The sequence below is a fragment of the Nonomuraea sp. CA-141351 genome, assembly GCF_050944675.1.
In the GTDB taxonomy this organism is placed as follows: domain Bacteria; phylum Actinomycetota; class Actinomycetes; order Streptosporangiales; family Streptosporangiaceae; genus Nonomuraea.
In genome coordinates this window covers 111,264-165,303 of the sequence record NZ_CP191982.1, presented here as the reverse complement: position 1 = coordinate 165,303, position 54,040 = coordinate 111,264, and the positions used below count along the sequence as shown (strand labels likewise).

Genomic DNA, 54,040 nt, shown 5'->3' with positions numbered 1-54,040 from the left:
GCGCCCTGCTTCAAGCGGCGGCCCGTACGGCTAGTCGCACGGACCTTCAGGCGCTGGGGATGCCGGCTTCGGCGCGGTCGGCGTCGACCACGTCACCGAACAGGGCGGTGACCGCGGTGGCGAGGTCGCCCAGCTCGGCGTCGGAGGGGGCCGCATCGCTCTCGAACGCCCGCCGCACCGTGACGGCGAGCAGGTCGGCCCGCTGCTCCCGGCCGTCCGCCGGGGCGCCGGCCTCCGCCCGCAGGAAACCCTCGAAGGTCGCCTGGTAGGCGTAGCCGAGCCGGTCCACGTCCAGGTCGTCGCGGAGCAGGCCCCGCCCGGCCAGCAGCTCCAGGTAGCCGCGTCCCATCTTGGCGTGCCGCTCCTCGCGATCGGGGGAGCCGGTGAGCTTGCCGAGCAGCTCGGGGTCGGCCAGGAGGAATCCCAGCAGCAGCGGTCTGGACGTGATGGCCAGGAAGTAGGCGCGGGCAAAACGGTGCAGCCGGCACTCCTGCGGATCCGCCAGCAGGGCCTGCCGCACCTGGTCGATCGCCGAGCCGACCTCGCGCGTGAGGACGGCGCCGAACAGCTGCTCGCGGGTCTTCCAGTGCAGGTAGACGGTGCCCTTGCCGATGCCGGCGCCGGCGGCCACGTCATCGATGGTCACTCGTCTGTAGCCGTGGCGCTGGAGCAGGTCGGCGGCCGCGTCGAGGATGCGCGTCCCGCGCTCGGCCCGCTGGTCGGGGTCCCGGAGTCGTTCGCTCACACCAGCATTATGACCAGATGTCAGTTTTAGTCAACTGGAAGATATCTGTTGACTAATTTTCAAAATCAGTCATAAGTTGATGGCGTCACAAGACGAGAGGAGCACGAGATGTCCCCCACGGTTCTGATCTCCGGAGCCGGCATCGCCGGCAGCACCCTGGCGTACTGGCTGGCCGAGCAGGGCTTCCGCCCCACCGTCGTCGAGCGCGCGGCGGGGCTGCGCTCCAGCGGCAGCCCGGTCGACGTTCGCGGCCCGGCCGTCGAGGTGGCCGAGCGCATGGGTGTGATGGACAGGCTGCGCGACGCCGCCACCACCGCGACCGGGATGGCCTTCGTCAACGACGCGGGCCGGCGGGTGGGCGGCGTCAACACCCGGGCCATCCAGCGGGCCGGCGGGAGCCGCGAGGTCGAGGTGACCCGCACCGATCTGGCGACCATCCTGTACGAGGCCGGCCGCGACTCTGCCGAGTACCTGTTCGGCGACACCATGACCGCGATCAGCCAGGACGACACCGGTGTCGAGGTCACCTTCGAGAAGGCCGCGCCGCGCCGGTACGACCTGGTGGTCGGCGCCGACGGGCTGCACTCGATGACGCGCCGGCTGGCCTTCGGCCCCGAGAGCGCCTTCGTCCGCCACATGGGCCTCTACGTCGCCACGATGCCGCTGGACGGCCCGGCCGAGCGTCGGAGCGAGGTGGTCATCCACAACTCGCCCGGCCGCATGGTCGCCATCCACCCGGTCCGCGGCCGCGCCCTGGCCGCCTTCATCTTCCGCGGCCCGGCCGTCGACGGCTTCGACCACCGCGACACCGAGCAGCACATGCGCATCCTCGGCGACGCCTACGCCGGCGCCGGCTGGCAGGTGCCGGAGCTGCTGGAGCGGGCCCGGGCCGCCGAGGACCTGTGGTTCGACTCGGTCAGTCAGGTGCGCATCGATCGCTGGCACGACGGCCGCGTGGCGCTGCTGGGCGACGCCGCCTCCTCGGTGTCGCTGTTCGGCGACGGCTCCACGCTGGCCATGTCCGGCGCCTACACCCTGGCCAAGGAGCTGGCGGCCTCGCCCGGCGACCCTCAGGCGGCCTTCGCCCGCTACGAGGCCGAGCACCGCACTCTGGTCGGCCCCAGGCAGGACAACGTCGCGGCGGCCGCCGCGTTGATGGTCCCGGCCACCCGGATCGGCATCGACGCGCGGAACCTGGCCTCCCGGTTCTGGCCCGCCGCTGCCGCCGCGAGCTGGGTGCGCAACCGCCTCGTCCCGCGCCGCGAGCCGGCGGCCACGGCCGCCTGATCCTGCTCGGGGGCTGGTCCACGGAGCTTAGATCCGTGTTACGCGCTCCCTCTTATGGTGACGCCCAAGGAGATTCCGGGAGTTGCCCATGTCACAGCGACAGGTGAAGCGCAGGCGCGCCGCACTGCGGCGCGAGGAGGCCTTGCTACAGGAGCACCGCAGGCGTCTGAGACGAAGGTTCCTGTACGGCGCCGCCGCGGTCGTGACGGTGGTGGCCGCGGTGACCGCGGCGCTGGTGCTCACCTCCATCAGCACGCCGGACAAGGCCTCACCCGCCGCAACCGCCACCTCTCCCGCTCCGGCTTCTTCCACGCCCACCTCGCCCGCCTCGGGTTCGCCCACCGCCGGCGCGTCGCCCAAGGCGACGACGTCCAAGCGGTGAGGCGTCCAGGAGAGGGCTACCACTGGCGAACAGCGGCACGGAGTCCACACACAGCGCGGGAGGGCGTGCACTGCGCCCCGCTTCCGCTTCTCCCTGAAGGTCACTGCCGGCGTGGGCGTGAGCCTGTGGATCCGAGTAGGTGAACCCCGTCGTGGTGACGGATGGCCGGGACTCCGCTGCCCTGCATGGCGTCGAGTACGCGGATGCCGAACGCTGGAGACGCGAGCGCGTTGACTTCGTCGGCCGTTGCCCACTTGAAGGCGCAGCGCGAGGCGATTTGCGCTCCCATTGCGCAGGCAAGAGCGCTGGGTCTGTCTCGAAGCCGCGGGTGACCATTCACCGGACGTCTTAGCTCTGGCAAGTAGCGGTGTCTACCTTGCAGTTTCGGTGGGAGCTGACGCATGGCCCTCTTCTACGAGTGCGGCCAGGTTCGCCAGCGCCATCCGTGTGCCTGTCTCGTTGTCGGCGGCGGGCACGACATCGGGGATCCCGTCGTGCACCATGACGACCTCGGTGCCGTCACCGGCGTCGGTGAGCGTCGTCGTCATCGTCATGGTCCCGCGCAGCGCGGGATCCGCTGTCTCGAACTCGAGGACCTCGACCACCCGCTCGTCCGGAACGAGCTCCGCGAAGTGGCCGTGGTACGTGTCGGTGTGCGATGCCGACTTGCCGGTCGGTCCGGGGGCGCCGTAGGTGAGCGAGATCCGGAACGAGCCGCCCTCGCGAGCGTCGAACTCGTGGACATGGCTGCTCATGCCCACTGGCACCCGCCACTTTGCGATCGCGTCCGCATCCACGAGTGCCTGGTAAATGGCCGAACGCGGCGCGTTCACGTGCTGAGAGACCCGCGTCGAGTACATGTGGCCGACCTTACCGGCGCATCATCGTCACGCCCAGCCCCAAGCCCGCCGCGCTCCGGCTTTGTCCGGCCCTTGCCGTCAGGAGGTCCGTGAGTCCCACCAGCGCGGCGATGCGTCATCTGTGAGGGACAGGAGGCGTCGGCCGGGTGGAATCACTCGAACAGTACTGTCACGTCCAAGCCGCCCCCGGGGCGTGGGTGGGCCGTCAGCTGCGCGCCGTGTGCTTCGGCGACGGCCTGCACGATGACCAGGCCTAGACCGTGGCCGTCGGCGGTGTGGGTTCGTTGGGTACCGAGTCGCTGGAACGGTTGGAAAAGCCGTCCTAGGTCCTGTGATCGGATGGTTGGGCCGGTGTTGCCGACCGATAGGCGGGCGCAACCATGCGTGAGCTCGGTGGCGATGGTGACGTGTCCGTCGGGAATGTTGTGGTGGAGGGCGTTGTCGACCAGGTTGCCGATCATGCTGGCGATGAGGTCGGGGTCACCGCTGATCGGTGCCGGGTCCAGCGATGCCTGGACCGTGATGGTTCGCCGGTCGGCCTCCGCACGGCGTGACAGCATCACCCCCTTGGTGACATCAGCCAGGTCGACCACTTCCCGGTGCTCGATGCCCTTCTGTCCTTCCGCCAGCGTGAGCAGGGCGTCGATCAACCGTTCCTGCTGTTCTCCGAGACCGAGTGCTTCCTCGCACGCGGCTCGCAGGCTGGCCTCGCTCGCTTCGGGGTCGGCGAGCGCGACCTGGAGTACGGCGCGCTGACCGGCCAGCGGGGTGCGCAGCTCATGCGAGGCGTTGGCCACGAAGTGGCGCTGCGCCGCGAACGAGGAGTCCAGCCGCTCGAACAGGTCGTCGAGGGTGCGCCCCAGCTTGGTCAGCTCGTCGTCCGGGCCGCGCAGGCCGAGCCGCCGGTTGAGGTTGGTGGCGGAGATCTCCTGGGCGGTCACGGTCATGGCGCGCAGCGGGCGGAGGAAGCGCCCGGCCAGCCACCAGGCGGTCAGCACGGTGAGGACCACGACGATGATCGCGGTGATCGCGAGCGCGGCATCGACCTGCTGGGTGGCCGTGTCGGGCGGAGGGACGGTGTCCCCGGCCCGGAGGCGGCTCTGGTCTCTGCCGAAGAGGAAGCCGGCGAGCAGCAGCATCGGGACGACGACGGTCAGAACCAGGCCGGCGTACAGCGTCGTGAGCTGCGCGCGCAGGGAAGGCCGTCGCAGGTGGTGCCGGGCGCGGCCGATGCGGCCGGCCGCCGTTTGGTCCGATGCGGGATTCATCGCGGGACTCCGATCCGGTAGCCGCCCTCACGGACGGTTTCGATCACCGGCGGTTCGCCGAGTTTGGCCCGCAACCGGCGCACCGTCGTCTTGACGGCCGTGGTGAACGGGTCAGCGGCCTCGTCCCAGACCCGTTCCAGCAACTCCTCCGTGGACACCACCCGGTCACCGGCAGCCAGCAGGCATTCCAGCAGGGCGAACTCCTTCGGGGTGAGCTCCAAGCGCCGTCCGCCACGAAAGGCCACCCGCCGGCTCGGGTCCAGGGTCAGATCTTCCGCCTGGAGGATCGGAGGAACGGCGGGCGCCGAGCGGCGCCCCAGCGCGCGCACGCGGGCCACGAGTTCGGTGAAGTCGAACGGTTTGGGCAGGTAGTCGTCGGCGCCCAAATCCAGGCCCTCGACCCGGTCTCGCACGGTGCCTGCGGCGGTGAGCATCAGCACCCGCGACCCGGCGCCACCGGCGGCGATGTTCCGGCACACGTCGTCGCCGGGTGTGCCGGGCAGGTCGCGGTCCAGCACCACCACGTCGTATCGGGTGGCGGCCAGGTGGGCCAGAGCGTCGTCGCCGTCGAGAACGACGTCCACCGCCATGCCCTCGCGGCGCAGCCCGGTCCCGATCGTCCTGGCCAGAACCTCGAAGTCTTCGACGACCAGAACTCGCACGACCGTCCTCCTTCTCGCCCGGTGGTGGTGCCGTCCCCGTCCACCGGGTTCGGTAGGCGCGGCCGCACTGCTCACGATGCCAGGGATCCGGTGTCGGCCGGGTGTCAGCCGCTGACACCCGGCTGACACCGGCCGTGCCGTACAACCTTCCCGGGAAGGCGTCCACGACAGGCACGACCCGTGAGCACGGTGTCCGTCACACGAGCGAAATTCCCCTTCGGAAAGGACCAGATGTGAGAGATCCAGGGTTGACGCGGCGTAGGTTCATCGCCGTCACCGGTGCCGGTACGGCGGCCGGTGGACTGCTGACGGCAGGCTCGACGGGCAGCGCCGGCGGGCAGCTGACGGCCGGCTCGGCGGGCGGGGCCGACGCGGCCCCACGGGACCTCACCCAGGGCGTGCTCGCGGCCTTCGAGCGCCACCGGCTCGTTGCGATCGGTGAGTCACACGGCCAGCAGGAACACGGTGACGCGCAGCAGATGCTGCTTGCCGATCCGCGGTTGCCGCGGGTGGTCGACGACATCGTCGTTGAGTTCGGCAACGCGCTGTACCAGCCGATCGTTGACCGGTTCGTCGCCGGCGCGGCTGTCGACGACCAAGTGTTGCGGCAGGTCTGGCGGAACACCACGCAGTCGCCCGGGGCCACCGGCGACCAGCCGATCCGTGAACAGTTCTTCCGGACGGTCCGCGCCGTCAACGCGACGCTGCCTGCGGAGCGGAGGATCCGGGTGCTGCTCGGGGATCCGCCGATCGACTGGTCCCACATCACCACCCAAGACCAAGTGGATGTCTTTCTCGCCCAACGCGACGCCCACATGGCGTCAGTGGTGAAACGGGAAGTGCTCGCCAAGAAACGCCGGGCACTGATCTGCTACGGCAGCGGGCACGTGATGCACTCGCCGGCACCGGGGCAGAACGCCGACCACGGAGTCCCGCTGATCGAGGAACAGACCGGCCAGCACGTCTACGTGATCGTGGCCGGTAGCCATCCCCGCCTGGCGACCTGTCCACGGCGCACCGTGATCCCGTGCCGGGGCACCTGGCTGGAATCCACCGACGCGGGACAGTTCATGGACGCGCCGCGGCTGTGCGGCGTCCCCTTGGGAAGGCTGGCCGACGCCGTGCTGTACCTGGGGCAACTGACGGACCTGACGCAGTCGCTGTGGAACCCCGCGATCTTCCTCGACCCGGTGTACTGGGCGGAACTCCAGAGGCGCAACGCGATCAACGGGAACCTCATCGACCTGGAGCAGTACCGGCAGCAGCAGCCGATCACTTTGCCCGCGCCACCTCCCGTGAGCTGCGCCGCCAACCGTGGTCACTGACAGCGAGAAGCACGGATCCACCCCAGGGCGCTCATCCGAAGACCCTTGAGTGGAAGACGACAAGCCTTCAGCGATCATGAGTGCCCGGTTACGCGCACCTACGCGAAGACCGAGGAGGGGCATAATGGCGGCCGATGCCGAAATTTCAGGAACTGTCTGGATATGCGGCGGCGATCGCGCCCGTCATCGACGCGGCTCACGTCAACGTACACGCCTCGGCTCGCAGGGCGGTCGCCGAATTGTCCGAGACCTCCGGCGTGAGCCCGGGGTTCCTGTCCGACCTGCGGTTCACGCTGCCGCTCCGGTCCCTGACCCGAACCGGCCTCGGCACGATCTATCGCTACGGAGACGCCGGCGGGCGCGAGTCCGGCATCCAGGAGCACCTCCGTGAGGGCACCCTGACCGAGGACGGTGACGGGGTGCTGAGTGTGACGACAGTGGGGCTGGAGTTCATCCGGCGCCTGTACGACGTGCACGGCGCCGTGGTCGACCGGATCTGGGCCGGCCACGACCTGCCCGGGCTGGCCCGGCTGGCGGGCAGGGTGCTCGATCACGCCGAACGCCTGCCAGGCGGCGCCCTGGCGCTCATGGCGCCGCCCTACGAGCCCGGCGGGGCCGTCCCCGGGGTGCTGCTGTTCAACCGGCTCGCCGCACTCCGGTATCACCGTGCCGACGCGCATGCCGCGGCCTGGCAGGCGGAGGGCCTGTCCGTGGCCGAGATCGTCGGCCTGCGGGACGGGCCCGTCCATGCCCGGATCGAGGCGGACACCAACCTGCGGGCCGCCGCGCCGTACGAGATCCTCTCCGAGGACGAGCGGCAGACCCTGTACGACGGCCTGCTGAAGCTGATCTAAAGAGACGCCAGCAGCCGGCCCACCTGCGTGCGGTCGTTCACACCCAGCTTGTCGTACGCCGCCTGCAGGTGATTGGCGGCCGTACGCGTGGACAACGTCAGCCGGTCGGCGATCTGGCGGTTCGTCAGACCGGCCGCCGCGAGCTGGACGATCTCCCGCTGGCGCGGCGTGAGCTCAGGCGTGGCCAGCTCCACCAGCGCCGGAGTCGACACGCCCGGGCAGCGCTTGGACAGCGCCCACGCCCTGGTCTGCGCGCCCCTGGCCAGCGCGCCGCGACCCGCGTCCCGGTACGCCGCCGCCTCCTGCGCCGTGGCCTCGGCCGCGAAGAGCAGCAGCCCCAGCCGCTCGAACTCCCCGGCCACCGCCCCCAGCGAAGCCGGGTCGCAGGCGGCCCGCGCGTGCCTGGACAGAAGCCTGACCAGAGGCCCGTCCACCCGTTCCGCCAGCGCGGAAAGCCGGTCCGCCGCCGGAACTCCCAGCCGCACCAGGTCGTGCAGAGCGAACATCATGTTGCCGTGCAGCTCGTGCTTCTCCGCGTGGTCCACGGCCTCCAGGCAGAGCCGTACCGCACCGTCCAGGTCGCCGTCCGCCGCGGCCACCCATACCGCGGCCTGCATCGCGTGCTGCCGGGTGAACGCCCACCTGGACGCCGGCGCCCAGGCCTCCGCCAGCACCTCCCGAGCCTGCGCCGTACGGCCCAGCAGGGCCAGCGCGTGCGCCTGCTCGGCCAGCACCCGCCCCAGGTACGGTTCCCGGGCGGGCGTCCTGGCCAGATCGTCCCCGCACCAGCGCAGCGCGCCCGCGACGTCCCCGCGCAACCGGCTGACCATCGCCCGGTAGGCCGCGAACCCCGACACGGAGAGCTCGGCCGCCGGCAGCTCCATCCCCTGCTCCGCGGTCCTGGCCGCCGCGTCCAGCCGCCCGGAGAACGCCTGCGCGGCACAGAGCGCGTCCAGGAAGCTCGGCAGCGCGTGCGGCGCCTCGTCCCGCCAGCTCTCCAGGGCGGGCATTGTCCGCCCGGCGATGGCCAGGCTGGACTCGGCACGCCCCGAGTACGCCGCGACCCACGCCTCCATGGACGCCGCGTGCGCGTCGGCGCGCACCGACATCGGCCCGTACGTGCGGGCTCGTGCCAGCGACCGCGCCGCCCCGGTCAGCCGACCGGCGAAGCAGTCGGTCACGGCCCGGTAGACGTGGGCCTCCTGGAGCCAGGCGGGTTCGGTCAGCGTGCGCGTGGCCACGTCGAGCACCTCGCACGCCTCGGCGTCCGCGCCCGCCCATGCCAGGTTGATGCCCAGGCTGTAGGCGTACTGGGCGCGATCGGCCTCGGTGACCGCGTCGCGAGCCGCCCGCCGCAGTGTCGCCAGCGCCGAGTCCGCGTCGCCCAGGACCATGAGCACCTCGCCGAGCAGCGCGACCGCGGCGACGCCCGCGCCCGCCTCGATCGCGGCCCTCGCCAGGCGCTCGGCCAGCCTGGGGTCCTGCCTGCCCCAGGCCAGCCGGGCGGCCGACGCCAGCGTCTCCGGGGCGGCGGCCGACCCGCTGTCGAGCCGCCACACTGCCGCCCGCAGCTCGTCCTCGCGCCGCCGCAGCCCGCTGGACTCCAGCGCGTCGGCCAGCATGCGCAGCCGCCGCCGCGTCCGTATCGTGCCGCAGCCGCCGCGTACCACCTCTCCGTAGAGTGGGTGGCCGAGCCGCAGCTGCTCGCGCCTGCCCTCGCTCACGGCCACGACCAGGCCGCGGTCCTCGACCCGCTCGACCGCCCGAGCCGATGTCAGCGACGCCAGCAGCTCCGTGCCCAGCGGCTCCCCGAACGCCACCAGCTCCAGCACCTCGCGCTCGTCCTCGTCGAGATGACCGATGCGCTCGCCGACCAGCTCGCGCAGCCGGGTCGACATGGACAGCTCGCCGCGCCAGCGCCACTGGCCGTCCCGCTCGGCCAGGCAGCCGCTGTTGCGCCCCGCATGCACGACTTCGCGCAGGTAGAGCACGTTCCCCTCGCTGACCCGGGCGAGGTGACGTACGGTCTCCGCGGCCACCTCGCCGCCGAGCGCGCCCGCGAGCACCTGCCCGACCTCGTCCCTGGTCAGTGGCGGCAGCTCGATCCTGTCGAGCAGCTCGTCCTTCCACAGCGCGGCCACGGGGGCCGGCAGTGGCTCGCCCGAGCGTACGGTCACCACTACGCGTGCCGTGCCGCTCTCCGCCAGGTAGTGCACCAGCGCCGCCGAGGCCGGGTCCAGCCGGTGCGCGTCGTCCACGCTCACCAGCAGCTCGCCCCGCGGCGCGCGGTCGCGCAGATGCCGGGCGGCCCAGTGCAGCAGGTTCTCGCCGTCCTGCGGCGGCCCCGTCAGCACGTGCGCGAACGCGCCGAACGGGATCATCGACCCGGTCTCCGTGCCGAGCGCGCGCACCACCACGTACCCCGGCAACCCGGCCAGCGCCTCCGCCGCCAGCCTGCTCTTGCCGACCCCTGCCTCACCGGCGATCATCACGCCTGCTCCCGACCGCAGCGTCGCACGCACGGCCGCGAGCGGCCCCCCTCGCCCGACGAACGGCCAACCGCTCCCCTGCTCGCTCATCGCGCCTCCTCTCGACACCCATCGTCGGGACGGAGGTTCGCGCGAGGTTCAGGCCCTATCTCGCTTCAGTCCGGCGGCGCTGCACAGCAGCTCGATGAGCGCGTCCGTGCCGGTGAACGGCACCGCCTCGCCCCCTACCTCTTCGAGCAGCCCGCGGAGCTGGCCGCCGGATTGTTCTGGCTCGACCAGCCGGACGATGACCGTTCTCATCTGGAAACCATCTCGCTGGGCGGTTCAGGTCTGGTTCAGGCGGGATACGGGGCGGGCTCGACCTCCAGCTCACGCATGCGTTCTGCGTATAAGTGGTAACGCCTGCGCGCGTCGCCGCGGCGGCCCGCGCGGTCGAGCACGCGCACCAGGCCGAGGTGGGCGCGCTCGTCGTAGCGGTCGCGCTCCAGCAGCCGCAGCCAGTAGCGGGCGGCCTCGTCGTAGCGCCGCTCCTCCGACCGCGCCGTGGCGAGCCTGGCCGCCGCCTGCGTGTACGCCAGCCGGGCCTGCTCGCGCAGTCCCACGGCCCAGTCCGCGTACGGGTCCTCCTCGCAGAACTCCCCGCCGTACGCGCTCTCGGCCGCCGCCCACCGCTCGAGCGCCTCGGCGGTACGCCCTGCCTGATCGAGCCGTACAGCCTCAGCCACCAGATCCAGAAATATCTCGACATCGACGTCGACGTTCGACAGATCCAGCCGCAACGTGCCCTCGTCCGAGACCACGATCTCGTCCGCCGGCCTTTCGTGTGACGGGTCCAGCACCGCACGGAGCGTGGACACCATGACGTTCAGCCGCCGCAGCCCGACCGCCTCGCCCTCCTGCTCCGGCCAGAGGATCTCGACCAGCCGCTCTCTGCCGATCCCGCCGCCCCTGCGGCTGACCAGGATCTTCAGCAGGTCGCGGGCCTTGCGGGACTGCCAGGCCGTACGGGGGACAGGCACGCCGCCGCGCAGCACCCGGAACGTTCCCATGGTCTCCACGACCACTCTCGCGCCCGGCGCGGGAGCGGCGCGCGCGATCAGCGCGTCGATCCGGTCGTCGAGCGCACGGCAGCCGATCGCGTGCATACGCTCGCGCACCCTCGCGGCCATGCCGCCGCCGGCCGCCGGGTCGGCCAGCGCCGCCCTGACCAGCTCGGCCCTGGCCTGCCCGATCGGGTCGCCCAGCATGGTCCACCTGCGCACCGCCTCGTCGGCCGACCGGACATCGCCGTCCAGCTCGGCCCGCAGCTCGGCGATGGCGGCCTGCGCGGCGTGGTCCCTGCGGCTCACCGCGACGGGCTCGGTCTCGTCGAGCAGGGCCCTGGCGTCGCCGGGCCGCCCGCCCGCCAGCGCCACGCGGGCGGCCGCGACCCTGGCGGTCACCCCCGCGATGCCCTCGGTGTGCTCGAGCGCCTGCTCGGCGACGCGGGCGGCCTCGGCCGGATCCTCGTCGGCCAGCAGCTCGGCGAGGCCGTTGAGCGCGTTGGAGAGCGACTGCACCTCGCCCGACGGCGCCGAGTCCGCGATGATCCGCCGGTAGATCGCGTCCGCCGTCCTGCGGTCGCCGCGCAGCACGTGGATCTCCGCGAGCCTGTTCAGGCCGGTGCCGACCAGACTGGAGCCCATCGCCTCCCACCTGGCCACCGCGTCGGCCGCCTCGGTGGCCGCCTCCTCCAGGCGACCCAGGCCGATCAGGGCCTTGGCGCGGTTGGAGACGTTCAGGGCGGCGTAGGGGGCGAACGACACCAGGTCGGACAGCCTGCCGCCGAGCTCCGTCTCGGCCAGCGCGTCGGCGTAGGCCCCCTCGTCCAGATAGCGGGAGGCCCGGTTGGCGTGGATGCGGATGAGCTGGACGATGTCGCCCGCTCGCTCGGCGTACTCCAGGGCGCGCAGGTAGTGGGCGTCGTTCGCGCGGCGGTCGCCGTCGAGCGCGGCGAGCATCGCGAGCACTGTGTTGGCCATGGCGAGGGCGCTCGCGTCGCCGAGGATGCTGGCCTGCTCGAGCGCTTTGTCCGCGAGCTCTGCACAGCCTGCCCTGTCACCCTTCAGCCAGAGCACGGATGCCTGGGACGCGGCGCACATGGCGGAGTCGGCGAGCGGCAGGCCGTAGTCGTGGCCTCTCGTGTACATGGCCAGGGCCGCGTCGAGGTCGCCGCGAAGGTGGTCGATGAGGCCGAGCCGTCTGGCCACGAACGCGTCGAACGCCGGGCCCTCGGCGGCCTGGGCGAGCAGTTCGCGGGCGCGGGTCCAGTGGCCGCGGTTCTGCTCGGCGATGCCGGCCAGCTTGACCATGGGGGGCGAGTGCTTGACGGCCTCGGGCAGCAGCTCCAGCGCGGCGACCACGTCCCCGCGCTCGGCCAGGCGCAGGCCGTACGAGTCGAGGAGCGAGGCCGCCAGGCCCGGATGCTCGGTCGCGACGGCCGCGCGCAGGGCCAGCTCGGGCTGGTCGTGCCCGACGTACCAGCGGGACGCGACCGCCGCCACGTCGTGGGCCTCGTTCCTGTCCAGCGGGGCGTGCTTGGTCAGCACGTGCCTGCTGGTCGAGGTCAGGCCGTGGCCGTCCTGGCCGGCTTCGAGGAAGAGGCCGCGGCTGGTCAGCGAGTCGAGCGTGCCGGGCGGGGCGCCCAGCGTGGCCGCCAGCTCGGCGGTCAGTACGGGCAGGACGGTGGCGGCACGCAGCAGCTCGCGCATGGCCGGCGGCAGGTCCCTGAACGCGGCGAGCGTGAGGCGTTCGAGCGTGGCGGAGTTCGCGGCCAGCCCGGCGGCCGTGCGGGGCCAGTCGGCGAGGTTCTCGCGGGCCAGAGTGTCGAGCGCCGCCTGCACGGCGGCCGGCCAGCCGCCGCAGGCGTCGTGCAGCGTTGCGGCGATGGCCGCGCCCTGCTCGCCCAGCCGGTCGCGCGCCCAGGCGGCGGTCTCGTCCGGCGTGAGCGCCAGATCCGTCGCGTCGAAGTCGAGCACCTCGTGGTCCTGGCGCAGCCGGGCCGTCGGGAACGGCAGCGGCGCCCGCGAGGCGGTGACCAGGTGCAGATGCCTGGGAGCGGCGCGGACCAGCGTCTCCACGTAACGGACGGAGCCCGGCGCGCCCGCGATGGCGTCGATGTCGTCGAAGACCAGCGCGAGCCCGCGCCGCAGCTGCCTGGCCAGCGCCTCGGCCAGCGCGCCCGCCAGCGCGGACGCCCTGGACAGCTCGTCGGCGTCGGGACCGAGCGGGGACTCTGCGGCGGTCACCAGGTCGGCGGGCAGACCTGGCACCTTCTCCGACAGAGCCGACGCGACCGCTCCCGCCAGCGTGGGGAGATCGCGGTCGGCGGGCCCGAGCCGATGTAATACCGCGCCCACCGCCAAGCTCCAACCGGTCAAAGCGGTCGACTTCCCGTAGCCTGTAGTTGCGACGAGCGAGGTGAGCCTGTACGTAAGTGCCCCGTCGAGCCGCCGGTCGAGGGCGGGACGGGGTCGCACCCACCCTCGTTCCACTCCCGCATGCTACGCCGGGGCTCGCGAAGGACTCCATAGTTCGGAAAGTGCCACCTACCGGTAACAGACCAGCGGGCGCACTATGGTCGTACTTCTTAACAGGAGGCACCGTGGAACAGGATCTGCCTGGCGGTGCGAGGCTGATCGTGGGGGTGGACGAGTCCCCGGCCTCGCGGTGGGCGCTGGCCTGGGCCATCGGGGCGGCCAGGCTGCACCGGATGGCCCTGGTCGCCGTGCACGTCAGCCGCGCGCCCGTCCATCCCTTCCCCGAGGCGCTGCCCGTTCAGCACGCGCTCAGGGCCGGCGAGGAGGCCCGCTGCACCGAAGTGGTCGCCGGTGTGTTCGACGACGTCGCAGGCGGCGTGCCCGACGACATCAGGACGATCGTTGTCGGGCGGGTCGGCGATCCCGGCTACCATCTCGTCGATCTGGCCCGTGAGGGCGACCTGCTGGTGCTGGGGCGGAGCCGGCGCGGGCTGCTCAGCCGCATCTTCCTGCCCTCGACCAGCATGTACTGCGCCCGCCACGCGAAGACCACGGTCGTCATCGTGCAGCAGCCGTCGCCCCCCGACGATCCGGAGCTGACAGGGGAGCGGGCCCGCCGCTTCTGGAGCCGCCGCCATCCTTAAGCCGGTTTCGGGACCTTTAAGAAGGTTTTGGGGTCGTTGCCGTCTGTAGGCGCCGTAGTCCCTCGGGGATGTCGTCCAGGGTGATCCCGCCGTAGCCCAGCAGCACGCCGGGCTGGGCCGGGCTATCGCCGCAGTACGCCTCCAGTGACTCCACCGCCAGGCCCGGCACGGGACGTACGGACGCTCCCGGGGCGAGGCGGGCGCACAGGTGCAGGCCCGCGGTGGACGGCACCAGGCGAAGGCGCTCGTCACCGGTCAGCATTTCGGCGATCATGGCGTGCCGGGCGGCGTACTCGCGGGTCGCCTTCCTGATGTGCCTGGCCAGGAGCCCCTCGTCGATGAAGCGGGCCAGCGCCGCCTGCATGGGCACGTCGCTGTGCCAGTCGGAGAGCCGCTTGGCCGTGTGCAGCGCGGGCGCGAGCGAGGCCGGGGCGACGAGGAAGCCGAGCCTGAGCATGGGGAGCAGGGTCTTGGAGAACGAGCCCACGTAGATGACACGGCCCGCGCGGTCGAGGCTCTGGAGGGGCTCCAGCGGTCGCTCGCCGAAGCGGAACTCGCTGTCGTAGTCGTCCTCGATCACGACCGCCCTGCGGCGCTCGGCCCAGGCCAGGAGGGCGGCGCGGCGGGCCAGTGACATGGGGGTGCCCAGGGGGAACTGGTGCGAGGGCGTGACGTACACGATGCGGGCGGCCCGGGGGATGGCCTGGACGTCGATGCCCTCCGCGTCCACCGGCACTCCGGCCACTCGGGCGCCGAGCGAGCGGAACAGCAGGCGGGCGGGCGGGTAGCCGGGCTCCTCGACGGCCACGCAGGTGCCCGGCTCGATCAGGACGCGGCCGATGAGGTCGAGCGCCTGCTGGGCGCCGTTCGTGATCAGTACGTCGTCGGGGCCGGCGTGGACCGAGCGGCTGATGCCGATATGCCGGGAGATGGCCTCCCTCAGGGGCTGGTATCCGGCAGAGCGGTTGTACATGGCGGCGCTCGCCCGCAGCTCGCGGGCCACCAGCCGGCGCCACGTCTCCATCGGGAAGAGGCGGGGGTCCGGTACGCCGACGCGGAAGTCGTACCGGGCGCCCTGCACGGCCTTCGGATCGTCGATCTCCCGCCAGAACGCACGCGGGCGGACGACGCCCTTCGGGGCCGCCCTGCCGCGGACCGGTTCCGCCGATACGAACGTCCCCGCGCCCGCCCGTCCCACCAGGAACCCGTCGGCGACCAGCCGGTCGTAGGCCACCGCGACCGTGTTCCTGGAGATCTCCAGCCTCCGCGCCAGCTCCCTGGTCGGGGGGAGCCGTTCGCCCGACCTGAGACGGCCGTCGAGTATGGCGTCGAGGAGTTGCCGGTAGACCTGTGCGGCCAGGTCACCCCGGCCTTCCAGGGTGATGTGGACGTCCATCTTGGCCCAATCAATTTGACGGAAATTGGAGCTTATCTCGGGACAAAGTGCGATCCAAGATGGACGCATGACACAACGAATGAATCTCGGACCGCTGGTCGGTGACGTTTACCGGCACGCGGGCGCGCTGGACAGGTTCGTCGAGGAGAGCACGCTCCCCAAGCCCCTCCTGTACCTGGTGCTGCTGCGCGCCAGTCAGATCAACGGCTGCGTCTACTGTGTGGACACGCACAGCGCCGACGCCAAGCAGGCGGGGGAGAGCGACGCCCGGCTGCACTCGGTCGCCGTTTGGCGGGAGTCCCCGTTCTTCACCGAGCAGGAGCGCGCCGCCCTGGCCTTCACCGAGGCCGCCACCAGGCTCTCCACCGACGACGTCACGGACGAGATCTGGGATCAGGCGGCTGCCCATTTCGCCGAGAAGGAGCTGGCGACGCTGGTCGTGGCCGTGGCCACCATCAACTTCTGGAACCGCTTGGCCGTTTCCACCCGGATGACCCCGGTGTCGTACAAGCCATGAAAAATCGACGAATCCTGGCTATTGCCCAGCTTGCGAACTCTGTTGGCGACGGCGTCTACCTCGTCACCTCCGCGTTCTACTTCGCCAGGATCGTCGGCCTGTCGGCCACCGAGATCGGCCTCGGCCTCACGCTGGGCTGGGCCGTCGGCTCGGTGGCCGGCGTGCCGCTCGGCCATCTGGCCGACCGGCGCGGGCCCCGCGGAGTCGCCGTGCTGCTCGCGCTCACGACCGCCACGGCGGTCGCCTCGTTCATGCTCGTCCGCTCATTCGCGCTGTTCGTACTGGTGGCCTGCCTGTACGGCACGGCGCAGACCGGCTTGTCGGCCGCCCGCCAGGCCCTGCTCGCCGGGCTGATCGCGCCCGCGGAGCGCACGGTCGTGCGGGCCGTCCTGCAGTCCACGCTCAACGGCGGCCTGGCCGTCGGCGCCGCCCTGGGCGGGCTCGCCCTCCATCTCGACACGCGCCCCGCCTACCTGGCGGTTTTCGCACTCGACGCCCTGAGCTTCCTGCTCGCGGCCTTCCTGCTGCTCAAGCTGCCTCCCGTACGGGTCGCCCAGGTCGCCTCCGGCCCTCGGCTGGCGGTGCTCAGGGATCGGCCCTACGCGCTCGTCACGCTGATCAACGCCGTGATGCTCTTCTACATGCCGCTGCTCAGCCTGGTCGTGCCGCTCTGGATCGCCTCGCGTACGAGCGCGCCCACCTGGATGGTCTCGGTGCTGATGTTGATCAACACCGGCACGGTGCTGCTCTTCCAGGTGCGGGTGGCCAGGCGCGTGAAGGGGCTGCGTTCGGCTTCGCTGTCGGTGCGGAACGCCGGGTTAGTGATGTTCGCGGCCTGCGCGGTGTTCGCGTTGAGCCCGTACGGGTGGCTGTTCCTGCTGGTGGCGGCGGGTCTGCAGGTGTTCGGCGAGATGCTCCTGGCGTCGGGGGCCTGGGAGATCGGCTTCGGGCTCGCGCCTGAGGACAAGCAGGGCCAGTACCAGGGGTTCTTCGGCACCGGCGTGGCCGTGGCGAGGATGCTCGGGCCCGTCGTCCTCACCACGCTGGTGCTGGGCGGCGGCACGCTCGGGTGGCTGCTGCTCGGCGCGGCGTTCGTGGCGGCCGGCGCCGCGATGGCACCGGCCGTCAGATGGGGGCAGCGTTCGCTCGCAGCGGCGCGGCCGCCGGATGGCGTCCTGAACAGGGCGGCTGTGTAACCAGCTTCCCAAGGCCGCAGGTCGTCACCGGCTCGCCTGGCGCGTTCACGCTCGGCCCGCCACCTCGTATCCGGCCTCTTCGACCGCCGCGGTGATCTTCGCCGGGTCGACAGGGCCGTCGCTGCCGACCGTCAACAGACCGCTGGCGAGATCCACGTCGACGGAGGTCACCCCCGCGACCTCGCCGACCTCCTCCTTCACCGAGCTCACGCAGTGGCCGCAGGTCATACCCTTCACCGTGTAGGTGGCGGTGCTCATGAAGGTCTCCCTAGTGATGATCTTTTCCGTTCCCGTCCAGGCGGCACTATACCCCCCTGCAGTATCTGGTCGGCCACGGGATCGTACTGCGGATTCCCTTGTACGACTGCTCGGCAGGTTCGGCCGGCCCGAATCGACCACCACATGGCGCGACACATGCATAAGGCGGGACCGTGCCTAGCCACGCACACGGGCGCGATATTTGGCATGATCGAGCTGTTGTCCGAGATGGCGGGTACCAGAGGGGGACGCAGGCGGGCGCCCAGGACGGACGGAAGGGGGATCCAAAAGGTCGTCGAGGGCGGGCGCATCGCTCCTCACCTGGGGCTGAACACTCGTTCTGCGCACATTCCGCACATCTGGCCCGTGTGCAACACCGGGAGCGCAGCCATCCCTTGCTAGGCTGCTTGTCAACCGTTGGGTCTCACCCCGGCAGGTGAGGCCGTCGAAGAAGTGGGGTCACACCGTGAAGAAGCTGCTTGTTCTGGCGCTGGTCGCCCTTGGGGGGTTGCTGATCTGGCGTAAGGTGCAGGCCGACCGCGCAGAGCTCGATCTCTGGACCGAGGCGACCGGCACCGAGAACTAACCGACCGGCGAGGCGATGAGTGACGTCGTCCCCATCAAGCTGGCGTGCCTGGACCTGGCAGGCACCACAGTCGGTGACATCGACATGGTCGAGCGCGCCTTCGCCGAGGCGATCGCGACTCAGGGCATAGTGCCCGGGACCGGAGCGTACGCGCGTGCCATGGTTCACGTGCACCGGTCCCGGGGCTGTCCCAAGATCGATGTGTTCCGCGGGATCTTCCCCGGAAACGAGGCCCAGGCCCAGGCGGCGAACCTGACGTTCGAGCGCTCTTACGAGGGCACCCTCGAGCGGGCAGGTCTCGTACCCATGCCCGGAGCCCTGGAGGTTCTCGACAAGCTCCGCGGCACCGGCATCAAGCTCGCCCTGATCACCGGCTTCAGCCGCACCACCCTGAGCCGCGTCCTCAGCGTGCTCGGCTGGCACGACAAGATCGACCTCGCCATCTGCCCCGAAGACGCCGGCGGCCGCGGCCGCCCCTGGCCGGACATGATCCTGCACGCGGTGCTGCGCCTGGGGGTGGAGGACGTACGCCATGTGGCGGTCATCGGCGACTCGGAAAGCGACATGCTGTGCGGCAAGCGCGCGGGAGCGTCGATCGTGGCGGGGGTGATGACGGGCGTGCACAGCCGCGAACGCCTTCTCAAGGGCGGCGCGACCCACATCCTGGACTCGATCGTGGACTTCCCGAGTTTGGTGTTGAGCGATGACCTTGGTGCGACGCAGGTAGCCTCGTCCGCCCGGTAAGCTATCTTCGTCGAAGGGGCCTTAGCTCAGTTGGCAGAGCGCCTGCTTTGCAAGCAGGAAGTCAGGAGTTCGAATCTCCTAGGCTCCACCCCAGGTCAAAGGCCGCTTCCCGTGATCGGGAAGTGGCCTTTCCGATCTTGTACAGCTGCAAAATACAGCTACGGCGACAACTCACCCTGAGTTAGGCGTTCGGCTCACGCGAGAGGGAGTCGACGAACGCCTCGGCTTCTGACTGGCTCATGTCCTCGGTGCTTCGCACAAGGAAGACGGCCTCCTTACGGCTACCGGCTTCGATCAGCTTGCGAACCCTGGTGGACAGATCTCCCTCATCGAACACTGGGAAGCCCGGAAGGACCCCACCAGCGCGCAGAACCTCTGCGACTTCCACCGCGGTTTGCCGGGATACCTGGGATTCCTTGCGGATCAGCTCTACGGCGTCGCGGAACCTGTCTGCCTCGATGAGGTCGTGGGCTCGGACCTGAACGCCGACAGGAGTGATGTGGTCCAGGCCGACGTAGATGCGCACCACCTTGCGCCGTCCTATCCACCTGCTGATCCCGATCCCGATGGTCACCAGCAGCAGGACAAGGAGAATCGACTCCACCGCGTCTAAGCCAAACATGCGGTGATCGTAGTGAGGGGTACCGACAGGTCAGAGTTCCCGCGTCATGCCATTCCTTACTGCTCACGCCCTGCTGCACGAGAGCAAGGTAGTGCTCGCGCTCCTTGGTCAGCTTCTTGCGTCCCTGAGGAGATCGAATCTCCCGGATCTCGAAGTCCATCGCATCCCCTGAGGTTGGGTGTGCTCGCGTGTCCGAGGACCTCGAAAACCACATGGGTGCGTTAAGGGATGTCGACGCGGCTTCCCGGCTGTCCGCGAAGCCTGCGAACTTCCTGGGAGTCTCGCCGATCACGCTATGCCCGCCTTGACGCGAGACCCGCAGACATGCATTGATCTTGTGCTTCTAGAACTGATGATCGCAAGGGAGTGGATGTTGTCATCACGAAGACCTGACCGCAACGCATCATCGACGGACCGTCCGGCCTCCCGATTAGCTCGCCGGTTGCTCGCCCTCGGAACCGTTCTGGTCACAGCGGCCGGGCTGCTCGTAGCCCACGCCACAGCTGCCACGGCCGCCGACTCCACAACCGACCTCGGGGTGTCCTCCGACAGGAGCGACATGGCCGCGACCGATGACAGGCTCTTCATCTCGGCCAAGGACCGTGTCATCGTCGCCGATCACGAGGCCCGGCTCACCGGCGCCGTCACGGACCTGCCGAGTGTGGGCGACCTCGCCCTGACATCTGACGGCACCCGCCTCTACGCGACGCTGCGGGATTCGCACCAGATCGCCGAGATCGACACCGGCTCCCTCACCGTCACGCGCAGGATCGCCCTGAACGCGTATCCCTGCCCGTCACACCTCGCCCTGCTGGGCACGCGGCTCTACGTGGGCTACGGCTGCGGCGCCGACTGGAAGGCCGGCGTGGTCGGCTTCGACGTGTCGGCGGCGGAGCCGGAGTTCGCCCCTCTGTCGCTGCAGCTGTACCAGGCGCCGTTGGTGGCCGCCGCAGGGCAGAAGCTGGTGGTAGGCGAGACCGTGACCAGTCCCGGCAACATCTATGTCTACGACCTGACCGACACTGGCCCGACCATGCGCGGCGCCATCAACGGCAGCACGCATAGCCTGTACAACCTGCAGGACATCTCCATAACTGCGGACGGCTCCACGGTGTTCTCCGCCTTCGGCGCGCCGTACCGGTTCGACGCCTGGGACACCACCGGCCTGACCCTCGTCCGCAGCTACGGTGAGGGCTCGTTCACCGGCTATCCGACGGCGGTCACGGTCAGTGGGGACGGACGTCACGTGATCGGCGGACGGACGTCAGGAAAACCCGTCGTGATGTACGACAGGGCCGGTGGTGAGCAGACCTTCGCGTACGAGAACCTCGGCTCCGACCTGGTCGCCGGCAGTCTGGCCTACTCTGGCGGAACCGCCTTCGGCGTCCTGAGCGACATGTCCGATCGGCTCCACCTGGTACGCCTGCCCGACGTCACCCTTCCCGGATCGACCATCACTTTGACGGCGCCCGCCACGGGAACCGCCCTCAAGCCGCTCACCCTGTCCGGCAAGCTCACCCTGTCGGACGGATCGACGCCCGGCGAGCAGCCGCTGACGCTGATCCGCTGGACGTCGGACGGTGCCCGGACCCCCGTCTCGGGCGTGACGACCGCCGCGGACGGCACGTACTCGGTCGACGACACTCCGCCGATCGGCGGCCAGATCAGGTACGACGTGCTCTGGAACGGCAACGCGGACTACCGGTGGAGCAGGGCGTGGCGAGACGTCAGGGTGTCCAAGGTCTCGACCATGATCGACCTGACTCCTTCGGCCCCGGCGACCGCTCTCGAACCGCTCACCTTGTCAGGCACGCTCACACTGGCCAACGGGGCCGACCCAGGCGAGCAGCCGCTGGTGGTGACCCGGCTGATGTCGAATGGCACGCGCGAGACCCTTCCCGCGATGACGACCGCTGCGGACGGCACCTTCACGATCAACGACACCCCGCCGATCGGCGGGAACACCCAGTACGACGTGCGCTGGAGCGGCAACCTGACCTACGAGGCGGCCACGGGCCTGAAGACCGTCGCGGTGGCCAAGCGCCAGACCACGTTCACCCTGTCCGGGCCGGAGACGGGCAACGCCGGCAAGCAGCTCGAGTTCAGCGGTGCGCTGGACGGCGGCGGTCGGCTGCCCGCGGCCGGCACTGCGATCACTGTGACCCGTACAGTCTCCAACCGCAACGGCACCTCCACGACCACGCTGCCATCGCTGACGCTGTCGGCCGACGGGACGTTCGGCTTCGCCGACACGCCCCCCGCGGGCGGCGACTACACCTACACCGTCAAATATGCCGGTGACAGTGTGTTCCTGGCCGCGCAGGGCACCCATGCGGTCACGGTGCGAGGCAAAGCCGGTTGATCATCACCACTGGGCGACCCGGGGCAGGCAGGCCATCGCCTCCGCCCGGGGCGCCTTCTGGTTTCTTGCATTTTCGCCGTCCCTTCTGCAGCAGGCAGTAGAGGCCTTGCGATCGTCGTCGAGCACCCCCAAGCACTTCGTCCTACGAGGAATGCCGTACAGCGACACCGCCTTTCGCAACCGCACGGCACGGTGAGGCCGACCCGAGGGCTCCCCAGGCCAGAACTATCCGGAAGAAAGCGCGAGGAAGGCGCAGAGCAGAAGGAAGAGGCCCAGAACCAGACTGCGCCGCCGCCACGACAGGCGCGGCGCGCTCACCAGGGCGGCCAGTGGGTAGGCGAATAATCCGGCGACCACGCTGACCGGCACGTCGGCGAGTTCCCAGATTGGCACCAGGAAGAAGGGCGCCAGCACAGCGACGGACCACGCCGGGCGCACTCGAAGGAAGTGCAGCAGCGGCCAGGCGAGCACGACCGCCGCCCAGTTCCCCACCGTCCACGCGTCGGCCAGCCGGCCGACACAGCCGAAGTGGCCGCAGCGCGATTCGTCGGACAGGGCGGCTACAAGCAGCAGCCAGCCGAACTGGACGAAGGGCAGGATTATGCCGGCGAGCCCGGCGGCGACCACCCGCTCGGCAAGCCGCCCCTCGGCGGCTGGGGAGACGCTCGCGTTGCACGTATCCACACCGCAAGCATCTGATCCGACCGTCTCGCGATGCACACGCGTTGATCACGATTCATGTGGGGCACGGCAGGTACGCCACGCCGCGGACCAGGATGCGGATCAGTTGTCGGCGTTCTGCCATGTGCTCGTTGCTAGGCTCACCAGGGAGAACTCACCCTCGCCGACCACTACGGGGCGAGGGTGAGTGACAAACGCGCACATCTTCACGATCGGATGGCAGGCCTTCTCCGAGTCGATCAGCTCGTACTTGGCGAGCGTCATCGAGTCTCGGACGCGAAGAAGGCGGCCGCTTTTTTCAAAAGATCAACTTCTCGCGCAGCTCGGCGTTCTCCCGCTCCAACTCCCGGATCCGCGCCCGATCCGGCCCGGAAACCGGCGGCCGCTCCTCCTGCGCGCTCACGATCCACTACCGGTTCACCCAGCTGCCCAGAGTGCTGGCGTTGATGTCGAACTCCCGCGCCACCGACGCGACCGTCCGATCACCCTCCAGCACCATGCGGATGGCTTCTTCCTTGAACTCAGGCGAGAACTGCTTGCGACGCCTCGTCACGTACCTACCTCTTCCAGACTTCTGTCAGCTTATGTAGCCGACTGTCCGGAATCTGCTGGGCACCTCAGCCCGATCTCCCGGCCGATAGTGCCAGTAACGCACAGTCAGATGCTCCTGTTCGACTGCCCTCGCGACCTCACCAGAATTTCCGCGGCAACCATGCCCGAGCCACCTATCGTCGAGCTCACCAAGGCCGTCGAAGCCGTCGCGTTCGATCACGGTGAACGCCACGGCTGGACGGCCGGCGCGATCGGCAACGTCCGCCGGGCTCTGCGCTTCCTGCTCGCCATACAAGACACCCCGGGTGCCATGATCAAAGCCAGCACCGTGGAACTCCTGCGCGTAACATCATTGCCCGTCAACCCTGCCATCGAAGTGTTGAACCTGGCCGGACTGCTGGATGACGATCGTGTCCCCGCCATCGTCCGATGGTTCGAGCAACGCGTCGAGACACTGCCCGAGCAGATGAACGCCGAACTGCATGTGTGGTTCGAGGTGATGCGCAAGGGCAGTTCCGCTCACCCTCGCTGGCGACCCCGCCAGGATCGCACCACCCGCAATCACTTCACCAACGCTCTGCCTATCCTGAGGATCTGGGGACGCACCCGGACGTCCCTGCGCGAGATCACCCGAGATGACGTACTCCGGGCCCTGGAATCGACTGGTACTCGACGGACGGACATCCTTGGAGGACTTCGTGCGATTTTCCGTGTTTTGAAGTCCCGCAAGCTAGTCTTCATGGATCCGACTGCGCGAATCCCTTTCGGCACGCCTTCCGCGCAGGTACCGATGCCACTCAAGCCGGCGGATCTGCGGAGCGCGCTGATGTCCGACGACTCCGCGCGTGCTGCCATGGCGAGCCTGCTCATCTTTCACGGGCTGCGTCCCCGTCAACTTCGCAGCATGCAACTCACCGATCTCCGCGATGGCCGCCTCTACATCGACGACCAGGTCATTCTGCTGGCGCCCCAGGTCGGTGTGCGACTGGCTGCCTATCTCAAGCACCGGTCGTCGAGGTGGCCCAACACTGCCAATCCGCATGTCTTCATCAATCACATGATCGCCACGGGTGTGGCCCAGACGACCTCCGCGTGGGTGAACAAGGCCCTCGGCTTCCACGCGCAAAAGCTTCGAGAGGATCGCATTCTTGACGAGGTCCGCGCTAGCGCAGGCGATCTCCGCCGTGTCTGTGACATGTTCGGCCTCACCGTCAACGGGGCACTTCGCTACATCAAGACGCTTGGTCATCCCGACCTGCGGGAGCAACCCCAAGAGGGGGGTTGATACTGGTGAGGCCGCCTATTCAACTGTCGCGAGTCATCGTTGAAGATGAGCTCCACCGTGACGGTGCGTGCTCTCCGGCGGCGCATCGGTCCATGCGCCGCCGTTCTCGTTGAGGGTCCGAGGTGGCCTTGTCGTGGTAGCCAGTGCCGTCGGCGAGCCGCGTCTTCGTGCGTGTTCCCACGTCATAGCACCGTGATGCCCTTCATGATCCCGCTGCAGATCACGCGCCGCGTAGTCACACGACGGCCAGGCCGGACTCGGGCATCCAGCGGTCATCGCCGGCATCGTGCAACGACCCTGCCGTGAGGCAGGAAGGTCGTGGTCATATCGCCCCGGGAGGACCGGGCATGGCGATACCGAAGATGTCCTGCGCCCTGAACGTGGTCAGTTTCCTGGCCTCGCCGGTCCTGACGTTCACCGCGTAGGCCGTGAAGGTCAGGTAGGGCGGCGCCGTCTCGTCAACCGGCACCTCGGATGACGGTCTGCAGCGGACGGACGTCGTTAGGGCCGTAACCTCGTCGGCGCTGCGCCACGTACGCAGGTAGATCAGACTGACGTCCGGGGACAGGCCACGGATGGCGGTGGTCTTCCGCTTCTTGCCGGTGAGCGGATCCAGCAGGACGAGGTCGCCCATCTGGCAGGGTTTCTCGGCGGTGCTGTGGTCCTCGACGGCCGCGACGGTCTTGCCGTCCGGCGCCAGCGGGCTGAAGGCGTAGTGCTGCGGCAGGATGACCGCCGTGGAGTTGCCCGGTGAGGTGGGCGGCCACAGGTTGGAGATCGTGCGCAGCTGGGAGTTGGGCGAGTACTCCCCGAGGGTGATGGTGGCTCCATCCGGTGACAGGCCGATGGGGACCCAGCGGGCTGGAAGTTCGCGGACGACCCTGTCGTGCATGTCGAAGAGCAGCGCGGGATCCTTGAGATCGGGGACCTTGCTGAAGGCCAGGTACCGCCCGTCGTCCGACAACATCAGCCGCGTGATGCTGTACAGCCACTTCTTCGGGGGCAGCTTCATCGGCGCCGTGGTCTTCGCGCCCGAGGCCAGATCGCGAACCTGGAAGGTGCCTTCCTTCGCGCTGTAGTAAGCGATCTTGCGGCCGTCCCGGCTGATCGCCAGCGGGCTGTCCTGCAGGCTGCGGCTCGGCAGCGCCTCCCGCACGTGGTAGGTCCTGCCACTGCGGGTGACCACTCGCCAGCCCCCGTCCCGGCACTTTGACGGGGCTTTTCCGCTGGCCGGCTCGCAGAACGTCTTGTACGCGTAACTCAACGGCCCCACCCCACGCGCGGGCAGGTCCTCCTTGCCCGAGGTGGCCGGCGCGGGCGCTTGCGGCAGCAACCGCACGGCGAGCGTCCCGCCGAGCGCGGTGATCACGACCATGGCCGCCGCGAGGAGCGAGATCGCGGTACGCCGCCTGCGGTCGCGCGTGGCGATCGTGCGTTCGGCCAGGTCCACCCGTGGTGACTCGGCGGCCAGATCGACGAGCACATCTCGCAGCCAGGTCATCGGTAGGCCTCCTCGGTCTCCAGGCCGGCGAGCTTCGGCGCCAGGCCGGGCGCCAGCTCGCGCAGGCGGGCAAGCGCGTAGTGGGTCTGGCTCTTCACCGTCCCGATCGAGCAGTTCATCAGCTCAGCGGTCTCCCGTTCTGTCCGATCCTCGTAGTAACGCAGCACGATCACCGCCCGCTGCCGAGGCGGCAGCCCCATGAGGGCCTGGCGCATGACGAGCCGTACGAGGGTGGAGTCCTCGCTTGAGTACGGCCGGTCGGGCGGTTCGGCGGTCGGGAACTCCGCCCTGACCCGGCGCCGCCGCCACGAGATGTGCTGGTTCACCAGCGCCTTACGCGCGTACGCCTCGGGGCGCTCGACGTGCGATAACCGGGACCAGCGCCGCAGCACCTTGAGCAGGACGCTCTGCAGCAGGTCCTCGGCCTGGTGGGCGTCTCCCGTGAGTAGGTACGCCGTGCGCATCAGCGCTTGCTGATGCGCGGCGACGAACTCACGGAAGCTGTCATTGGGATCCAAGACGACTCCTCTCGACCGTTACCGACGCCGGAGAGGAGTGAAAAGGTTCGATCCGCGCTAGAAGGGCTGCCGGTAAGGACCACTGTCACGAGTGTCGACAACGTCAAGCCGATGGTCACTGTCTCTTGCTCTCCTGTGAGCCTTCCACGTATCGACGACGCGTGAATTCGGCCGTCGTTGGCACCACTGTCAACGACGGCCGAATTCTGACCCCCTGACGACGCTCGGGTTCTAGTGCTTGTCGCAACACACCTGATCATGGAGGGCGTGTTGATGGCGAGGCGAGGCCCCAAGCGCAGGTTGGACGTGGAGTCGGAGTACTGGCGGCTGGTGCTGTCCGGCGTGGGAACGGTGGAGGCTTGTCGCGCCCTCGGAATCGGACGCAAAACCGGCTACCGGTGGCGAGCGGAGAACGGCGGGCTACCGCCAGCGCGGCTGGCTGAGAGCGCCCGGTCCAGCCGGTTCTTATCGCTGCTGGAGCGGCAGCGGATCGCGACCTTGCGGGCACAGGGCCTGGGAGTGCGCGCGATCGCCGACCGCCTGGGACGCTCCCCATCGACCATCAGCCGCGAGCTGCGGCGCAATACGCTCCCGCACGATCGAGGCGTCTACGACGGTGACCTAGCCCATGCGCGAGCCCGGCAACGAGCCCAGCGCCCGCGTCAGGGACGGTTGCTGGAAGACGAGGAGCTCCGCGCGGAGGTTCAGGCCAAGCTGGAGCTGGACTGGAGCCCCGAGCAGATCGCCGCATACTTGCGCAGCGCGTGGCCGGACCGGCCGAACTGGCACGTCTGCCACGAGACGATCTATCAGGCGCTCTACCACGGCGGCAAGGGCGGCCTGAGCCGCAGCCTCACCCGCCGGCTGCGCACCGGTCGACCGCTGCGCAAACGCCGCCGCCGACCCGACCAGCGTCAGCCGCGGTTCATCGCTCCCGCGCTGCTCATCGACCACCGGCCCGCCGTCGTCGAGCTCCGCCATCGAGTCGGGGACTGGGAGGGAGACCTGATCACCGGTCGGCTGAACCAGTCCGCGATCGCCACCCTCGTCGACCGCAAAAGCCGCTACCTGCGCCTCGTCCAGCTGCCGGCTCGCCACGACGCGCAAGCCGTTCGCGATGGCCTGATCGCTGTCCTCGACGGCCTTCCACCGGCCGTGCGGCTGACGCTGACCTGGGATCAGGGTGCGGAGATGGCCTGTCATGACCAGATCGCCCCCTACCTAAGTGAAGGCGTCTTCTTCGCCCATCCAGGCAGCCCGTGGCAGCGCGGCACCAACGAGAACGCCAACGGGCTGCTTCGCCAGTACTTCCCCAAGCGCACAGACCTGTCCGCTCACACCGAAGCAGACCTACGCGCCATCGAGGAACGCCTGAACAACCGTCCCCGGAAAACGCTCGGCTGGCGCACTCCCGCCGACATTTTCCATGAAGGTCTGGCACTATGACTGTCCGTCACCGTTGCGATGATCGCTCGAATCCGCCCAGGTGCAGCGTCAGCCCGTCGGGGTCATCGAAGATCAACAGCCAGCCGACGGACGCCTCGGTCAGCGGCGAGTGCTTGATGTCCAGGCTGTCCAGATGCTCCGCCCACACCTGCAGGTCGTCCCGCGTACGCACGGCGAAGCTGACCGGGTCGAAGCCGCGGTTGCCCTCCGCCGCCGCCGGGTTCACGCGGAAAGCCACCAGCGTCGGGCTGAGTCCCGGGATCTCGCCGGCGCAGCCGCGCACCACTCCGTCGGCCTCCGGGAACTCCAACGTCGGCCGCAGCCCGAACACCTCCCGGTACCAGCGCAGCGATTGAGCCAGATCCGTCACCGGGATCTTGACGTGATGTATTCCAGCGAGTTCACGCGCGGTCATGGCGGCGCCTCCAATATTTGTTGCAGCAGAACTGCTGCGAACATTTCTGTAGAATGCTCCTCATGCCACCCGCCGTCAAGAGCCCCGACCCAGATCCCGCCGAGGCTAGGCCCCGCCGATATCACGCACCTCAGCGCAAACTGGCCGCCGCGGAGACGAAGGCCCGCATCCGAGCCGCAGCCTCCGCGCTTTTCGTCGAACATGGATACGTCGCCACCACCGTGCGCGACATCGCACGGGCCGCTGGGGTGGGCGAACGCACCGTGTACGCGGCGTTCTCCAGCAAGGCCGACCTGTTCCGGCACGTCCTAGGCGTGGCCACCGTCGGCGACGAGCTACCCGTCGCCGTGCCCGACCGGCCCGAGATGTTGGCGGCCTTCGCCCAGACTGATCCACATACGGTGATTCACCAGAGCATCGACTACACGGTGGCGCTATTCGAACGCGCCGGCGACCTAATCATGGTGACCGTGCAAGCCGCCGACGCCGACCCTGACATGCGGGACGCCGCGGACGCCGGCTCGCGCACCACCCGGAAGGTCTGGCTCACCCTGACCGAGAGCCTGCACAAGGCCGGCTCCCTGCGGCCAGGCCTGACCGCGCAAACCGCGGCGGACATCTTCTACGCTCTCGCGTCGCCGCACACCTACCAACTGCTGCGCCGGCACTGCGGATGGAGCCGATCCCGTTACCAGGCCTGGCTGACCGAGGCCGTCACCCAGCAGCTGCTCGGCGGGTAAATTTCGCCGCGTGGTAGAGGAGAAGGGGCCCCGGCGCTCGTGGCGATCATCCGGGCGGCGATGAGGGGCCCACTCCCGAGTGGCGCCGCTGTGCCGAGCGCCCATCGCACCGGCACCTCGACGATGCCCGCCTACTGGGGCAGGGCGCCCTCGCCGGTATGTATCGGTGGCCCGACCAACCACCCGGGACGGTCGCCAGAAGGGACCGAAGCCGAGGTCTCGATTGTCTATGGCGGGCCGTAGAACAAGCAGGACTCCGTCAGAGAGCCGAATGCTGGGCCTGCTACCTGCGGTTCGAATACTGCCGCCTATCAATGACTTCTCGAACCGTAAACGCGCAGGTGAAGAGCATGGTCACGTTTTGTGGTGGACCAAACTTGGTAGGCGTTTTCCCGGTCCAGGGCCCATCCGTGACTCCCGCAGTGGTTCGTCGCCGGGCCACACGGACAAGATCATGAGCGACCGGCTACGCCAAGTAGCGCGGAGTAACTTCAATCCGAAGCTGACACACCGGCTGCCAAATTTTGAGCGCTTTCGATTCATGTACCGGCCCACTGCGGACGGGTTACCGGGACTACGGTGAGTTGGTGATCAAGGCCTTTGAAATCCTTGGGATTGCAGGTGTACAGAGGAAGCCGGTTCGCGATCGCCACACAGGCGATCATCAGGTCTGCAGTGCGGGGGCGTGGTTTGCGTCCTGAGGCGATGAAGGCCGTCCACAACTGGCCGTACTCGCGGGCTGCGGTGTCGTCGAAGGGGAGTGGGTCGAATTCGGCTTCGGCGGTCTGAAGGATCTTCATTCGCTGAGCGAGTTCTTGCGGCCCTTTCGCCACCAAGACGCCGACCGAGAGCTCTGCGGTGGTGATGGCACTGATCATCATCTCATCGGGGAGCTCGTCGGGATCGATGCCGGCGCGCAGGATGAGGATGTTGGTGTCGAGCAGCCCTAGGGCGTGGGTCATCCCTCGTCCTCCGCGAATTCACGTCTGCCGTAGGCGCGATCGTAGGGGTCGTAGAGATCGTCGTTGACGTGGCGGCCCATGTCCTCGCGATATTCACGGTCATCCAGTCGTGGCATGCCAGACGACACGGCGGCGAATTCGGCGCGTGAGACGGCCCGGCACCGGCGGCGGAGAGGGACCAGATCGCCGATGTGATGGCCATTGCGGGTAACGGCGTACCGCTCTCCACGTTCCAGGCCATCCATGATCTCCGCTGACCGATTGCGCAGGTCGCGTTGGGAGATCTCATGGGAGTGGTCAGACTCAGGAGTGCTCACATCAGCAGTCTACTGCTGGGTGCTATCTGGTGCTACAGGGTAGCACTCTAGGCGCACGTCAATCCTGTAGGGGCTGTAGTTGATGCGAGCGACCGGACGCGGGGGCGAGGTCGCTTCCCGAGTCGACTTAGGGATTGCCGTACAGCAGCGAGTACAGCAACACCGGCTTACCGCCACCGATCTTGTGGCGGGGTGTTCGGGTCATTAACGGGCCATTAGTCATCAGGGCCGATCTTTCCTCTCCGCCTGCACTCGCGCGCCGAGAGCGTCTGCGGTCCGTTGGTCAGCGTCCTTGGTTGCGTGCTGGTAGATGAGCGCGGCCCGATCGCTGTTGTGCCCCATCCGTGCCTTGAGGTCGGCCAGGCTAGTTCCTGACTGCGCGCCCAGCGTGTTGCCCGTGTGGCGAAGATCGTGAAAGTGCAGGCCGGTGAGCCCTTGAGTGCTTCTCCCCACTTCCCGGCGCGCCGGAAATTGCTCCCGCGCAGGAACCCGTCCTTCTGTCCGAGGAACATGAACGCGTCGTCTTCGGGGGCGATATAGGACGCAAGATGTTCGGTGAGTGCAGGAATGATCGCCGCAGGGATGCCGACCGCCAAGGTTGTTCGTCCGGTGGGGCCGCTCCACTCTGGCCTCGTGGCCCCGGCCCGCTTCCCCTTCGGGCGGGACGACGGCACACGGGATGATCAGGCGGGCGGGGTACGCGCGGGGCGCCGACACTCACGTAATCTTGCGGCATGTGCCGGTACAGCGCGGGAACGTACAAGGTCCACTATGTGTGTTTGCCCTGCCGTGTGACTACCAAGCGACGCCCGGTGGAGCGACCTCAGCTCTGTAATCGCTGCCAGGAGCCCATGATTGACGCCGGGCGAGATTTCGCGACGCCACGCCGGAGTGATGGCCCAGCTTGGCGGGCGTTGAGCGCCGTCCTCTACGCCGGGTTGGATTTCCACTCCTGCGGTTGCAACGGTCCGGGATTTCGACCACGGACGCCCAGACAAGTCCGGGAACGTCTCCAAGTAGCGGGCCGCAGGGGAGTTCCCATTCGAAAGGCCATGACTCTGTCTGACCCGTACGAGGCGTGAAACCCCTGGTCGCAGGCTGATCGTCGTGCCATTGGCGTGCCATTAACCCCGGTGACGAAGGGGTCGATCACGGTCACTCATGACCGGCTCTAGAGTGCCGCTGACCAGGCAACCCAGGGTCCAGAGCTCGTGATAGTTGGAATTCCCATCGGTTACCGCCAGTCGCGCGCCTTCTGCTCCTTCCACCAGGTCAGATCCGCCTCCCAGTTCATCGGCTCAGCCCACCGCCGGGCGGGTCTGACGATCTCGTTGGGGAGGCGTACCGAATGCTCTCGTATCTCATAGGGATCAGCCGGCGGCGCGGCCCTGCCCCAGGCCGCACGCCGCGCGTGCGGCCTGAGAACCGTTCTCGTGCGCGGCCGTGCTCGGCCCGCTCCGGCATGTCGAGTTGTCGTGGCATCAGATGCACGGCAGTACGGCTTACGCGGTATGAGCCGTCGAACCGAATGCAGGATATAGCGTTGCTCTGATGTGGGAGTCCATGCTTTGCGGCGTTAAAGCCGTTGCCTCCATCGCGGCGTTGTCACCTCTGAAGAGGTTATGGCATCTTAAATAAGGCGCTCATTTAGCTGCAAGGTTCCATGTCAGGAGTCGACAATGCTTAGCTTTGCGAGAAGAGTTGTTGATGTCGCCCAGATGGCTGTTTACAGAGCACACAGACGATTCCGTCCCAGTCTCCCTGCCTGGCTGAAGCGTATCGCAGTGTCAATCTCAATAATTTGCGTCGTTGTATTATCGGCTATTGTGGTGTGGAATGGGCCACTCTGGTTCGACGAAGCTCTCATCTTCGCCATAACTGATGGCGAAAAAAGGATGCAGGCGGTCGCATCTTCCAGAGCAACTCTTCTTCAAATATTCTTGGCCTTTGGTGGATTTGCTACTGTTATCTTCACTGCGCGAACATATGTTCTTTCCAGATCTGGACAGGTTGCTGACAGATATACGAAGGCGACAACTCAACTGGTCTCTGACAGTCCAGCAGAACGAATAGGCGCGGTGTATTCGTTGGCGCGACTGTTCAAGGATTCTCCTCGCGATCATCGTGCAGTCGTAGATTTGCTGGCTTCGTTTGTGCGTCAATCGCGGCAGCTCGATCGTGGAACGCTTACGAATGAAGAAGGCTTGGAAGAAGATGGCGATCACGAGAGTGGATTGAAATGGGTGGGTGAAGCCCTGCCGGTCGATGTACAGACAGCGCTCACGGTCATTGCGAAAAGGCCGAGGCGTTTCGAATCCCCCTGGATTCTTCTCGGGGGAGCGGATCTGGCTGGTGCGAGTCTTACAGGTGGTTGGATCGACATGCTGCACTTCCAAGGCTGTAACCTTGGAGGGGCCGATCTCGTCAATGTCAAAACGAGAAATGGCGTGGTGTTAGATGGGTGCGATCTAAGGGCGGCTAACCTGAGTGGCGCCAATCTCCGTGTCGCACACCTCTCAAACTCCAATCTTCAGGGTGCTTACGTCCGGTGGGTGGATCTCCGGGATGCATCACTCATAGGATCGGACTTTAGAGGTTCGGTGTTGCGTGGCTCAAATTTGAGCCACGCATATCTAGCTGACGCTGACTTCCGCGGCGTAGACCTCAGTGAGGTGAAGGGACTTACTGCCGACCAACTTGCGGACGCCATCATTGATGGTGAGACGGTCTTGCCCAAGTTTCTGGACCAGGTCGCTGCGTCACTTCAGGAAAGTGAGGAGGAACGCAGCTAGGTCGGTACTTTTCCCGGGTCCTCTCGGACAGTTCGCCGTGCCACGGCAACCTGGCCGCGGTTCAAGTTGCAGTCGTAGTCGCAGTTCGTCGCCGTCCGGTGCAGTTCAGGCCCGCGTGGCTGGGCGAAATCCAATGCTCGCGCGAGGGCGAGGATCTCAGCACTGCGCTTCGATGTACGACGGCCGATCTTCAGAAGTCAGTCGACAGTTGGGGTTCTGCGTTCACGGGATGAGAAGACATAGACGCCATAAGCCCGCTGAGCTTGTCAGCTCAAGTTTTTCTGCGCCGACCTGGGGGTCATGCCGGCGATTGGCTGGGGTGTAGACGAGGTCGACCCATTCCCGCGTGGCTTTCGCCGTGAAGCTCGCCGGCACACGGGTGATCTCGCCGTTCAGATCAATCACTACTGCCCGAGAGCCATTCTCGTCGCTAACCTCTACGGACAGGTGCTGATCGTCCCACCATCCGATCGCCGGCCCGTTCCCGTCGACGCGCTAAACGAGCTTGCCCGTTTTGAAGTCCCACAGGCAGAAGTGGTTCTCGGTGTACACGCACAGTGTGAGGAGTCGCTTGCCCGAGGGTGAGAACGAGTCCGTGCCGTGCATGATGCCGATCTTGCGTAGCGTGCGAACTGTGTGCCCGTCCTGCCGATACACACGGACGCCTGCGTACGGGTCCGACATGCCGGCGACCAGGCCGGGCGGCTACCTCGGCAAGATGCTGCCGGCCGTCTGGCCGGCCTCGCGTTCGGCCTCCTGGAGCCGCCGCCACTTCGCCATCGACTGGTTGATCTCCTCGCGTATGAACGCGAAGAACCGGCGGGTCTCGTCCAGCCGCCGCCCGGCAGGGGAGTCGAGACCCAACACCGCGATGCCCTCGTCGGCGCCGCCCTGCACTCGGACCAGCATCGGGGCGGACTGGCTGACGAAGTGGCTCCAAGTGTGCTCGTGGATCCGGCAGAAGTCGTGCCGGGTGCCGGGTTCGCGGCCGCGTTCGACCAGCCGCACCTGCACCAGGTATTTGACCGCCCCCGAGATCGCCGATGCGCCGACCCCCAGTCGCTCGGCGAGCTCGGCGGCCGACAGCTTGCCGGAGTCGGTGACCAGCAGCGCGGCGAACACGCGTGAGGCCATCCGGGGCATGCCGTATTCGACCATGATCTGCGCGAACCGTTCCCGGAAGACGGCGATGGCGCCCTCGTCCGCTCGCGTCACCGAAGCTCCCTTCCTCGTTGCGGCCTCAACAGCTTAAGACTATTCATAGGTTTCACGAAATTCGTGAAATGCGAGTAGGGTCGCTGTCGTGAAGGACACTGAACTCGTGGGAGTCCAGAAGACCCTCAGCCCTGTCCTCAGGGCCAAAGCACTGGACAACCGACTGCCGGACCCGATCCTCGGCGACGAATACGCCGAGCAGGCGATGCGCCGCCTCGACCCCGACTACGACAACCGCAGATTCGGCATCAGCCAGATGGGCCTAGCTGCCGTGGTGCGCGCCAAGGCCCACGACGACTGGGCCCGAAGCTTCCTCGCCGACCACCCCGACGCGGTGGTGCTGCACCTGGGCTGCGGCCTCGACGCCCGGGTGTACCGGATCGACCCGCCCGCCACCGTCGACTGGTACGACCTGGACTACCCGTCCGTCATCGAACTGCGGCAACAATTCCTGCCGCCGCGCGAGCACTACACCCTGATCGACTCCAGCGTCACCGACCTGACCTGGCTGGAACGCATCCCCCGCGGCCGACCGGTGCTGATGATCGCCGAGGGGCTGGTGCCCTACCTGACCGAGACCGACGTCCGGCGGTTGCTGACCAGCGTCGTCGACGCCTTCCCCACCGGCCAAATACAGTTCGACACGGTGCCGGTCTGGGCGTGGCGAACCTCGAAATGGGACCCCTCGCTGCGCAAATACGACGCCCAGTTCCACTGCGGCTTCAACGAACCGGCCGCCCTGGCTGATTGGCACCCCCGGCTCGAATACGTCGACGAGGCGCCGATGAACGACTCACCGGTGCTGATGGCCAAGGCACCCGCGAACATACGCCGCATGTACCGCTTTATGAACCTGCTGCCGGGCATGAAACGGTCCACCCGCATCGTGCGGTTCCGGTTCTAACGCGCCGACGTCAGCACTGCGGCCGCTCGTCGCGTTATCGACCAGCGTCATTCCCTGCCCCCGAAACGCGCCGCGTGCAAACAACCGCGTGCAGCGGCGTGTAGGTGCGATAGCCGTGGACGGTGCGTTCGGCGGCGGGCAGGATGCCGGCGTCCTCGTAGTTCCTGATCGCCTGGGTGGACAACGCTGGGTCCACTGGCCTCATGGATGCATCACCGATTGAAGGTCCGTCGCGATGAGAGCGGGGTTTTCGCGGCAAAGTTTACAAAGAAAGTTCAACGATACCGTTGAATGTATGGATATCAAGGACACAGCCCGGCCGCTCGATGGCGCGGGCGTCTCGGCGTTCCTCCGGTCGCTTCCCGCCAAGCCTCTGTTGCTCGGCTTGGGGGAGGCCAGGCACTTCGTGAGGGAGCTGGGCGAGCTGCGCAACGAGATCTTCCAGCATCTGGTCGAGCACGAGGGCTACCGGTCGTTCGCCATCGAGAGCGACTGTCTCAGGGGCCTGGTGGTGGACGACTACATCACGACGGGCGTGGGCACGCTCGACGATGTCATGGAACGCGGCTTCAGTCACCGCTTCGGCACGCCTCCGGCCAACCGCGAGCTCGTACGCTGGATGCGCGCGTACAACGAGGAGCATGACGAAAAGCTCCGGTTCTTCGGCTTCGACGGCCCGCTGGAGTATTGGGCCGAGAGCCCGCGCGAGGCGCTCACCGCCCTCTGCGATCTCCTCGACGGCCCGCTCCCCTGCACCAGGGAGACCCTCGACGCGCTGCTCGGTCCGGACGACCGGTGGACTAACGAGGCCACGGTCATGGATCCGTCCCAGTCGATCGGCCAGTCCGCCGACGCCCAGCGGCTGCGACTGATCGCCGACGACCTGGTGGCGCTGCTCGACATGCAGGTTCCACAGCTGAGTGCGAAGGACAGGGAGCTGGCGGCACTGTACGGGCGCACCGCCATCGGCCTGCTCCGCTACCACCACTGGATGGCCGACACGTCCCCGGCGCGGATGGCGCGGCTGTCGGGCCTGCGGGACGCGATGATGGCCGCCAACCTGCGCGCCGTCGCCGAGCACGGCCCGGCCCTGATCTTCGCCCACAACCTCCACCTGCAGCGGAACAAGAGCCTCATGCAACTCGGCGACCAGACGCTGGAGTGGGCGAGCGTGGGGGCGATCACCGAAGCGCACCTGGGCGACCGGTACGCCTTCCTGGCCTCCGCCTTCGGCACGGTCGGCGACAACACCCCGCCCCCGGACACCGTCGAGGGCATCCTGTCCACGCTCCCGTGGGACCACTCTCTCATCGACGCCCGCCGCCTGGCCGGGGCCGTCACGAAGCCGGCCCCGCGCATCTCCCACGATTTCGCCTATTTCCCGCTGGACCCGGCCCAGCTCGACACGATCGACGGCGTCGTCTTCCTCAAGGAGGCTGTCAGGCTGGATGCTGCCAGGCTGGATTGACAGGTGCGCCATCACACCATTGGCCTTCCCAACGTAGTAGGTGATCGGGGGCAGCACCGTGCTCCTCCTACGCCAAGACCGGCTTGTCGGGATCGAGATGGCGGTAGACGGTGGCGCGGCTGACGCCGAGTTGGTCGGCGATCTGCTGAACGGTGTGGCGGCGCCTACCGTCATCGCCCTTCATCTCGTACAGCACGCGAGCCATGTCCACCCCGTGGGCGTCCAGGGCCGGCGGGCGCCCACCGACGCGGCCGCGCTCTCGGGCCGAGGCCGGCCCTTCAACGCGCCGAACATGTGGAGCTGCAGGCGGCCGGATGGCGTGGAGGTGTCGATGCACCACCAGAAGGACTGCCGCAGCGTCGCGGGGGGTGCTGAGGATTTGGCAAGTACCGGACGGCTCAGCCACGGCCGACGGTCTGCCGCTCGGGCTCGACAACGGCGACGATGCGTTCCTCGTCTCGGGAGTAGGGCTTGCCGATGTACTTCGTCGAGATCTGGTCGATGATCTCCCAGGCCGCGTCGCCCTCGAGCCATTCGATGACCCGGCCGCGGATGATGACCGGCTGGAACGGATTGTCGGCGGGTGCCAAGGAGAGCGCCACTCGCGGGTCGCGGAGCAGGTTGCGGGCCTTGCGCGAGTGCGGACCGGTGAGGAAGACGACATGGTCGCCGTGGGTGCCGACCCAGAGCGGGACGGTGTGGGGCGAGCCGTCCGGCAGGACGGTGGCGAGGTGGGCCAGCGAGGTGCCGTCGAGGATGCGGCGTACGTCGGGGTTGAGCATCGTTCTTCTCCTAAGGGTTGTCGGTGAGCCATGCGGTGCGGGCGCTGATCATCGCCAGGCCGCCGGTGATGATCAGCGCTCGATCTCGTAGAGGAGATGGGTGACGCCCGGCGCCGGTACGGCTTCGACCAGGCGCAGGCGTACGTGCTCGGGCAGCGCCCGGAAGAAGGGGCGACCGCCGCCGAGCAGGATCGGCACCTGGTGGAGGATCACCTCGTCGACGAGCCCCGCCTCCAAGGCCTCGGTCGTGACACCGCCGCCCATGAGGCCGACGTCCTTGCCGCCGGCGGCCTCGCGAGCCGCCGCGACCGCGTCCTCGATGCCGGTGGTGATGAGGGTCTGCCGTTCGGTCATCTCCGGTGCCGCCCGATGGCTGAGGACGAACAGCCGGGCCGCCGGGTGCGGGCTGCCGCCTCCGAAATGCTTGGAGTCGTCATAGGTGGTGCGTCCCGCCACGATCGCACCCACGCGTCCGGCGAGGGCGTCGAAGACCTTGGCGCTGGGCTCGCTCAGCCGGAACCCGTCGAACACCTGACTGGGCGTGTCGCCGTTGAAGTACCAGTCGAACAGCATCGTCCCGTCACCGAGTCCATGCCCGGCGCCCGGGTCGCGCCCGGTGATGTAACCGTCGACCGAGACCGCGTGGGAGCTGATGACCTTGCTCATCTCTGTGATCCTTCCTGGAGTTCCTTCAGGAGACTCCATGACCATAACATCCAGAGTTCCTTTAGGGAACTCCAACTGCTAGACTGATCTCATGCAACGCACGAAGTTCGGGGAGATGGCCTGCTCCATCGCACGCACCCTCGACGTGATCGGAGAGCCATGGTCGCCGCTGATCCTGCGCGACGTGTGGGTCGGAGTCACTCGGTTCGAGCAACTCCAGGCCGATCTCGGGATCTCGCGCAAGGTGCTGACCGAGCGGCTCAACCACCTCCTCGACCACGGCGTGCTCGAGCGCCGCCCCTACGACAAACGGCCGCGCTACGAATACCACCTGACGGCCAAGGGTGCCGAGCTGGTCGACCTGCTCATGGTCATGGCCAGCTGGGGAGACAGGTGGCTCGCCGGCGAAGCCGGGCCGCCAGTGCTCTACCGCCACCACGCGTGCGGCGAGATCAGCCGTGTCGACCTGCGCTGCGCCCACTGTGGCGAGCCGATGCACGCCGGCGACGTCGACCCACTACCAGGCCCAGGCGCGGCCACCTGACCGAGGCGGGTCCAGAGCTCCCTGGCAGCCTTGACCGCCCGCGGGTGCCATCGGAACCCGCCTTCAGATGCCCCCGTCCATCGTCACAAGCACCCGCCGGACTTCACGCGGTCCGGTCGCTCGAGGTCACCCGCAACCTCCCAGGCCGCCCGGCCAGGATTGGGGCAACCGATCAAAACGTCGTCTCATCGCATCACGGACGGGTCTGAACGATCGTGGAGATCGTTTGGAAACCTACGGATCGGCAGATCAGACGTGCCCGCCGTACGGCCGACCGGGAAGGTGAAAAGAGGAGGGACAGCCGACGATCAGGTCATTCCTGCGCGCTGTCGAGAAGCCAGAAGGCCGTCGAGTTCGGCTTGTTGCTCGCTGCTGAAGGCGCGCCTGGGAAGGAAGCCCATGAACTGTCTGCCCACGAAGAACAGCCAGAACTCAGTGCCGGTCACGATCCGCCCGAACAGCGACCACTGCACCGTGGTCGTGGACTGGTCGGTTCGGAACTCATACCCCTCGTCGGTGATCCGGAGCGTGGTCGGCACGCAGAGGTAGGCGAGCTGCCGTTTGCCGGTCCGCCGGATCGACCAGGTCAACACGAGCGGGAAGACGACTGCTCCGATGAGCATGCCGATGCCTATGGATGTGGCATCGAGCAGGATGCAGACAAGCCCCGACACGACCAGGACCACCGGCAGCGCCCGATAGGCAATCTTGAGTTGCTGTCTGACGCCCTGCCCGAGTGCTCGCGCCACTTCATCAGGAGTGGGTTCGTATCTGACTGTGAAGTCCACCATGCCGCCTTCGTCCGTATGATGGCCCATCCTTCAGGTCCCCGGTACGAAGTTGCAACGCCGTATCGGCATCGAGCCGACCTGGTGATCTTGTGGAGGTGAGCCTAGACCACCGCCGTGCCATTGAGGGCGGTCACTCGCGGACGGTGCTCCCCGCAGATCGAGACCGTTTGTGCGTGACCGAATGAGTGACGCCGCCTCTTCCTGCGCGGGAAATGCCGTCCATGGCCTCTGCCCCTTCCAGAAGCACAGGCCGGAGCTGGAAGCGGTAGACCGTCTCGGTCACCACGGTGTTCGCGTGGCCTACCAGGCGCGCGGTCCTCGGGCGGTGCCACCGCCCGTACCTTGTGGGGGACTGGCCGTCGATGGGTGCGGCAGGACGGAGACGGCGCCTTTGGCCTCGAAGATGGCGAGATGGATGCCGGCGGGGCTGTCGTGCCCGTGTTGGCGGAGGACGGCGTCGAGGTCGGCTTCTGTGAGCCCGCAACGGCGTAGGTTGCGCCGGTTGACCTGCCCGTCGCGGATGAGGATCCGCAGCGGTGGGTCGACCAGGCGGCTGATGACCGGCAGGAACCGAAGCCTGGTGACGATCGCGTGAGCGGCGAGGAGGGCCACCAGCGCGGCGGCGCCGGTCAGCCAGGAGGAGCCCGACGCAGTGGCGGTACGTCCGACCAGAGCACCCACCGCGACGGCGGCGACCCAGTCGAACGGGGCGAACTCTGCCATGGTCCTGCGCTCGGTGAGCCGGAACGCCACCGCGGCTGTGAGGAACAACATCACCGCCTTGACGGCAGAGTAGACGGCACTGTGCCAGTCACCGATAACGGCGTCGCCGAAGCCGTTCAAGGCCAGCGCCCCCTCAGCGAGCGATCGGCGACGAGGGCGAGATGCCCGGTGGTGGATCCCGGAGAGCCGACCGGCCGTCCGACGCCTTCCTGGCCGGCCGAGGCGCACAACTGGCTGGCGGCTCCGGCTCGATCCTGGTCACGACGTGTTCCCTCCGACGACTGCCGGGGGGACATGAGAGCAGACTTCCCGGTTCGCCACATGGCTAATCGGCCCGGGTGCCGCCTTCGATCCCGGCCGCCACACAGCCTGTTGTCCGGGTCGGCGAAGACCCAAGCGCCGACGCCCCCGCGTCGCGCATGCGGCCCGAGCGTCACGCGGAGCATCGCCGCACGACCGCCGCGCCGTAACCACCCAACCCGCCGATCAGCGGTCTGCCGCCGCCAGGTCGCGCCGACCGTCGGCCCCACCCGCTACGCGGCGCCTACGGCGTCGTTCGGATCGGCGCCGGCGGCTCCGCTCTCGAGGCGGTAGCTACTCCACGATCAACCGGGAGGTCGGGCAATGGCCCCGGAGCCTCGCCGTCGGGTCGAGCGCGCTGCCGGCGGCAAGAGGCAGCATCCCCGTGTGAGGGGAGTGCTGTGTTGCCGGTTGGCGGCTGCGACGTTTAGGGCGACTCTTGTCGTGACGTCCGTACGCCGGCAGCCGGGAGCCCATTCATGGATGATCGTTTCAACGTGATCGCGAGCGCAGGATCGCTGAGGGTGACGGACGAGCACGCGGTGCATTTCCCTCATCGGTGGACGCCCGAGGGCGTGAGCGTCACGGCGGACTTCACCGGAGGACATCTCCTTCACCTTGCGGCGGCGGGGTGCGTCCTCAACGACCTTTACCGGGAGGCCGCCGCACTGGGAATCGAACTCCTGGGAGTGCGCGTTTCCGCAGCCGGCGGCTTCGATACCGAGAGCTGGCGGTCAACTGGGATCACCTACACCGTCGACGTCAGCTCCACCGCTCCAGCCGAGAGCATCGCCCACCTGATCGACATCGTGGACTCCGTCGCCGAGATCCCCCGCGCCATTCGCCGGGGTGCCACTGTGCAGAGAATCAGCTAACCCAGCACGCAGGAACACGACCAACGAGGACTTCCCGCACCGCTACGGCGGCACGAGCACGCGGTCGGCGCAGATGAGGGCGTTGCCGTAGCGCGGCGGCCATCCGGTCCTTGCGTTTCCGTATGCGGAAGGTCAGCCTCCTCTGAGGAGCTTCTCGGGCCACCGCGGAGACCGTCTTGCCCTCCTGCGCAGCGCGGGCCTTGTCGCTTTCTCGCAGCTCCTCCGATATGCGGAACGAGACCCTTTCGGAGTACGTGACTACGAGCACGGACTGGCTGGTCCGAAGCGGTTCAGGCATGAGACATTGATCGAGTGGAGAGCACGGATCGGAAGTCGTGGTTCGCGAGCCTGTCCGTACGGCAACGTGTGTTCGTGATCGCGGTGCCGCTCCTGGGTCTCGTCGGAGGCGTGGTCGTCCTGATGGCGGAACCGGAAGCTCCGGTGGGATTCGCCGTCATGATCTTTGCACTGGTTCTCCTAGGCAAATGGGTGCCGCGGCTGCGGGCCTGGATCGGCACCGGCTTTCAGCTCTACATGGGCATCGGCGGCGTGTTCATGGGGTTATCCGGGCAACTTGAGACGCTCGTCGCCAGGGCACTCTCCTTGATCGTTGGTGTGTCGTTACTGATTCACCTGTTAGTTCGCGGATTTCTTTTGGAACGAGGGATCCGGAAGACGCGTCGTACAGCGGCTTAGCGCGCTCGGCCGCCGAAGATCGATCCATGACCACGGGGCAGCTCCGGGGCACAGAGCGGGTCTGCTTGCGGTAGCCCTGGATGGCCACGGCTGAGGTAGCGCGAGAGCTGATGACAACGCCGACCACCTCGAGCACACAACGGCAGCTCCACGTCACTGCTGACCTTGGCTGGCAAATGCCATTAGCGTGCCATTTAAGGGCGGTCAGCAGCGGTCAATCACGGTCACTCGCGTATCCAGGCGGCCATCGGGCCGATTGTGTTTCCGCTATCGAGCAGTTCCCTGTGATATCCGACGACTCAACCTGCCCTGAGAAACTGTTCAAAGGCTTCGCGGGCCAGCGCGGACACCGTCTTCCCCTCTTGTTCGGCGCGCGCCTTGGCTCGTTCGCGTAGTTCCTCGGGTACGCGGAAGGAGACCCTTGGCGAGTGAGTGCCTTCGCCTGTCAGTGAAGGACGCCCGCTGCGGCCAGTGGGCACGGGGACGCGGCCTTCGTCGATCGCGCGGTGAACGTCGTCGATGGCGTCGTTCACGTACTCGTCTGTGATCCGGTTGCCCTTGCTGTCGTAGATCTCTTCGGATTCGCTGTCGATCTCGGAGTCGTCGTCCAAGACCAGTTCGATGTCCTCTGGAGGCCAGGCTGCCTCGTGGTCGGTCATGGCTTCCTCCTCCTCAATGCGGTCGGCATCACGTGCAGGATCACTAGGTACTTGTCGGCGAGGATGCCGATCACTTCCAGCTCGATGCCCCGATCGTCTGGGCCGACCCACACCCATCGATCCTCCAGGCTCGGGTCGGTCGCTGGAACGATAGCCGGCGGCCCGGATCGGATCACGTGAAGGGCGTGCGCCCGCCCGATGCGGTGCTTCCGTGCCGAGCGATAGAAGCGCAACTTCCTCATGCCCATATTATGTCGGACACAACCCTGATCGGTAGGGTGATTCGGCAGGAGGGGCAAGATCGGACGCGTGCCCGATCAGGCAGTGATCACTAGTGCTCGACACAGTGGGGGGCAACACCGTCCAGTGGCCTTCCACCGTCCTTCGCCCCGGAGGTCGCGGTCACCCCCGGGCGCGCCCCCGCCCCAGGGATTCGCACAGAAACGCCGGGTCAACGACATGTGGTCCGGCCAGACGCCAACTGGACTCGGGCACCTTGCCGTCCTGGTCGACGCGGGCAGGCTGCGGCCAATCGTGAGCCAGACCTTCCCTCTGGACGCCGGCCGCCGAGCCGTGCGAAAGCGGCCTTCAGCCGCACGTACCCGGCAAACCCATCCTCATAGTCCGCTGACCACCGCACCGACCGTCGCAGTATGCCCCCGCGCTCCCGCGCGGCGGCCACTACACAGTGTGAGAGCGCTGAATACTAAACGTTATGCGCGTCGACTTCGACCCCGAGGCCATGGGCGGGGTGGCTTTCTTCCGGTTCATGACCTCGGTCGTCGTTCCGCGTCCGATCGCGTGGGTCTCCACCGTCACACCCGACGGAGCGGTGGAGAACCTCGCTCCGCACTCCTTCTTCAGCATCGCCAGTACGGATCCGCCGATCGTGCAGTTCACCTCGATCGGCCGCAAGGATTCCCTGCGCAATGTCGAGGACACCGGAGAGTTCGTCGTCAACTTCTCCTCCGAACCGCTGCTGCACCTGATCAACGCCACCGCCACCGATTTCCCTCGTACTGTCAGCGAATTCAGCTTCGCGGGAATCGAACGTGAAGCCAGCCGTCATGTGCGGCCGCCCCGGGTGGCTGCCTCTCCGGTGGTCCTGGAGTGCCGCTCACACACCACTCTGCGCATGGGCAACTCCACCCTGGTCTTCGGCCGGGTCTTCCTCGCGGCGGTGCATGAGGAGTACATCGTCAACGGCCGGCCTGACGCCGAGCTGCTGCGCCCGCTGACCAAGCTCGGTCGAGACGAGTGGGGGACCCTGGGCGAGATCCTGCACCTGAGCCGCATTCCTTACGAGGAGCCGCAGGCCGAATGATTCGGCACCGTCTGCTCACCTCGCCGACGTTGTCGGCACGGTCGGTTTCCGCGTACAGGTGCAGGCCGCCCGCTGGGACGCCGGCCACACGCCACTGGGGGACTTGTTCGGCCAGGGTGGAGCAGCGCTCGCACAGTGCGGTGGACAGCGTACGCAGGTGCCGGTCCCACGTTGGCGCGCTGACCAGTTCGATCGCGGCTTCCTGAAGCGGGTGGGCGACGAAGAAGTCGTCGACCAGTCGCATCGCGCGCAGCCTGGCCATCACCGGGCCTCTGGCGAGGAGCGCGCCGATGCGCAGGCTGGGCGAGGCCGCCTTGGTCAGGGAGATCAGGAGACCACGGTGTCTACTGTCTACGCATCAGCAGATGGCCTCGGCGGAACCGCTCATCCTCGAGAGGCTCGCGCAGCATTCGCGCCACTTCGACGAAGTCCGCCTTGCGCGCCAGTTCGGCGAGGTCGTCGATCGGCCATCGGTAGGCCGGCGCCACCTTGTGATCGAATGCCAGTACCGGTCCGCCCTCAGATTCGAAGAATCCGAGCAGAAGGTAGCCGCCCGGGGCCACCACCCGGCGGAACTCGGTGAAATACGGCGGTAGTTCCTGCGGCGGGATGTGGATGACGGAGTACCAGGACATGAGGCCGCCCAACTCGCCGTCGGCCAGGTCAAGGGCATCCATCGAACCGACCTCGAAGCGCAGATCGGGATAAGCCTCACGAGCAAAGTCGATCATCACAGGGGACAGGTCGACGCCGAAGGCGTCCAGCCCAAGGTCCCGCAGGTACGCCGTCATATGTCCGGGGCCACATCCTGCCTCGGCGACGGGCCGGGGACCGGCGGTCCGTACGAGCTCGGCGAACGCGGCGAGCACTGCGCGATCCAGGGGCACACGGTCGAGCGCACCTCGGACGAGCTCGACGTAGCGGGCGGCGACGGCATCGTAAGCTTCCGCCGTCGCCGTCAGGTAGGAGGATTCGGCCATGGCGGATGACTGTAGTTCATGGACCGGCGCCGTCGTACTGACTACTGGCGAAGGTGGACAGCGACCGGGGGTTGCTCGGCGACCCTGTACTACTCGAACAGGTGGCGGTTGTCTCGGCTCCAGGCCAGCTTTCGGCCCGCTTCGTCGAGGAAGCCGTCGGCGACCCAGTGGACTTGAGGCTGGTGGCCGGCGTCGGCCAGCCGGCGAACCTGCTCGATGACGTCCCGCTGAACTCCGATGACCGCATCGATCAGACCCTCGGTAGAAGTCAGGCCGTAGGCGGCGGCAAACACCTCCAGGCGATGGCGCCGGTTGGGAGGCGTGGGGTAGCGCAGCCAGCGCAGGCATTCGGCATCGTCGCGGAATGGCGCAACGTACTCCAGTGCGTAGGCGATGTCGTGCAGCCGAGGCCTGGGCCGGGCGTAATCCCAGTCCAGGATCCCGACGGGGCGTTCACCACGCCAGACGATGTTCCACGGGCCGAAGTCCCCGTGGCAGATCACCTCGTCATCGCGTGGTTCCGCCTCGCCGCTGGACCATCTGAGTCCCTGGGGCGGGCGAAACCCGGCGACCGCGTCGTGATAGGCGCGTAGCAGGCGGGCAAAGGACATCAGGCCTGAATCCTCGACCACCTTGGTCCAGCTCTGAGCGCCGGATTCGCCGTCCAGGTAGGTGAGGATCTCACGGCCCTCTTGATCGATCCCCAGCACCCGCGGCGAGTAAGGGAAATCCACCTCCTCCAGATGCTGGAGCAACGCATGGACGGCCGGTGTCCACGGATGCACGGGCCTGCGAACGGTTTCGCCGAGGCGTATCACCCTGCGATGCGCAGAATCCTGCAAGATCTCCTCATCCGCCATGTGTTCAGAGCTTATCCGCGGTGCCTGCACTCCGCTCGAGGGTGCGCCCGCCTTGGCGGGCTCACGTGCCTTCCGCGTGACCGTTACGACGTCTTTTGCCAAACCGAGACGTGGTTCCTGCTGTCGCTGGTGAAGGGCTCGCGCTTCCACCCGGCCCATCGCTCGCGCAAGGTCATTCCGGCGAGCCGTGCCATCAGGTCAAGTTCGGACGGCCATACGAAGCGATGCGGCGATGAACGGGTTTCAAGCCGGCCGTCCACTACCCAGTAGTGATGGGAGACGGCGATCTGCGATGCCACGTCGTACTCCTCGAAGCCGAGATGCGCCGGGGTCACGGTGAACGGGTGGATGGACTGGCCGGGCGGCAGACGCCGAAGCTCCGGGATATAGACCTCGATGACGAAACAGCCGCCGGGTTCCAGCTGCGCCGCCACGGTGCGGAAGCACTCGACCTGTTCGTCTTGTGTGGTTAGGTTCGTGATGGTGTTGCGCACCAGGTAGGCGAGGGTGAAAGTGCCGCCCACCCTGGTGGTGGCGAAGTCGCCGATCGTCACGCTGATGTGCTCCGCGCCCGGTTTGGTCTCTAGCTGCGCCACCATCGCCGGCGACAGTTCGATGCCGTGCACCCGGACACCTCGTCGGCTGAGCGGCAATGCGATGCGCCCGGTACCGATGCCCAGTTCAAGAGCAGCGCCGCCTGGTCCGGCCAGATCGGCGAGGAAACTTACAGCAGGGTCAACGACCGCGGGATCGAACAGTTCCGGCCACTTGGCCTCATACGTCTGTGCTACCCGTTCGTCGAAGTTGTTCTCCGGCACAGACTCAACTGTGCCTGGAACGCTGGGCAATGACCACCAGGTTGATCCTGGAGGGAGGTCAGGTCGGTGGGCCATAACCGCGAATCCGATCTGGCCGGGGGTCTTGCGCACGATGTGCAGCGTGGTCCGCAGCCCCCGGTGGGCCCACTCCACCAGGATTCCGGCGAACCCGGCGTCAGCAGGTACATGCTCAGCAGCGTGGTCTTGGCTCCATCGCGATCTTGCACCGAGGCGGCCGTCACGCTCGGCTCTGCCCTGCTGGAGGCGGAAGCGCCGCCGCAGGGCGGTCAGGAAATGGTCGGTGACCTTGGCGTCTTCCCCGCGGGCGAAGTACCAGTACACCATCTGCCAGGGCGGGAAGTCGAACGGCAGTTGCCGCCAGGCGCACCCGGTGCGCACCACGTACAAGACGGCGGCGTCTGTGTTTCTCGGGCCGCCCGCCCGGCAGGGGCGGGGGTAACAGCGGCTCGGGACAGCGAAAGCGTGCATCGGCCGTACCCGGCGGACAGCACTCCGAGCTGCCGAAGGCCAGTGCCGCCGAACATCGACCTGACCCGCGTGATGGTGATGGGGGCGTCGCCGGAGTTGTAGAGCAGGCCCCACCCGTCGGTGAAGGTGGCGCCTTTGTCGCGCCGTAACGCATACCCGGTCGGAGGCCCCGACTTCAGGGGGCCTTCTCCCACCCGCGTGCCGGCGGCGGCTCGTCCGTCGTCTTTCGTGCTCGCCGGAGACGGGCCAGAGGGCGTGCCGGCGCAGCTTGACGTGCCCAGGACCAGGAATATGACAAGGCCGATCGGCCGCACGATGACGAGCGGCCCATGGCTGCTAGGCGTAAATCTCCCCTAGTACTCTTCCATCACGTAGGACGAGTAGATCGGAACGTCATCAAGGCCGCAAATGCTCGCCGTCTTGACGGGGGGCACCGTGAGCTTCCAGTTCGATCCGTTCGTCGTGCGTGAGTCGAGTTTGACCGTGCCGAAGTCCACGCGGCCGTATCTCGTCCAGGTGGAGTCGCGGGCGACCCACGTGGCACTGGAGATGGACGTGGTGGTATCGGGGTCCGGGCAGACTCCCTGGTTTCCGCCGCCAGGGATGATGTCGTTACCGCCGGTGAATCGGTACGGGCGCCATTCGTACTTTCCGGATAGCCGTTTTTCGAGGGTGATGTGGTTCTCGCACCAGAGATCCCAGGTGCGGAAGTCGAATTCCGCCTGGAAATGCGCCGGTCTGAAGTGGCCGATCTCGAAGTTTATGCCCGCCGAAACGGTCTGAACACCGGTGAATCCGACCTTGGCCAACGCCCCGCCCGCGGCGATGTTGGCCGCGGCTTCCACTTGCGTCGTCTCCGTGGTGCCCCACGCGTATGAGGCCGTGGTGTTCGGTCCTGTCGCATGCGCACGGACGGTGACCAGGCTGCGCTTGACCGGCAGGTCCGACATGGCGAAGAAGTAGCCTTCGTTGCTGTTGCAGTATTGTGCGGGATTCGGGATCGCCTGGGGGGTGCTCGAGGGCGAGGCGGGGCGCCCGACCAGCTGAAGCGTAGCCTCGGTCTCGGTCGTAGCCGACGGGGCGACGCCGGATCCGTCGATCACTGGAAGAATCACGCCGATGGAGGAGACAACCGATCCCAGCGGAGTGGTGGACAGGACGGCATCCGCCAGTCAGCCGGCCTTGGCCAGCATGCGGATCTATGAGCATCGTCCGGTGCCGGCTCGGCTGTGCGGCACGGTGCTCTACTCGGACCAGGTGTACTGGCGCCACCGAGGGCCCCGACGGTACTTCTGGCTCGTTGAAGAAGATGTGCAGCTGGTCTACGAACCTTTCGGCTGGCGCGACGAGTGGTATGTGGACGTGGTCTCCATCGAGAGCTCGCAACAGGACGGATCAGCCCTCTTCACCGTGCACGATCGCTATCTGGACTTCGTGGTCGAGGGTATGGGACCTACCTACCGTGCGCTGGACCTCGACGAGGCCGGTCAGGCCCTGCTGGATGGGGCACTCTCCCCGGAGGAGCTGGCACGGGCGCTGTCGGCGGCGCAACGCTTCGTCGACTCCCACCTGCACGGGGCCGCAGCGTTCCCTCCCTCACCGATTGAGAGGTTGTTCTCTGCCGACCACCGGTATCCAGGGTGGGCCGAAGAGCCCGTCGCTCTCCTGCCGCCTGAATAACTCAACATGAGATCAGGGCAAATAGCGCCACATGCCAGGTCGAGCAGTACCGCATCCACTTGAGCCGCGTACATATCAGACTGGCGAGCCGGTCAGGTTGCCCAGGTTGCGCGGAATGGTTGATACGACCGGCCACGGGCTCGCCGGGCCGGCCGAGGAGGGCGTCGTGTACGGGCTCGTCGTCGACCGCTGGAAACCCGCAGACCTGCGCAGGCTCCTCGACGACCCGGAGGTGCGCACGGTTCAGCTCGCCGACGTCGCCTTCGACCTCGGGGAGATCGGGTGGCGGTCTTCGGTGAGCTCAGGGGAGGGGATGTGAGCCCCAGCGCCCGCGCTGCCCGAGGCGGGCACGATCCGACGATTGCACGCCAGCCGAAGGACTTGCCGAGGGATGCCTGAACGGCTTGGTCGGGCGACCAGAGGCCGGCGTCACGATCTTGAGGAAGGGAAGCGTCGCGTTGGCAGTAATTTCAGCGTGGTCAGACGTCTTCCCAGCACAATCAGATCGTTTCGCGTGAACGGAGGCCGAGTGTTTTCATAACGCGGCCGAAACCTTGACGCAACACAGACTTCCGTTCCATAGTGAGCCAGTCAATCCCATGAGCACATCTCCGGAGGCCGCATAGATCGCAAAAATGTTAACGCTAACAAAGCAACCTCCTTTCCACCCCCTGTCGCGATGTCGCAGGTCAGTTGGCATACCGTCGCGCGCGCAATCGCACGGCGGTCGCTCGCGCCTTTCGGTTGATGAGCCATGCCTGAAATCCCGGCATCCGCGGCACACCCCTGAAAGGCAGAGGTTCAATCATGATTATCAGGTCCGGATTCCGGCAATTTAAAAAGGCACTGCTGTCCGCGGGTGCGGCCGTCGCGCTCGCCGCCGGCCTGCTGGCCGGCATCTCCACGCCGTCACAGGCCGCGACGTCGCTGTCGTGTGACATCTACGCCGCGGGTGGCACGCCGTGTGTGGCGGCGCACAGCACGACCCGTGCCCTGTACGCCTCCTACAACGGTCCGCTGTACCAGGTGCGTCGCTCCTCCGACAACACCACGCGGGACATCGGCGTGCTGAGCGCGGGCGGATACGCCAACGCCGCGGCGCAGGATTCGTTCTGCGCCGGCACGACCTGTCTCATCACCATCATTTACGACCAGTCGGGCCGGGGTAACCGCCTCACCCAGGCGCCCCCTGGCGGGTTCTCCGGTCCGGCTCCGGGTGGATATGACAACCTCGCGAACGCGACCGCGGCGCCGACCATGATCAACGGCCACAAGGCCTACGGCGTCTTCGTGGCTCCTGGCACCGGATACCGCAACAACAGCACCAACGGCATCGCCAAGGGCGACCAGCCGGAGGGGATGTACGCGGTCTTCGACGGCACGCACTACAACGGCGGCTGCTGCTTCGACTACGGCAACGCCGAGACCAACAGCCGCGACAACGGCAACGGCACCATGGAGGCCATCTACTTCGGCAACATCAAGGTCTGGGGCTACGGCACGGGCAACGGCCCCTGGGTCATGGCCGACCTGGAGAACGGCCTGTTCTCCGGAGTGAACGCGGGTTACAACGCCAACGACCCGAGCGTGAACCACCGGTACCTGACCGCCATCATCAAGGGTGAGCCGAACCACTGGGCGATCCGGGCAGGCAACGCGCAGTCGGGCGGCCTGTCGACCTTCTACAACGGAGCGCGCCCCAACGTCTCGGGCTACAACCCGATGAAGAAGGAAGGGGCCATCATCCTCGGCATCGGCGGTGACAACAGCAACGGTTCCGCCGGCACCTTCTACGAAGGCGTGATGACCTCCGGCTATCCGTCGGACGCCACCGAGAACGCGGTGCAGGCCGACATCGTCGCCGCCGGATACTCGACCTCGGGCGGCGGTGTCCCGGGCGGAACGCTCACCCCCGGATCGTCGATCTCGCTGCGCGCGACGACGTCCTGCTGCACTACCCGCTACATCCGTCACCAGAACGACCAGGTCATCACGTCGGTGATCACCTCGTCCAGCTCGTCTGTGGACAAGAGCGACGCCTCGTGGATCGTGCACAGCGGCCTGGCCAGCAACTCATGCGTGTCGTTCGAGTCGAGGAACTACCCCGGCGACTACCTACGGCACCAGAACTACCAGTTGTACCGGCAGCACAACGACGGCAGCTCGCTGTTCGCCGCGGACGCCACCTTCTGCCCGCAGACCGGCAAGAGCGGCCAGGGCACCTCGTTCGCCTCCTACAACTTCCCGGACCGGTTCATCCGCCACTACAACAACACCGTCTACATCGCCAGCAACGGTGGCTCGCACAACTTCGACAGCTCCTCCTCCTGGGCCAACGACGTGAGCTGGGTCGTCGACCAGCCCTGGGCGTAGGTGCCGGCGACCTCAGCGGAGTCGTCTCTGTCCACGGGGACGGCTCCCCGCCGTTCTGACCCAACCGCGCACGCCGGGGCCGGGCACCGAGCGGGACGCGGACTCGCCGTCACCCCCGGCGACGTCGGATGAGCGAGCCCCGCAGCCGACCGCGTGACGAACCGAGTGAACGCCGCCTCCCAGCTAAGGGGAAGCGGCGTTCGGGCCGTACTCGCAGGTGGGAGCGGCGACTGTGTCAAGTGCCGCTCACTCCAGCTGACCGTGTCAGCGAACCCAAAGCTCGTAGTAGCCCGGGCTGCCCGAGCAGTCGTACTGGCTGAAACCTTCACGGACGTATTGCTGGCCGGCGTCGACGCAGTTGTACTTGCTGGTGTAGACGCCGATGAACACCCAGCTGGCCGCCTGGGCAGGGGTGCTGAGTGCGGTGACAGCCATGGCGGCTATGGCTGCTGTCAGGAGTGCTGCACGTAGACGCATCTGTGTCTCCTTCAAACCGGGGGAGCGATATGTCATGATCATGTTGGAAGATGCCCCGGAACACAAGGTTCCGCTCACACTCACACGCCTCGCTGGGCCAGTGTCAGGAGTTCGAACCTCCCAGGCTTCACCACAGTCAAAGGCCACTTCCCGTGATCGGGTCATGGCCGTCTTGTGCAGCCGAGAAGACCCAGCCGTTGGAGGAGCGCTTCCACGGCTCCTCCAACGACCGACCGCCAACTGAGTCAGGCTCTTAACTGCAGTGTTCGAAGGGGCTGGTGTATGAGCTGCTGCCGACGGAGCCGCCCCACTTGACGCATTGGTTGGCCGCGTCGCGCCTGACAGGCCCCGCGTAGTAGTCGTAGCTGCCTGAGTCGGTCGTCCTGCTTTCCCCTTGCGGCTCCAGGAAGGCCGACGTCGACGTCGCTGAGCCGAGGTTCGTCGTCTTCAGCGTCACCACGCAGTTGTAGCCGTTACCGGAGTTGTAGAGCAGGTAGGTGCGGCCACCGGTGAGGGCGGCGGAGTCGATGACCGCGTAACCGCTGCCGCAGACCTCCTCAGGGGTGTAGGGGTTGCCGCTGCAGGTGTTGGTGCTCGTTATGGCCTTCTTCTCGCCCAGGGAAACGGTCACGCCCTCTACGGTCGGGCTGGTGTCCACCGCACCGGTGGAGGTTCGCTGTTCGTAGTGCAGGTGCGGAGCGGTTGAGCCGCCCGTCGAGCCGACAGTTCCGATCGTGGTGCCCTGGCTGACGCTCATCGAGCTGCCGGCCGACCTCACCATGGTCGCGAGGTGGGCGTAGCGGGTTCTGGTGCCGTCGCTGTGACGGACCTCCACCCACTGGCCGTAGCTCGTGCTGCCCGCGTCGTAGAAGTACGCGGTGCCCGAAGCGGTGGCACGCACGGTCTCACCGTTGATGTCATCGCCCCCGTAGTCCTGCCAGTCGATGGCACCCGATGGGCTGTGGCCGGGGGTCCAGTTGTTGGCATAGAAGGTCTTCCCGCAGTTGAACGGGCTCTTGTGAGACAAGGCCAGGACGCTGGCGCCCTGCGCTGAGGCGGCCTGGGGAATCAGCGCTGCGGCGAGAGTGACTAACAGGGCAGTGATCGCGGGCTTGAGGATCTTTGGCCAGGTCGGCCTGTCGGTTGTGGGCATGCTCACCTCTCTGAACAGGTGCGTATGGGGGGATACGGTTCGGTGCCCAGTTCCTTGATGTCGATGAGCCCCGTGGCGACGGAACTACGTTGGCGGCATAGTGATCAACTTCGGCGGGAGGGGAAGGCCGCTTGAGGGAGCATTTCGACATCTCACCGCCGATGTGGAACGACGGGTCGATCATGAACATAACCCTGAAAGTTCTCTTCATCAATCTCTGTGGACATGAAATTTTGCGGCTCTCCAAACTCGGCGTCGAGCCCGAACCAGCCAATTCCCCAATGCGACGAGCACGCCTTTATATGCGCTCCAAAATCGTGGATTTAGTCGCCTCTTATTGCGCGGGGATCTCCCCGGTCGCGGCCGTCGCCGACGCCGATTCCGAGACGTGGCGGCGGACGGCGTTCTTCGGCAGTAAGGCGGCGCTGAGGGAGCTCGCCGATTCGTTACGCGAGGAGGAGGCGGGCTACGGGGTGCGTGTCACCACGGTCTATCCCGGCGCGACCGCGACAGACCTGTTGGGTGAGGGACGCCTACCCCTGCGAGCTGTCCGTTCTGCCGTCGCCGCGCTGATCGTCCTGCCTCAAGCCCGCACAGTACGCACTGACCGGAGCCCCGGTAATGCTCATCGGCGGCAATCGATGCTGGAGCGCTCTCCGCTTCAGATGGGGCCCACTAGGCACCACCGTGCCAAGTCCTCCTTGATCCCGGTGTTATGCCTGGAATCCTACGCCTAAGGCGACGGAACCGATCAGTCAATCGTCGCCGATATTGCAAGAGAGCGCTCTCTTGACAGCGATGCTGATGTTGCCGGAAGGTTTCCGTAAAACTACATCCGTGGATCCGATGAGGTAACCCACATGGTCCGCACCCCCCATTCCAGAGCCTTGCCCGCCATCGGTGCCGCTCTCGTCGCGGTGATCGCGCTGCTCGTCCCAATGACAGGCACCGCCACCGCCGCTCCCGCCCCCGGTCCGCTCGTCTGGGCCGATGAGTTCAACGGCTCCTCCGGCAGCGCCGTCGATCAGTCGAAATGGCGCTTCGACATCGGCGGCAGCGGCTGGGGCAACAACGAGCAGCAGTACTACACCAACAGCACTCGTAACGCCGCCATGGACGGCGCCGGCAACCTGGTGATCACCGCCCGCCGGGAAAACCCGTCCAACTACCAGTGCCACTACGGCACCTGCCAGTACACCTCCGCCCGCCTGCTCACCGCGGCCACCTTCACACGGGCTTACGGGCGGTTCGAGTCACGCATGAAACTGCCCCGTGGCCAGGGCATCTGGCCGGCCTTCTGGATGCTCGGTGACAACATCGGGTCGGTCCAATGGCCCAA

58 protein-coding genes, 1 tRNA gene and 1 pseudogene (2 of these 60 only partly in view) are annotated in these 54,040 nt (G+C 67.3%); 27 read left to right on the top strand and 33 right to left on the bottom strand.

What is annotated here, in order from left to right:
• A protein-coding gene (locus ACQPWU_RS00870) for an aminotransferase class I/II-fold pyridoxal phosphate-dependent enzyme (RefSeq protein ID WP_433436155.1) crosses the window boundary here: on the top strand, window positions 1-34 show its end. 1,298 nt of this gene lie to the left of the window's left edge; 34 of the gene's 1,332 nt are visible here — the last part of the coding sequence; the start codon falls outside the window, past its left edge; its stop codon occupies window positions 32-34.
• 12 nt (window positions 35-46) lie between these two features.
• On the opposite strand, the gene ACQPWU_RS00865 is transcribed toward ACQPWU_RS00870, so the two are convergent.
• Entirely contained in the window at window positions 47-745 is a 699-nt protein-coding gene (locus tag ACQPWU_RS00865; RefSeq protein WP_433436154.1) for a TetR/AcrR family transcriptional regulator, read from the bottom strand.
• Between the two features lie 108 nt (window positions 746-853).
• On the opposite strand from ACQPWU_RS00865, the gene ACQPWU_RS00860 reads away from it, so the two are divergent.
• The gene (locus tag ACQPWU_RS00860) at window positions 854-2,032 is read left to right on the top strand and encodes an FAD-dependent monooxygenase (protein WP_433436153.1); all 1,179 of its coding nucleotides are present in this window, start codon (window positions 854-856) and stop codon (window positions 2,030-2,032) included.
• Between the two features lie 88 nt (window positions 2,033-2,120).
• Window positions 2,121-2,414, top strand: coding sequence for a hypothetical protein (locus ACQPWU_RS00855; RefSeq protein WP_433436152.1), 294 nt, complete (start codon window positions 2,121-2,123; stop codon window positions 2,412-2,414).
• 371 nt (window positions 2,415-2,785) lie between these two features.
• On the opposite strand, the gene ACQPWU_RS00850 is transcribed toward ACQPWU_RS00855, so the two are convergent.
• From ACQPWU_RS00850 to ACQPWU_RS00840, 3 genes are all read right to left on the bottom strand, one after another.
• Window positions 2,786-3,274, bottom strand: a complete 489-nt coding sequence (locus tag ACQPWU_RS00850; protein ID WP_433436151.1) for an SRPBCC domain-containing protein — start codon at window positions 3,272-3,274, stop codon at window positions 2,786-2,788.
• A 152-nt stretch (window positions 3,275-3,426) separates the two neighbouring features.
• Window positions 3,427-4,542 carry a sensor histidine kinase gene (locus ACQPWU_RS00845; RefSeq protein WP_433436150.1) on the bottom strand — a complete coding sequence of 372 codons (1,116 nt, stop codon included), beginning with the start codon at window positions 4,540-4,542 and terminating at the stop codon, window positions 3,427-3,429.
• Window positions 4,539-5,204, bottom strand: coding sequence for a response regulator transcription factor (locus ACQPWU_RS00840; RefSeq protein WP_433436149.1), 666 nt, complete (start codon window positions 5,202-5,204; stop codon window positions 4,539-4,541). The genes ACQPWU_RS00845 and ACQPWU_RS00840 overlap by 4 nt, the downstream gene beginning before the upstream one ends.
• Window positions 5,205-5,602: 398 nt before the next feature.
• Here ACQPWU_RS00840 and ACQPWU_RS00835 point away from each other — a divergent pair, with 398 nt between their 5' ends.
• Both ACQPWU_RS00835 and ACQPWU_RS00830 read left to right on the top strand, forming a co-directional pair.
• Window positions 5,603-6,529: a hypothetical protein gene (locus ACQPWU_RS00835; protein WP_433436148.1), complete on the top strand. Its 927-nt coding sequence runs from the start codon at window positions 5,603-5,605 to the stop codon at window positions 6,527-6,529.
• Window positions 6,530-6,663: 134 nt separating this feature from the next.
• The gene (locus ACQPWU_RS00830; RefSeq protein ID WP_433436147.1) at window positions 6,664-7,383 is read left to right on the top strand and encodes a hypothetical protein; all 720 of its coding nucleotides are present in this window, start codon (window positions 6,664-6,666) and stop codon (window positions 7,381-7,383) included.
• On the opposite strand, the gene ACQPWU_RS00825 is transcribed toward ACQPWU_RS00830, so the two are convergent.
• The 3 genes from ACQPWU_RS00825 to ACQPWU_RS00815 are packed head-to-tail and all read right to left on the bottom strand — an operon-like array spanning window position 7,380 to window position 13,270.
• Window positions 7,380-9,962 carry a LuxR C-terminal-related transcriptional regulator gene (locus tag ACQPWU_RS00825; RefSeq protein ID WP_433436146.1) on the bottom strand — a complete coding sequence of 861 codons (2,583 nt, stop codon included), beginning with the start codon at window positions 9,960-9,962 and terminating at the stop codon, window positions 7,380-7,382. The two genes, ACQPWU_RS00830 and ACQPWU_RS00825, sit on opposite strands and share 4 nt — an antisense overlap.
• Before the next feature lie 48 nt (window positions 9,963-10,010).
• Complete coding sequence (locus tag ACQPWU_RS00820) at window positions 10,011-10,172, bottom strand: hypothetical protein (protein WP_433436145.1); 162 nt, start codon at window positions 10,170-10,172, stop codon at window positions 10,011-10,013.
• Between the two features lie 35 nt (window positions 10,173-10,207).
• Window positions 10,208-13,270, bottom strand: coding sequence for a BTAD domain-containing putative transcriptional regulator (locus ACQPWU_RS00815; protein WP_433436144.1), 3,063 nt, complete (start codon window positions 13,268-13,270; stop codon window positions 10,208-10,210).
• A gap of 245 nt (window positions 13,271-13,515) precedes the next feature.
• Between ACQPWU_RS00815 and ACQPWU_RS00810 the strand changes: the two genes are divergently transcribed.
• Window positions 13,516-14,034 carry a universal stress protein gene (locus ACQPWU_RS00810; RefSeq protein ID WP_433436143.1) on the top strand — a complete coding sequence of 173 codons (519 nt, stop codon included), beginning with the start codon at window positions 13,516-13,518 and terminating at the stop codon, window positions 14,032-14,034.
• Window positions 14,035-14,050: 16 nt separating this feature from the next.
• Here ACQPWU_RS00810 and ACQPWU_RS00805 read toward each other — a convergent pair whose 3' ends face one another.
• Window positions 14,051-15,430: a PLP-dependent aminotransferase family protein gene (locus ACQPWU_RS00805; RefSeq protein ID WP_433436142.1), complete on the bottom strand. Its 1,380-nt coding sequence runs from the start codon at window positions 15,428-15,430 to the stop codon at window positions 14,051-14,053.
• Between the two features lie 67 nt (window positions 15,431-15,497).
• Here ACQPWU_RS00805 and ACQPWU_RS00800 point away from each other — a divergent pair, with 67 nt between their 5' ends.
• Window positions 15,498-15,947 carry a carboxymuconolactone decarboxylase family protein gene (locus ACQPWU_RS00800; protein WP_433436141.1) on the top strand — a complete coding sequence of 150 codons (450 nt, stop codon included), beginning with the start codon at window positions 15,498-15,500 and terminating at the stop codon, window positions 15,945-15,947.
• Window positions 15,944-17,143 (top strand): MFS transporter, encoded by a 1,200-nt coding sequence (locus ACQPWU_RS00795; RefSeq protein ID WP_433436140.1) that lies wholly within the window; start codon window positions 15,944-15,946, stop codon window positions 17,141-17,143. Before ACQPWU_RS00800 ends, ACQPWU_RS00795 begins: the two co-directional genes overlap by 4 nt.
• 45 nt (window positions 17,144-17,188) lie before the next feature.
• On the opposite strand, the gene ACQPWU_RS00790 is transcribed toward ACQPWU_RS00795, so the two are convergent.
• A complete protein-coding gene (locus tag ACQPWU_RS00790) occupies window positions 17,189-17,401 on the bottom strand; it encodes a heavy-metal-associated domain-containing protein (RefSeq protein ID WP_433436139.1) in 213 nt (70 codons plus the stop codon).
• 466 nt (window positions 17,402-17,867) lie between these two features.
• Here ACQPWU_RS00790 and ACQPWU_RS00785 point away from each other — a divergent pair, with 466 nt between their 5' ends.
• The 3 genes from ACQPWU_RS00785 (at window position 17,868) to ACQPWU_RS00775 (ending at window position 18,819) form a co-directional block, all read left to right on the top strand.
• Window positions 17,868-17,987 carry a DLW-39 family protein gene (locus tag ACQPWU_RS00785; protein ID WP_360704095.1) on the top strand — a complete coding sequence of 40 codons (120 nt, stop codon included), beginning with the start codon at window positions 17,868-17,870 and terminating at the stop codon, window positions 17,985-17,987.
• 15 nt (window positions 17,988-18,002) lie between these two features.
• The gene (locus tag ACQPWU_RS00780) at window positions 18,003-18,731 is read left to right on the top strand and encodes an HAD-IA family hydrolase (RefSeq protein ID WP_433436138.1); all 729 of its coding nucleotides are present in this window, start codon (window positions 18,003-18,005) and stop codon (window positions 18,729-18,731) included.
• 15 nt (window positions 18,732-18,746) lie between these two features.
• Window positions 18,747-18,819, top strand: a tRNA-Ala gene (locus tag ACQPWU_RS00775).
• Between the two features lie 93 nt (window positions 18,820-18,912).
• On the opposite strand, the gene ACQPWU_RS00770 is transcribed toward ACQPWU_RS00775, so the two are convergent.
• Complete coding sequence (locus ACQPWU_RS00770) at window positions 18,913-19,335, bottom strand: hypothetical protein (RefSeq protein ID WP_433445602.1); 423 nt, start codon at window positions 19,333-19,335, stop codon at window positions 18,913-18,915.
• A gap of 460 nt (window positions 19,336-19,795) precedes the next feature.
• On the opposite strand from ACQPWU_RS00770, the gene ACQPWU_RS00765 reads away from it, so the two are divergent.
• The gene (locus ACQPWU_RS00765) at window positions 19,796-21,715 is read left to right on the top strand and encodes a hypothetical protein (RefSeq protein WP_433436137.1); all 1,920 of its coding nucleotides are present in this window, start codon (window positions 19,796-19,798) and stop codon (window positions 21,713-21,715) included.
• A gap of 225 nt (window positions 21,716-21,940) precedes the next feature.
• Here ACQPWU_RS00765 and ACQPWU_RS00760 read toward each other — a convergent pair whose 3' ends face one another.
• The 3 genes from ACQPWU_RS00760 to ACQPWU_RS00750 all read right to left on the bottom strand — a co-directional run bounded on the left by ACQPWU_RS00760 (window position 21,941) and on the right by ACQPWU_RS00750 (window position 22,949).
• Window positions 21,941-22,399, bottom strand: coding sequence for a hypothetical protein (locus tag ACQPWU_RS00760; protein ID WP_433436136.1), 459 nt, complete (start codon window positions 22,397-22,399; stop codon window positions 21,941-21,943).
• A gap of 99 nt (window positions 22,400-22,498) precedes the next feature.
• On the bottom strand, window positions 22,499-22,660 hold the full coding sequence (locus ACQPWU_RS00755; protein ID WP_433436135.1) for a hypothetical protein: 162 nt from the start codon (window positions 22,658-22,660) through the stop codon (window positions 22,499-22,501).
• Between the two features lie 145 nt (window positions 22,661-22,805).
• Window positions 22,806-22,949, bottom strand: a complete 144-nt coding sequence (locus tag ACQPWU_RS00750) for a transposase (RefSeq protein WP_433436134.1) — start codon at window positions 22,947-22,949, stop codon at window positions 22,806-22,808.
• A gap of 108 nt (window positions 22,950-23,057) precedes the next feature.
• Here ACQPWU_RS00750 and ACQPWU_RS00745 point away from each other — a divergent pair, with 108 nt between their 5' ends.
• Window positions 23,058-24,233 carry a hypothetical protein gene (locus tag ACQPWU_RS00745; protein ID WP_433436133.1) on the top strand — a complete coding sequence of 392 codons (1,176 nt, stop codon included), beginning with the start codon at window positions 23,058-23,060 and terminating at the stop codon, window positions 24,231-24,233.
• A gap of 322 nt (window positions 24,234-24,555) precedes the next feature.
• Here the strand turns inward: ACQPWU_RS00745 and ACQPWU_RS00740 are convergent, their stop codons facing one another.
• Both ACQPWU_RS00740 and ACQPWU_RS00735 read right to left on the bottom strand, forming a co-directional pair.
• Window positions 24,556-25,734 (bottom strand): hypothetical protein, encoded by a 1,179-nt coding sequence (locus tag ACQPWU_RS00740; protein WP_433436132.1) that lies wholly within the window; start codon window positions 25,732-25,734, stop codon window positions 24,556-24,558.
• A complete protein-coding gene (locus ACQPWU_RS00735) occupies window positions 25,731-26,252 on the bottom strand; it encodes a SigE family RNA polymerase sigma factor (RefSeq protein WP_433436131.1) in 522 nt (173 codons plus the stop codon). Before ACQPWU_RS00735 ends, ACQPWU_RS00740 begins: the two co-directional genes overlap by 4 nt.
• 258 nt (window positions 26,253-26,510) lie before the next feature.
• Here ACQPWU_RS00735 and ACQPWU_RS00730 point away from each other — a divergent pair, with 258 nt between their 5' ends.
• Entirely contained in the window at window positions 26,511-27,698 is a 1,188-nt protein-coding gene (locus ACQPWU_RS00730) for an IS30 family transposase (RefSeq protein ID WP_433436130.1), read from the top strand.
• Window positions 27,699-27,705: 7 nt separating this feature from the next.
• On the opposite strand, the gene ACQPWU_RS00725 is transcribed toward ACQPWU_RS00730, so the two are convergent.
• Window positions 27,706-28,113 (bottom strand): VOC family protein, encoded by a 408-nt coding sequence (locus ACQPWU_RS00725; protein ID WP_433436129.1) that lies wholly within the window; start codon window positions 28,111-28,113, stop codon window positions 27,706-27,708.
• A 62-nt stretch (window positions 28,114-28,175) separates the two neighbouring features.
• Between ACQPWU_RS00725 and ACQPWU_RS00720 the strand changes: the two genes are divergently transcribed.
• On the top strand, window positions 28,176-28,853 hold the full coding sequence (locus ACQPWU_RS00720) for a TetR/AcrR family transcriptional regulator (protein ID WP_433436128.1): 678 nt from the start codon (window positions 28,176-28,178) through the stop codon (window positions 28,851-28,853).
• Between the two features lie 539 nt (window positions 28,854-29,392).
• Here ACQPWU_RS00720 and ACQPWU_RS00715 read toward each other — a convergent pair.
• Window positions 29,393-29,815 (bottom strand): type II toxin-antitoxin system VapC family toxin, encoded by a 423-nt coding sequence (locus ACQPWU_RS00715; protein WP_433436127.1) that lies wholly within the window; start codon window positions 29,813-29,815, stop codon window positions 29,393-29,395.
• Window positions 29,812-30,132 carry a type II toxin-antitoxin system Phd/YefM family antitoxin gene (locus ACQPWU_RS00710; protein WP_433436126.1) on the bottom strand — a complete coding sequence of 107 codons (321 nt, stop codon included), beginning with the start codon at window positions 30,130-30,132 and terminating at the stop codon, window positions 29,812-29,814. The genes ACQPWU_RS00715 and ACQPWU_RS00710 overlap by 4 nt, the downstream gene beginning before the upstream one ends.
• 1,679 nt (window positions 30,133-31,811) lie before the next feature.
• On the opposite strand from ACQPWU_RS00710, the gene ACQPWU_RS00705 reads away from it, so the two are divergent.
• Window positions 31,812-32,924 carry a pentapeptide repeat-containing protein gene (locus ACQPWU_RS00705; protein ID WP_433436125.1) on the top strand — a complete coding sequence of 371 codons (1,113 nt, stop codon included), beginning with the start codon at window positions 31,812-31,814 and terminating at the stop codon, window positions 32,922-32,924.
• Between the two features lie 705 nt (window positions 32,925-33,629).
• On the opposite strand, the gene ACQPWU_RS00700 is transcribed toward ACQPWU_RS00705, so the two are convergent.
• On the bottom strand, window positions 33,630-34,139 hold the full coding sequence (locus ACQPWU_RS00700) for a GbsR/MarR family transcriptional regulator (RefSeq protein WP_433436124.1): 510 nt from the start codon (window positions 34,137-34,139) through the stop codon (window positions 33,630-33,632).
• Window positions 34,140-34,227: 88 nt separating this feature from the next.
• Between ACQPWU_RS00700 and ACQPWU_RS00695 the strand changes: the two genes are divergently transcribed.
• A complete protein-coding gene (locus ACQPWU_RS00695; protein ID WP_433436123.1) occupies window positions 34,228-35,043 on the top strand; it encodes a class I SAM-dependent methyltransferase in 816 nt (271 codons plus the stop codon).
• An 85-nt stretch (window positions 35,044-35,128) separates the two neighbouring features.
• Here ACQPWU_RS00695 and ACQPWU_RS00690 read toward each other — a convergent pair.
• Window positions 35,129-35,248 (bottom strand): annotated as a pseudogene (locus ACQPWU_RS00690) (MerR family DNA-binding transcriptional regulator); the annotation flags it as partial.
• Window positions 35,249-35,338: 90 nt separating this feature from the next.
• Between ACQPWU_RS00690 and ACQPWU_RS00685 the strand changes: the two are divergent.
• Window positions 35,339-36,511, top strand: a complete 1,173-nt coding sequence (locus tag ACQPWU_RS00685) for an erythromycin esterase family protein (RefSeq protein ID WP_433436122.1) — start codon at window positions 35,339-35,341, stop codon at window positions 36,509-36,511.
• A gap of 67 nt (window positions 36,512-36,578) precedes the next feature.
• Here ACQPWU_RS00685 and ACQPWU_RS00680 read toward each other — a convergent pair whose 3' ends face one another.
• The 3 genes from ACQPWU_RS00680 to ACQPWU_RS00670 all read right to left on the bottom strand — a co-directional run bounded on the left by ACQPWU_RS00680 (window position 36,579) and on the right by ACQPWU_RS00670 (window position 37,959).
• Window positions 36,579-36,848 (bottom strand): helix-turn-helix domain-containing protein, encoded by a 270-nt coding sequence (locus ACQPWU_RS00680; protein ID WP_433445130.1) that lies wholly within the window; start codon window positions 36,846-36,848, stop codon window positions 36,579-36,581.
• 61 nt (window positions 36,849-36,909) lie between these two features.
• Window positions 36,910-37,293, bottom strand: a complete 384-nt coding sequence (locus ACQPWU_RS00675) for a PPOX class F420-dependent oxidoreductase (protein WP_433436121.1) — start codon at window positions 37,291-37,293, stop codon at window positions 36,910-36,912.
• 72 nt (window positions 37,294-37,365) lie between these two features.
• The gene (locus ACQPWU_RS00670; protein WP_433436120.1) at window positions 37,366-37,959 is read right to left on the bottom strand and encodes a dihydrofolate reductase family protein; all 594 of its coding nucleotides are present in this window, start codon (window positions 37,957-37,959) and stop codon (window positions 37,366-37,368) included.
• Window positions 37,960-38,050: 91 nt separating this feature from the next.
• On the opposite strand from ACQPWU_RS00670, the gene ACQPWU_RS00665 reads away from it, so the two are divergent.
• Window positions 38,051-38,503 (top strand): winged helix-turn-helix transcriptional regulator, encoded by a 453-nt coding sequence (locus tag ACQPWU_RS00665; RefSeq protein WP_433436119.1) that lies wholly within the window; start codon window positions 38,051-38,053, stop codon window positions 38,501-38,503.
• Window positions 38,504-38,811: 308 nt separating this feature from the next.
• Here ACQPWU_RS00665 and ACQPWU_RS00660 read toward each other — a convergent pair whose 3' ends face one another.
• Both ACQPWU_RS00660 and ACQPWU_RS00655 read right to left on the bottom strand, forming a co-directional pair.
• Window positions 38,812-39,294: a YcxB family protein gene (locus ACQPWU_RS00660; protein WP_433436118.1), complete on the bottom strand. Its 483-nt coding sequence runs from the start codon at window positions 39,292-39,294 to the stop codon at window positions 38,812-38,814.
• 300 nt (window positions 39,295-39,594) lie between these two features.
• A complete protein-coding gene (locus ACQPWU_RS00655) occupies window positions 39,595-40,137 on the bottom strand; it encodes a YetF domain-containing protein (RefSeq protein WP_433436117.1) in 543 nt (180 codons plus the stop codon).
• 659 nt (window positions 40,138-40,796) lie between these two features.
• On the opposite strand from ACQPWU_RS00655, the gene ACQPWU_RS00650 reads away from it, so the two are divergent.
• Both ACQPWU_RS00650 and ACQPWU_RS00645 read left to right on the top strand, forming a co-directional pair.
• Window positions 40,797-41,192, top strand: coding sequence for an OsmC family protein (locus ACQPWU_RS00650; RefSeq protein WP_433436116.1), 396 nt, complete (start codon window positions 40,797-40,799; stop codon window positions 41,190-41,192).
• 312 nt (window positions 41,193-41,504) lie between these two features.
• Entirely contained in the window at window positions 41,505-41,888 is a 384-nt protein-coding gene (locus ACQPWU_RS00645) for a hypothetical protein (protein WP_433436115.1), read from the top strand.
• Window positions 41,889-42,187: 299 nt separating this feature from the next.
• Here the strand turns inward: ACQPWU_RS00645 and ACQPWU_RS00640 are convergent, their stop codons facing one another.
• Complete coding sequence (locus tag ACQPWU_RS00640) at window positions 42,188-42,547, bottom strand: hypothetical protein (protein ID WP_433436114.1); 360 nt, start codon at window positions 42,545-42,547, stop codon at window positions 42,188-42,190.
• A complete protein-coding gene (locus ACQPWU_RS00635; RefSeq protein WP_433436113.1) occupies window positions 42,544-42,789 on the bottom strand; it encodes a hypothetical protein in 246 nt (81 codons plus the stop codon). The genes ACQPWU_RS00640 and ACQPWU_RS00635 overlap by 4 nt, the downstream gene beginning before the upstream one ends.
• Window positions 42,790-43,262: 473 nt before the next feature.
• Here ACQPWU_RS00635 and ACQPWU_RS00630 point away from each other — a divergent pair, with 473 nt between their 5' ends.
• The gene (locus ACQPWU_RS00630; protein ID WP_433436112.1) at window positions 43,263-43,871 is read left to right on the top strand and encodes a flavin reductase family protein; all 609 of its coding nucleotides are present in this window, start codon (window positions 43,263-43,265) and stop codon (window positions 43,869-43,871) included.
• Between the two features lie 344 nt (window positions 43,872-44,215).
• Here the strand turns inward: ACQPWU_RS00630 and ACQPWU_RS00625 are convergent, their stop codons facing one another.
• The 4 genes from ACQPWU_RS00625 to ACQPWU_RS00610 form a co-directional block, all read right to left on the bottom strand.
• Entirely contained in the window at window positions 44,216-44,851 is a 636-nt protein-coding gene (locus ACQPWU_RS00625; RefSeq protein ID WP_433436111.1) for a class I SAM-dependent methyltransferase, read from the bottom strand.
• An 89-nt stretch (window positions 44,852-44,940) separates the two neighbouring features.
• Window positions 44,941-45,711 carry an aminoglycoside phosphotransferase family protein gene (locus ACQPWU_RS00620; protein WP_433436110.1) on the bottom strand — a complete coding sequence of 257 codons (771 nt, stop codon included), beginning with the start codon at window positions 45,709-45,711 and terminating at the stop codon, window positions 44,941-44,943.
• Between the two features lie 83 nt (window positions 45,712-45,794).
• Window positions 45,795-47,018 (bottom strand): transposase, encoded by a 1,224-nt coding sequence (locus tag ACQPWU_RS00615; protein WP_433436109.1) that lies wholly within the window; start codon window positions 47,016-47,018, stop codon window positions 45,795-45,797.
• Between the two features lie 353 nt (window positions 47,019-47,371).
• Complete coding sequence (locus ACQPWU_RS00610; RefSeq protein WP_433436108.1) at window positions 47,372-48,133, bottom strand: hypothetical protein; 762 nt, start codon at window positions 48,131-48,133, stop codon at window positions 47,372-47,374.
• A 4-nt stretch (window positions 48,134-48,137) separates the two neighbouring features.
• On the opposite strand from ACQPWU_RS00610, the gene ACQPWU_RS00605 reads away from it, so the two are divergent.
• From ACQPWU_RS00605 to ACQPWU_RS00595, 3 genes are all read left to right on the top strand, one after another.
• On the top strand, window positions 48,138-48,698 hold the full coding sequence (locus ACQPWU_RS00605; RefSeq protein ID WP_433436107.1) for a hypothetical protein: 561 nt from the start codon (window positions 48,138-48,140) through the stop codon (window positions 48,696-48,698).
• A 115-nt stretch (window positions 48,699-48,813) separates the two neighbouring features.
• Entirely contained in the window at window positions 48,814-49,017 is a 204-nt protein-coding gene (locus tag ACQPWU_RS00600; RefSeq protein ID WP_433436106.1) for a hypothetical protein, read from the top strand.
• Between the two features lie 488 nt (window positions 49,018-49,505).
• Window positions 49,506-51,071: an alpha-L-arabinofuranosidase B gene (locus ACQPWU_RS00595; protein WP_433436105.1), complete on the top strand. Its 1,566-nt coding sequence runs from the start codon at window positions 49,506-49,508 to the stop codon at window positions 51,069-51,071.
• Window positions 51,072-51,335: 264 nt separating this feature from the next.
• Here the strand turns inward: ACQPWU_RS00595 and ACQPWU_RS00590 are convergent, their stop codons facing one another.
• Together ACQPWU_RS00590 and ACQPWU_RS00585 are read right to left on the bottom strand one after the other, a co-directional pair.
• Entirely contained in the window at window positions 51,336-51,548 is a 213-nt protein-coding gene (locus ACQPWU_RS00590) for a hypothetical protein (RefSeq protein ID WP_433436104.1), read from the bottom strand.
• A gap of 253 nt (window positions 51,549-51,801) precedes the next feature.
• Entirely contained in the window at window positions 51,802-52,701 is a 900-nt protein-coding gene (locus ACQPWU_RS00585; RefSeq protein WP_433436103.1) for a M23 family metallopeptidase, read from the bottom strand.
• A gap of 131 nt (window positions 52,702-52,832) precedes the next feature.
• Between ACQPWU_RS00585 and ACQPWU_RS00580 the strand changes: the two genes are divergently transcribed.
• Both ACQPWU_RS00580 and ACQPWU_RS00575 read left to right on the top strand, forming a co-directional pair.
• Window positions 52,833-53,438 carry an SDR family NAD(P)-dependent oxidoreductase gene (locus ACQPWU_RS00580; RefSeq protein WP_433436102.1) on the top strand — a complete coding sequence of 202 codons (606 nt, stop codon included), beginning with the start codon at window positions 52,833-52,835 and terminating at the stop codon, window positions 53,436-53,438.
• Between the two features lie 123 nt (window positions 53,439-53,561).
• Window positions 53,562-54,040: the 5' end (the start) of a lectin gene (locus ACQPWU_RS00575; RefSeq protein ID WP_433436101.1), read on the top strand. The gene runs 766 nt beyond the window's last position; only the first 479 of its 1,245 coding nucleotides appear in the window; its start codon is at window positions 53,562-53,564; the stop codon falls past the right edge of the window.

Excerpts from the sequence above, each read along its gene's own strand:
- ACQPWU_RS00755 (WP_433436135.1), bottom strand. The coding sequence starts at position 22,660 with ATGACGCTCGCCAAGTACGAGCTGATCGACTCGGAGAAGGCCTGCCAT.
- ACQPWU_RS00825 (WP_433436146.1), bottom strand. The coding sequence starts at position 9,962 with ATGAGCGAGCAGGGGAGCGGTTGGCCGTTCGTCGGGCGAGGGGGGCCG.
- ACQPWU_RS00675 (WP_433436121.1), bottom strand. The coding sequence starts at position 37,293 with ATGCTCAACCCCGACGTACGCCGCATCCTCGACGGCACCTCGCTGGCC.
- ACQPWU_RS00730 (WP_433436130.1), top strand. The coding sequence starts at position 26,511 with ATGGAGGGCGTGTTGATGGCGAGGCGAGGCCCCAAGCGCAGGTTGGAC.
- ACQPWU_RS00705 (WP_433436125.1), top strand. The coding sequence starts at position 31,812 with ATGCTTAGCTTTGCGAGAAGAGTTGTTGATGTCGCCCAGATGGCTGTT.
- ACQPWU_RS00635 (WP_433436113.1), bottom strand. The coding sequence starts at position 42,789 with ATGAGGAAGTTGCGCTTCTATCGCTCGGCACGGAAGCACCGCATCGGG.
- ACQPWU_RS00790 (WP_433436139.1), bottom strand. The coding sequence starts at position 17,401 with ATGAGCACCGCCACCTACACGGTGAAGGGTATGACCTGCGGCCACTGC.
- ACQPWU_RS00685 (WP_433436122.1), top strand. The coding sequence starts at position 35,339 with ATGGATATCAAGGACACAGCCCGGCCGCTCGATGGCGCGGGCGTCTCG.
- ACQPWU_RS00720 (WP_433436128.1), top strand. The coding sequence starts at position 28,176 with ATGCCACCCGCCGTCAAGAGCCCCGACCCAGATCCCGCCGAGGCTAGG.
- ACQPWU_RS00795 (WP_433436140.1), top strand. The coding sequence starts at position 15,944 with ATGAAAAATCGACGAATCCTGGCTATTGCCCAGCTTGCGAACTCTGTT.
- ACQPWU_RS00800 (WP_433436141.1), top strand. The coding sequence starts at position 15,498 with ATGACACAACGAATGAATCTCGGACCGCTGGTCGGTGACGTTTACCGG.
- ACQPWU_RS00830 (WP_433436147.1), top strand. The coding sequence starts at position 6,664 with ATGCCGAAATTTCAGGAACTGTCTGGATATGCGGCGGCGATCGCGCCC.
- ACQPWU_RS00855 (WP_433436152.1), top strand. The coding sequence starts at position 2,121 with ATGTCACAGCGACAGGTGAAGCGCAGGCGCGCCGCACTGCGGCGCGAG.
- ACQPWU_RS00585 (WP_433436103.1), bottom strand. The coding sequence starts at position 52,701 with ATGCCCACAACCGACAGGCCGACCTGGCCAAAGATCCTCAAGCCCGCG.
- ACQPWU_RS00725 (WP_433436129.1), bottom strand. The coding sequence starts at position 28,113 with ATGACCGCGCGTGAACTCGCTGGAATACATCACGTCAAGATCCCGGTG.
- ACQPWU_RS00780 (WP_433436138.1), top strand. The coding sequence starts at position 18,003 with ATGAGTGACGTCGTCCCCATCAAGCTGGCGTGCCTGGACCTGGCAGGC.
- ACQPWU_RS00590 (WP_433436104.1), bottom strand. The coding sequence starts at position 51,548 with ATGCGTCTACGTGCAGCACTCCTGACAGCAGCCATAGCCGCCATGGCT.
- ACQPWU_RS00660 (WP_433436118.1), bottom strand. The coding sequence starts at position 39,294 with ATGGTGGACTTCACAGTCAGATACGAACCCACTCCTGATGAAGTGGCG.
- ACQPWU_RS00605 (WP_433436107.1), top strand. The coding sequence starts at position 48,138 with ATGGAGGAGACAACCGATCCCAGCGGAGTGGTGGACAGGACGGCATCC.
- ACQPWU_RS00665 (WP_433436119.1), top strand. The coding sequence starts at position 38,051 with ATGCAACGCACGAAGTTCGGGGAGATGGCCTGCTCCATCGCACGCACC.
- ACQPWU_RS00620 (WP_433436110.1), bottom strand. The coding sequence starts at position 45,711 with ATGGCGGATGAGGAGATCTTGCAGGATTCTGCGCATCGCAGGGTGATA.
- ACQPWU_RS00600 (WP_433436106.1), top strand. The coding sequence starts at position 48,814 with ATGGTTGATACGACCGGCCACGGGCTCGCCGGGCCGGCCGAGGAGGGC.
- ACQPWU_RS00615 (WP_433436109.1), bottom strand. The coding sequence starts at position 47,018 with ATGCACGCTTTCGCTGTCCCGAGCCGCTGTTACCCCCGCCCCTGCCGG.
- ACQPWU_RS00640 (WP_433436114.1), bottom strand. The coding sequence starts at position 42,547 with ATGACCGACCACGAGGCAGCCTGGCCTCCAGAGGACATCGAACTGGTC.
- ACQPWU_RS00625 (WP_433436111.1), bottom strand. The coding sequence starts at position 44,851 with ATGGCCGAATCCTCCTACCTGACGGCGACGGCGGAAGCTTACGATGCC.
- ACQPWU_RS00670 (WP_433436120.1), bottom strand. The coding sequence starts at position 37,959 with ATGAGCAAGGTCATCAGCTCCCACGCGGTCTCGGTCGACGGTTACATC.
- ACQPWU_RS00850 (WP_433436151.1), bottom strand. The coding sequence starts at position 3,274 with ATGTACTCGACGCGGGTCTCTCAGCACGTGAACGCGCCGCGTTCGGCC.
- ACQPWU_RS00740 (WP_433436132.1), bottom strand. The coding sequence starts at position 25,734 with ATGACCTGGCTGCGAGATGTGCTCGTCGATCTGGCCGCCGAGTCACCA.
- ACQPWU_RS00745 (WP_433436133.1), top strand. The coding sequence starts at position 23,058 with ATGCTCCTGTTCGACTGCCCTCGCGACCTCACCAGAATTTCCGCGGCA.
- ACQPWU_RS00595 (WP_433436105.1), top strand. The coding sequence starts at position 49,506 with ATGATTATCAGGTCCGGATTCCGGCAATTTAAAAAGGCACTGCTGTCC.
- ACQPWU_RS00650 (WP_433436116.1), top strand. The coding sequence starts at position 40,797 with ATGGATGATCGTTTCAACGTGATCGCGAGCGCAGGATCGCTGAGGGTG.
- ACQPWU_RS00820 (WP_433436145.1), bottom strand. The coding sequence starts at position 10,172 with ATGAGAACGGTCATCGTCCGGCTGGTCGAGCCAGAACAATCCGGCGGC.
- ACQPWU_RS00715 (WP_433436127.1), bottom strand. The coding sequence starts at position 29,815 with ATGACCCACGCCCTAGGGCTGCTCGACACCAACATCCTCATCCTGCGC.
- ACQPWU_RS00805 (WP_433436142.1), bottom strand. The coding sequence starts at position 15,430 with ATGGACGTCCACATCACCCTGGAAGGCCGGGGTGACCTGGCCGCACAG.
- ACQPWU_RS00845 (WP_433436150.1), bottom strand. The coding sequence starts at position 4,542 with ATGAATCCCGCATCGGACCAAACGGCGGCCGGCCGCATCGGCCGCGCC.
- ACQPWU_RS00630 (WP_433436112.1), top strand. The coding sequence starts at position 43,263 with ATGCGCGTCGACTTCGACCCCGAGGCCATGGGCGGGGTGGCTTTCTTC.
- ACQPWU_RS00860 (WP_433436153.1), top strand. The coding sequence starts at position 854 with ATGTCCCCCACGGTTCTGATCTCCGGAGCCGGCATCGCCGGCAGCACC.